This window comes from uncultured Ruegeria sp., from assembly GCF_947504215.1.
Taxonomy (GTDB): domain Bacteria; phylum Pseudomonadota; class Alphaproteobacteria; order Rhodobacterales; family Rhodobacteraceae; genus Ruegeria.
The window spans coordinates 112,103-169,773 of sequence record NZ_CANNGO010000009.1; the positions used below are offsets into that span (position 1 = coordinate 112,103).

51 protein-coding genes (2 of these 51 running past the window's edge) are annotated in these 57,671 nt (G+C 54.9%); 27 read left to right on the forward strand and 24 right to left on the reverse strand.

Annotation, left to right across the window (positions count from 1 at the left end; all coding sequences use genetic code 11):
* Positions 1-472, forward strand: the 3' portion of a protein-coding gene (locus Q1B21_RS16065; RefSeq protein WP_299890882.1) for a TRAP transporter small permease. Its footprint begins 26 nt before the window's first position; 472 of the gene's 498 nt are visible here — the last part of the coding sequence; its start codon lies off the left edge, out of view; the stop codon is at positions 470-472.
* The gene (locus tag Q1B21_RS16070; protein ID WP_299890884.1) at positions 465-1,856 is read left to right on the forward strand and encodes a TRAP transporter large permease; all 1,392 of its coding nucleotides are present in this window, start codon (positions 465-467) and stop codon (positions 1,854-1,856) included. The genes Q1B21_RS16065 and Q1B21_RS16070 overlap by 8 nt, the downstream gene beginning before the upstream one ends.
* Positions 1,857-1,872: 16 nt before the next feature.
* Here Q1B21_RS16070 and Q1B21_RS16075 read toward each other — a convergent pair whose 3' ends face one another.
* The 3 genes from Q1B21_RS16075 to gstA are packed head-to-tail and all read right to left on the reverse strand — an operon-like array spanning position 1,873 to position 3,087.
* A complete protein-coding gene (locus tag Q1B21_RS16075; protein WP_299890886.1) occupies positions 1,873-2,094 on the reverse strand; it encodes a 4-oxalocrotonate tautomerase family protein in 222 nt (73 codons plus the stop codon).
* A gap of 4 nt (positions 2,095-2,098) precedes the next feature.
* A complete protein-coding gene (locus Q1B21_RS16080) occupies positions 2,099-2,479 on the reverse strand; it encodes a nuclear transport factor 2 family protein (RefSeq protein WP_298936282.1) in 381 nt (126 codons plus the stop codon).
* Positions 2,476-3,087, reverse strand: coding sequence for a glutathione transferase GstA (gene gstA / locus Q1B21_RS16085; RefSeq protein ID WP_299890888.1), 612 nt, complete (start codon positions 3,085-3,087; stop codon positions 2,476-2,478). Before gstA ends, Q1B21_RS16080 begins: the two co-directional genes overlap by 4 nt.
* A 109-nt stretch (positions 3,088-3,196) precedes the next feature.
* On the opposite strand from gstA, the gene Q1B21_RS16090 reads away from it, so the two are divergent.
* From Q1B21_RS16090 to Q1B21_RS16110, 5 genes are all read left to right on the forward strand, one after another.
* Positions 3,197-4,087, forward strand: a complete 891-nt coding sequence (locus Q1B21_RS16090; RefSeq protein WP_299890890.1) for a LysR family transcriptional regulator — start codon at positions 3,197-3,199, stop codon at positions 4,085-4,087.
* Positions 4,088-4,319: 232 nt separating this feature from the next.
* Complete coding sequence (locus Q1B21_RS16095; protein WP_299890892.1) at positions 4,320-5,603, forward strand: adenylate/guanylate cyclase domain-containing protein; 1,284 nt, start codon at positions 4,320-4,322, stop codon at positions 5,601-5,603.
* Between the two features lie 361 nt (positions 5,604-5,964).
* A complete protein-coding gene (locus Q1B21_RS16100) occupies positions 5,965-8,532 on the forward strand; it encodes an autotransporter outer membrane beta-barrel domain-containing protein (protein ID WP_299890895.1) in 2,568 nt (855 codons plus the stop codon).
* Positions 8,533-9,030 carry an invasion associated locus B family protein gene (locus tag Q1B21_RS16105; protein WP_298936288.1) on the forward strand — a complete coding sequence of 166 codons (498 nt, stop codon included), beginning with the start codon at positions 8,533-8,535 and terminating at the stop codon, positions 9,028-9,030.
* A gap of 15 nt (positions 9,031-9,045) precedes the next feature.
* Entirely contained in the window at positions 9,046-10,137 is a 1,092-nt protein-coding gene (locus tag Q1B21_RS16110) for a TIGR03032 family protein (RefSeq protein ID WP_299890897.1), read from the forward strand.
* A gap of 73 nt (positions 10,138-10,210) precedes the next feature.
* Here the strand turns inward: Q1B21_RS16110 and Q1B21_RS16115 are convergent, their stop codons facing one another.
* The 5 genes from Q1B21_RS16115 to Q1B21_RS16135 all read right to left on the reverse strand — a co-directional run bounded on the left by Q1B21_RS16115 (position 10,211) and on the right by Q1B21_RS16135 (position 15,784).
* Positions 10,211-12,196 carry a DEAD/DEAH box helicase gene (locus Q1B21_RS16115; protein WP_299890899.1) on the reverse strand — a complete coding sequence of 662 codons (1,986 nt, stop codon included), beginning with the start codon at positions 12,194-12,196 and terminating at the stop codon, positions 10,211-10,213.
* 293 nt (positions 12,197-12,489) lie between these two features.
* Positions 12,490-13,125 (reverse strand): class I SAM-dependent methyltransferase, encoded by a 636-nt coding sequence (locus Q1B21_RS16120; RefSeq protein WP_299081512.1) that lies wholly within the window; start codon positions 13,123-13,125, stop codon positions 12,490-12,492.
* Between the two features lie 15 nt (positions 13,126-13,140).
* A complete protein-coding gene (gene pssA / locus Q1B21_RS16125; protein WP_299890902.1) occupies positions 13,141-13,878 on the reverse strand; it encodes a CDP-diacylglycerol--serine O-phosphatidyltransferase in 738 nt (245 codons plus the stop codon).
* Positions 13,879-13,881: 3 nt separating this feature from the next.
* Positions 13,882-14,574, reverse strand: coding sequence for a phosphatidylserine decarboxylase (locus Q1B21_RS16130; RefSeq protein ID WP_299890904.1), 693 nt, complete (start codon positions 14,572-14,574; stop codon positions 13,882-13,884).
* A 265-nt stretch (positions 14,575-14,839) separates the two neighbouring features.
* On the reverse strand, positions 14,840-15,784 hold the full coding sequence (locus Q1B21_RS16135; RefSeq protein ID WP_299890906.1) for a c-type cytochrome: 945 nt from the start codon (positions 15,782-15,784) through the stop codon (positions 14,840-14,842).
* Between the two features lie 96 nt (positions 15,785-15,880).
* On the opposite strand from Q1B21_RS16135, the gene Q1B21_RS16140 reads away from it, so the two are divergent.
* Genes Q1B21_RS16140 through Q1B21_RS16150 form a run of 3 tightly spaced genes read left to right on the forward strand, consistent with a single transcriptional unit; the run spans position 15,881 to position 18,272 of the window.
* Positions 15,881-16,405 (forward strand): RNA polymerase sigma factor, encoded by a 525-nt coding sequence (locus Q1B21_RS16140; protein WP_299890908.1) that lies wholly within the window; start codon positions 15,881-15,883, stop codon positions 16,403-16,405.
* Positions 16,402-17,145: a hypothetical protein gene (locus Q1B21_RS16145; RefSeq protein WP_299890910.1), complete on the forward strand. Its 744-nt coding sequence runs from the start codon at positions 16,402-16,404 to the stop codon at positions 17,143-17,145. The genes Q1B21_RS16140 and Q1B21_RS16145 overlap by 4 nt, the downstream gene beginning before the upstream one ends.
* 47 nt (positions 17,146-17,192) lie before the next feature.
* Positions 17,193-18,272, forward strand: a complete 1,080-nt coding sequence (locus Q1B21_RS16150) for a helix-turn-helix domain-containing protein (protein WP_299890912.1) — start codon at positions 17,193-17,195, stop codon at positions 18,270-18,272.
* A 72-nt stretch (positions 18,273-18,344) separates the two neighbouring features.
* Here Q1B21_RS16150 and Q1B21_RS16155 read toward each other — a convergent pair whose 3' ends face one another.
* From Q1B21_RS16155 to Q1B21_RS16195, 9 genes are all read right to left on the reverse strand, one after another.
* A complete protein-coding gene (locus Q1B21_RS16155; RefSeq protein ID WP_298936299.1) occupies positions 18,345-19,649 on the reverse strand; it encodes a UDP-glucose/GDP-mannose dehydrogenase family protein in 1,305 nt (434 codons plus the stop codon).
* 352 nt (positions 19,650-20,001) lie between these two features.
* Entirely contained in the window at positions 20,002-21,072 is a 1,071-nt protein-coding gene (locus tag Q1B21_RS16160; RefSeq protein WP_299890915.1) for a DUF2793 domain-containing protein, read from the reverse strand.
* A gap of 256 nt (positions 21,073-21,328) precedes the next feature.
* The gene (locus tag Q1B21_RS16165) at positions 21,329-22,765 is read right to left on the reverse strand and encodes a mannose-1-phosphate guanylyltransferase/mannose-6-phosphate isomerase (protein WP_299890917.1); all 1,437 of its coding nucleotides are present in this window, start codon (positions 22,763-22,765) and stop codon (positions 21,329-21,331) included.
* Between the two features lie 70 nt (positions 22,766-22,835).
* A complete protein-coding gene (gene galU / locus Q1B21_RS16170) occupies positions 22,836-23,729 on the reverse strand; it encodes a UTP--glucose-1-phosphate uridylyltransferase GalU (protein ID WP_298936302.1) in 894 nt (297 codons plus the stop codon).
* Positions 23,730-24,021: 292 nt separating this feature from the next.
* Positions 24,022-25,827, reverse strand: a complete 1,806-nt coding sequence (locus tag Q1B21_RS16175) for an ABC transporter ATP-binding protein (RefSeq protein ID WP_299890920.1) — start codon at positions 25,825-25,827, stop codon at positions 24,022-24,024.
* 1 nt (position 25,828) lies between these two features.
* Complete coding sequence (locus tag Q1B21_RS16180) at positions 25,829-26,758, reverse strand: ABC transporter permease subunit (protein ID WP_298936304.1); 930 nt, start codon at positions 26,756-26,758, stop codon at positions 25,829-25,831.
* 10 nt (positions 26,759-26,768) lie between these two features.
* Complete coding sequence (gene oppB / locus Q1B21_RS16185; protein WP_298936305.1) at positions 26,769-27,692, reverse strand: oligopeptide ABC transporter permease OppB; 924 nt, start codon at positions 27,690-27,692, stop codon at positions 26,769-26,771.
* Between the two features lie 65 nt (positions 27,693-27,757).
* The gene (locus tag Q1B21_RS16190; protein WP_299890922.1) at positions 27,758-29,386 is read right to left on the reverse strand and encodes a peptide ABC transporter substrate-binding protein; all 1,629 of its coding nucleotides are present in this window, start codon (positions 29,384-29,386) and stop codon (positions 27,758-27,760) included.
* 464 nt (positions 29,387-29,850) lie between these two features.
* Complete coding sequence (locus tag Q1B21_RS16195) at positions 29,851-31,086, reverse strand: lytic murein transglycosylase (RefSeq protein ID WP_299890924.1); 1,236 nt, start codon at positions 31,084-31,086, stop codon at positions 29,851-29,853.
* 183 nt (positions 31,087-31,269) lie between these two features.
* Here Q1B21_RS16195 and Q1B21_RS16200 point away from each other — a divergent pair, with 183 nt between their 5' ends.
* The 6 genes from Q1B21_RS16200 to Q1B21_RS16225 are packed head-to-tail and all read left to right on the forward strand — an operon-like array spanning position 31,270 to position 37,804.
* Positions 31,270-32,232, forward strand: coding sequence for a cytochrome ubiquinol oxidase subunit II (locus Q1B21_RS16200; protein ID WP_299890926.1), 963 nt, complete (start codon positions 31,270-31,272; stop codon positions 32,230-32,232).
* Entirely contained in the window at positions 32,229-34,319 is a 2,091-nt protein-coding gene (locus Q1B21_RS16205; RefSeq protein ID WP_299890928.1) for a cbb3-type cytochrome c oxidase subunit I, read from the forward strand. The genes Q1B21_RS16200 and Q1B21_RS16205 overlap by 4 nt, the downstream gene beginning before the upstream one ends.
* Positions 34,316-34,948 carry a cytochrome c oxidase subunit 3 gene (locus tag Q1B21_RS16210; RefSeq protein ID WP_298936311.1) on the forward strand — a complete coding sequence of 211 codons (633 nt, stop codon included), beginning with the start codon at positions 34,316-34,318 and terminating at the stop codon, positions 34,946-34,948. The genes Q1B21_RS16205 and Q1B21_RS16210 overlap by 4 nt, the downstream gene beginning before the upstream one ends.
* On the forward strand, positions 34,941-35,267 hold the full coding sequence (locus tag Q1B21_RS16215; protein WP_298936312.1) for a cytochrome C oxidase subunit IV family protein: 327 nt from the start codon (positions 34,941-34,943) through the stop codon (positions 35,265-35,267). The genes Q1B21_RS16210 and Q1B21_RS16215 overlap by 8 nt, the downstream gene beginning before the upstream one ends.
* A gap of 33 nt (positions 35,268-35,300) precedes the next feature.
* Complete coding sequence (locus Q1B21_RS16220; RefSeq protein WP_299890931.1) at positions 35,301-36,284, forward strand: HlyD family secretion protein; 984 nt, start codon at positions 35,301-35,303, stop codon at positions 36,282-36,284.
* Positions 36,281-37,804 carry a DHA2 family efflux MFS transporter permease subunit gene (locus Q1B21_RS16225; protein ID WP_299890933.1) on the forward strand — a complete coding sequence of 508 codons (1,524 nt, stop codon included), beginning with the start codon at positions 36,281-36,283 and terminating at the stop codon, positions 37,802-37,804. Before Q1B21_RS16220 ends, Q1B21_RS16225 begins: the two co-directional genes overlap by 4 nt.
* On the opposite strand, the gene crcB is transcribed toward Q1B21_RS16225, so the two are convergent.
* Together crcB and Q1B21_RS16235 are read right to left on the reverse strand one after the other, a co-directional pair.
* A complete protein-coding gene (crcB, locus tag Q1B21_RS16230) occupies positions 37,801-38,163 on the reverse strand; it encodes a fluoride efflux transporter CrcB (RefSeq protein ID WP_299890935.1) in 363 nt (120 codons plus the stop codon). The two genes, Q1B21_RS16225 and crcB, sit on opposite strands and share 4 nt — an antisense overlap.
* Positions 38,160-38,573 (reverse strand): CrcB family protein, encoded by a 414-nt coding sequence (locus Q1B21_RS16235; RefSeq protein WP_299890937.1) that lies wholly within the window; start codon positions 38,571-38,573, stop codon positions 38,160-38,162. Before Q1B21_RS16235 ends, crcB begins: the two co-directional genes overlap by 4 nt.
* Positions 38,574-38,801: 228 nt before the next feature.
* On the opposite strand from Q1B21_RS16235, the gene Q1B21_RS16240 reads away from it, so the two are divergent.
* The 3 genes from Q1B21_RS16240 to Q1B21_RS16250 are packed head-to-tail and all read left to right on the forward strand — an operon-like array spanning position 38,802 to position 42,961.
* Positions 38,802-40,382, forward strand: coding sequence for an FMN-binding glutamate synthase family protein (locus Q1B21_RS16240; protein ID WP_299890939.1), 1,581 nt, complete (start codon positions 38,802-38,804; stop codon positions 40,380-40,382).
* 60 nt (positions 40,383-40,442) lie between these two features.
* Positions 40,443-40,982 (forward strand): sigma-70 family RNA polymerase sigma factor, encoded by a 540-nt coding sequence (locus Q1B21_RS16245; protein WP_299890941.1) that lies wholly within the window; start codon positions 40,443-40,445, stop codon positions 40,980-40,982.
* A complete protein-coding gene (locus tag Q1B21_RS16250) occupies positions 40,979-42,961 on the forward strand; it encodes a VWA domain-containing protein (RefSeq protein WP_299890942.1) in 1,983 nt (660 codons plus the stop codon). Before Q1B21_RS16245 ends, Q1B21_RS16250 begins: the two co-directional genes overlap by 4 nt.
* Before the next feature lie 39 nt (positions 42,962-43,000).
* Here the strand turns inward: Q1B21_RS16250 and Q1B21_RS16255 are convergent, their stop codons facing one another.
* Genes Q1B21_RS16255 through Q1B21_RS16270 form a run of 4 tightly spaced genes read right to left on the reverse strand, consistent with a single transcriptional unit; the run spans position 43,001 to position 46,917 of the window.
* On the reverse strand, positions 43,001-43,657 hold the full coding sequence (locus tag Q1B21_RS16255; protein ID WP_298936322.1) for an ABC-type transport auxiliary lipoprotein family protein: 657 nt from the start codon (positions 43,655-43,657) through the stop codon (positions 43,001-43,003).
* Positions 43,654-44,970, reverse strand: a complete 1,317-nt coding sequence (locus Q1B21_RS16260) for an MlaD family protein (RefSeq protein ID WP_299890944.1) — start codon at positions 44,968-44,970, stop codon at positions 43,654-43,656. The genes Q1B21_RS16255 and Q1B21_RS16260 overlap by 4 nt, the downstream gene beginning before the upstream one ends.
* A 5-nt stretch (positions 44,971-44,975) precedes the next feature.
* On the reverse strand, positions 44,976-45,791 hold the full coding sequence (locus tag Q1B21_RS16265) for an ABC transporter ATP-binding protein (protein ID WP_298936324.1): 816 nt from the start codon (positions 45,789-45,791) through the stop codon (positions 44,976-44,978).
* Between the two features lies 1 nt (position 45,792).
* Positions 45,793-46,917 (reverse strand): MlaE family lipid ABC transporter permease subunit, encoded by a 1,125-nt coding sequence (locus tag Q1B21_RS16270; RefSeq protein WP_299890947.1) that lies wholly within the window; start codon positions 46,915-46,917, stop codon positions 45,793-45,795.
* Between the two features lie 207 nt (positions 46,918-47,124).
* On the opposite strand from Q1B21_RS16270, the gene Q1B21_RS16275 reads away from it, so the two are divergent.
* The 5 genes from Q1B21_RS16275 (at position 47,125) to Q1B21_RS16295 (ending at position 54,122) form a co-directional block, all read left to right on the forward strand.
* The gene (locus Q1B21_RS16275) at positions 47,125-47,529 is read left to right on the forward strand and encodes an SxtJ family membrane protein (RefSeq protein WP_298936326.1); all 405 of its coding nucleotides are present in this window, start codon (positions 47,125-47,127) and stop codon (positions 47,527-47,529) included.
* A 17-nt stretch (positions 47,530-47,546) separates the two neighbouring features.
* A complete protein-coding gene (locus tag Q1B21_RS16280) occupies positions 47,547-47,696 on the forward strand; it encodes a DUF5989 family protein (RefSeq protein ID WP_298936327.1) in 150 nt (49 codons plus the stop codon).
* A gap of 4 nt (positions 47,697-47,700) precedes the next feature.
* Positions 47,701-49,536, forward strand: a complete 1,836-nt coding sequence (locus Q1B21_RS16285) for a carbamoyltransferase (protein WP_299890950.1) — start codon at positions 47,701-47,703, stop codon at positions 49,534-49,536.
* 71 nt (positions 49,537-49,607) lie between these two features.
* On the forward strand, positions 49,608-51,140 hold the full coding sequence (locus tag Q1B21_RS16290) for an alkaline phosphatase family protein (protein WP_299890952.1): 1,533 nt from the start codon (positions 49,608-49,610) through the stop codon (positions 51,138-51,140).
* A 189-nt stretch (positions 51,141-51,329) separates the two neighbouring features.
* Positions 51,330-54,122, forward strand: coding sequence for a bifunctional aconitate hydratase 2/2-methylisocitrate dehydratase (locus Q1B21_RS16295; RefSeq protein WP_299890954.1), 2,793 nt, complete (start codon positions 51,330-51,332; stop codon positions 54,120-54,122).
* 148 nt (positions 54,123-54,270) lie between these two features.
* Here the strand turns inward: Q1B21_RS16295 and Q1B21_RS16300 are convergent, their stop codons facing one another.
* Entirely contained in the window at positions 54,271-55,227 is a 957-nt protein-coding gene (locus Q1B21_RS16300; RefSeq protein WP_299081431.1) for a LysR family transcriptional regulator, read from the reverse strand.
* Between the two features lie 155 nt (positions 55,228-55,382).
* Here Q1B21_RS16300 and Q1B21_RS16305 point away from each other — a divergent pair, with 155 nt between their 5' ends.
* From Q1B21_RS16305 to Q1B21_RS16315, 3 genes are all read left to right on the forward strand, one after another.
* The gene (locus tag Q1B21_RS16305) at positions 55,383-56,399 is read left to right on the forward strand and encodes a TRAP transporter substrate-binding protein (RefSeq protein WP_298936333.1); all 1,017 of its coding nucleotides are present in this window, start codon (positions 55,383-55,385) and stop codon (positions 56,397-56,399) included.
* Positions 56,400-56,467: 68 nt separating this feature from the next.
* Positions 56,468-57,034, forward strand: coding sequence for a TRAP transporter small permease (locus tag Q1B21_RS16310; RefSeq protein WP_299081428.1), 567 nt, complete (start codon positions 56,468-56,470; stop codon positions 57,032-57,034).
* Positions 57,034-57,671 carry the beginning of a TRAP transporter large permease gene (locus Q1B21_RS16315; protein ID WP_298936335.1) on the forward strand. It continues 703 nt past the right edge of the window, so the window shows 638 of its 1,341 coding nt (coding positions 1-638); the start codon lies at positions 57,034-57,036; the stop codon falls past the right edge of the window. The genes Q1B21_RS16310 and Q1B21_RS16315 overlap by 1 nt, the downstream gene beginning before the upstream one ends.

The following is a 57,671-nucleotide window of genomic DNA, read 5'->3' on the forward strand; positions in this document are numbered from 1 at the left end:
TGATGGTTTTGCATTGCTTGGCGGTCTCATTCTTCTGGCAATCGTTGCGGTTACCACGACGAATACCTTTGCCTTTATCCTCGACCGTGTGGCCGGGATATTCGGGGCGGATGTGGCCGGTTTGCCCGGCTACGAGGATTTCGTTCAACTTGCAATCAGCTGTGCTGCGTTGATGTTTTTTCCTTATTGTCAGGCCAATCGTGGCCATGTGTCGGTCGAGCTGCTGATGGATCGCATGCCGCGTGCATTGCAGCGGGCAATTGATTTTCTTTGGTTGGCTGTGACAGTCGCAGTCGCGCTGTTTCTGGCCTATTGGATGGTCTTTGGCATGTTAGAGGTGCGCTTGGATCAGGTTGTCACCAGCGTCCTTGGCTGGCCAACCTGGCCCTTCTACATCCCTGGCCTATTGTCCATGATCCTCTGGGCCTTGATTGCCGCCTCTCAGGCGTTTGGGGATGTGGCTGATGCTTGATCCTATGACCATTGGCGTGATCGGTCTGGCTGTATTGTTTGTTTTGCTGTTGCTGCGTATGCCCGTTGGCATCGCTATGATCGTGGTCGGGATAGGTGGCACATGGGTGCTGAGCCACTCTGTCAACTATATCCGGTTCGTTCCCTATCTGAAGCAGTTCAAAAGTCTTCTTTGGGAGAATGTAGCCAACTACGATCTGTCCGTTGTGCCTTTGTTTGTCCTGATGGGATACGTCGCCGCCGAGGCGAGGTTGTCCACTGACCTGTTCAAGGGGTTAGAGGCCCTGATGTCCCGGTTGCGGGGCGGTGTCGCAATGGCGGCGGTCGCAGCCTGCGGTGGGTTTGGGGCCGTTTGCGGATCGTCTCTGGCAACTGCGGCCACCATGGGACGGGTTTCCCTGCCAGAGCTCAAGAAGCTTGGATATGCACCCAGTCTGGCATCAGGGTCTTTGGCCGCCGGCGGAACGTTGGGGATTTTGATCCCACCATCCGTTGCTCTGGTGATCTACGCGATCATCGTCGAAGGATCGATCCTGAGGATGTTTCAGGCGGCAATCGTGCCGGGACTTCTGGCTGTCTTGGGCTTTATTGCTGTGATTGCGATTCAGGTGCGGCTTAACCCGTCCTTGGCACCGGAGCCCACTCAGATGGATCCGGATGAAAAGAGACAGGCCGTCCGCAGGCTATGGCCCGTCATCCTGATTTTCGGTGCCATCATATTGGGGCTGGGGTTTGGCTTGTTTACACCAACGCCAGCAGCCAGCATCGGCGTGTTTGCGATCACGGCATATGGCTTCTTGCTGCGCGCGCTGACTGGTGAAGGATTGACGGTCTCAGGCGTTCTGAAGGCCATCCGGGCGACTGCGATCACCAGCGGGATGATTTACCTGATTCTGTTCGGTGCCGAAGTCTTGAAGGGTTTTTTCGCGCGCACCCAGCTGCCCCAGGCCCTGTCCGAGTGGGCGGCGACAAGCGGCATGGATCCAATGTTGATCCTCGTAATCATGCTTTGCATTTTTGTTGTGTTGGGCTGCTTTATGGAAAGTCTGGCGATGATCCTTGTCGTTGTTCCGTTCTTTTGGCCCACACTGATTGCGTTGAATGGAGGTGACTATGTCACTGCAGAAACAGCGGCTTTTGGCATGGACCCGGACAGTCTGAAAATCTGGTTCGGGATTTTAGCCCTCATCGTCGTGGAACTGGGGCTTATTACGCCTCCGGTCGGGCTGAATGTGTTCATAATCTCTTCGCTTGCGCGCGATACGCCGATGGGAACAGTTTTCAGAGGCGTCATTCCGTTTTTGGGTGCAGAAGCCGTACGCGTAGGGCTGATACTGATGATACCAGCCCTGACGCTTGCGGTTCCAAAGCTGATCGGCGGCTGACGGAACCTTAACGGCCTTAGGTTTGCGCGGCGCGAATGTGGCTTACCTGACGGCCCTCCATGCCCCAGTTGTCCAATGGCACCTCATCAATCACCACAAACGTGGTGGCCGGGTTCTTGTTCAGAACCTTTTGCAAAAGGTCGGTGACCCCTGTGATAAGCTGCTGCTTTTCCTCGGATGTTGGACCAGTTCCATCCGGCCCGCCTTCTTTGGTTACTTTGATGTTCACATAAGGCATGACGTCAGTCCTTTCGTTCGACGAATGAGAAGACTTTGGTCAGGATGCGCCATCCCTCATCCGTGTTGATCACTGTCAGCAGATCCTGATAGTTGCGGCCGATCATCGTCATGCGCGCCTCGACGATGCCAATCCGATCTCCTTTAAGCGCAATGCGTTCGATTACATCGTCACGTGGGTCGCCACGTGACGATGGCGGTGTGCGTGCGTCAATGCGTGCCATATAGTCGTCCAACCCCATGACCTCGTAGGTGCCAGAGGTCCCGTTCACATAGGAAAGATCCGCGTGAAACACCGTGCGAAGAGTTTGGCTGTCCGAGTGATAAAGGCCCCCAAAGTACCGTCTCATCAGGTCTTCTATCTCGGTTTGATCCGGCCGCGTCATTGCGCAAGCCCTTCGGCGACAAAGGCAGATTTGGTGGATGGGCGGTTTGCAATCCGCGCCGTGTAAGCCGCGAGTTTGGGCCAGGTCGCAAGGTCAATCGCCTTGAAGTTGGCCCAGTTGACCAAAACGAAAACATACGCATCGGCGACCGAAAATTGATTACCAACCAGAAAATCCCGATCATCCGCAAGAACAGTTTCAAGATAGTCGAGTTTTGTCGCCACTTTTGTCTGCGCCGCCTGTTTTTCTGCATCAGAGGAGCCGTCGGCAAACAGCGGGCCCCACGCCTTGTGTAACTCGGCCGCGGCGAAATTCAGGAATTGCTGCAGCCGGGCACGTTCGACGCTGCCGGGTGCTGGAGAGTAGGCCCGCTCAGGATTGCTATCTGCAAGGAACTGCAGGATTGCGACGCCTTCGCTCAGATGCTCTCCGCCGTCAGTTTCCAGAGACGGGACATAGCCGTTTGCATTGATGTCCCGGTAGTTTTGTCCTCTTTCGGTCTGACCAGCGACCGTGTCTACAGCCTCGATCTCAAAATCTGCACCGATTTCATACAGCATGATGTGGCTGGCGAGCGAGCACGCGCCCGGTTTGTAGTAGAGTTTCATATCAGTATCCTTTTTCTTGTTGCGCGCCTTTCGTAACAACGAGGTCGAGCATTTGATAATATCGAGTTTTCATGATTATGATCTTGAAAACAGATCATATGAGTCACCAATGACCCTTGACCAACTCAACGCCTTGGACGCAATTGTCGCCACTGGAACGTTTCGCGCTGCCGCAGAACGTCTGAACAAGGCGCAGTCTGCGGTCAGCCATCAAATTCGAAAACTGGAAGCTGAGCTGGGTTTTGATCTGTTTTCCAGGGATGCGTATCGCCCCAGCCTGACATCTGAAGGCGAAGTGTTTTTTCGCGAAACAGCGCGGGTGCTGGAACAGGTGCGCGGATTAAGATCGGTGGCCGCAGGACTGCAAAGCGCGCAAGAGCCCAGGATCTCTATCGCTATAACCGCCACTATGTCTTTAGACCCTATACTGGATGTACTTGGCGACACCGGGCGAACCTATCCCGGAACCCATATTCAGGTTGCAACCGAAATGATGGGTGGACCTCTGGCGCGACTGATGGCGGGTGAGGCAGATCTGATCGTGGCTGGTCTGGACGGTGTACCGATAGATGAGGTCGAAGCCCTGCCGGTTGGAACGGTGACAATCCGGCCGGTTGCAAGCCCTGACTTTCCGGCGTCGCAACGCCCGGGAGTGAAATCAAGACGTGAGATGCAATCTTACACCCAGGTCATCGTGTCCGGCACAGGCGGTCGGGAGTTTGACCAAAGCCGGGATCTGCTGAGAGGTGGGCAGCGCTGGACTGTCTCTGATTTTGAAGCAAAGAAGTCTGTCATCAAGGCTGGTCTGGGGTGGGGCGGTGTCCCTGAGCATATGATGGCGACAGAGCTTTCGAATGGCACGCTGGTACCGCTGAACGTTGAGGGTTTTCCAACGCGACACACGGAAATTTTTGCAATCAGGCGACGTGACCAGCCTGTGGGCAAAGTTATGTCGCAGATTTGGGCGTCTCTTGATGCGCAATCGTCAAGTAAACATTGAACGCCATGAGTAATGGATATGGATGGTCAGGCGCAGTTGGCCGCAGCTGCGCTGCTTGAATGAATGGATTGATTTCGATGGAGACGTCGGATCATTTCGAAAGCCAGCCAGACTGGCAGAGGTTGGAGCGCCGAGAAACGGGGCGAACTTAAACAGGCCAAATTCTTCGATCAATTCGTTTTGTCGTATACAAACCTTGGGACAGGGGTTCTTGGGAACGGGGCGCGCCAATATGATTGTCGACTATATCCGCATTGGTCATGCGGCGGATGACAGCCTGAGTACCAGGCGTTTGAAATCCATGTCGGTGGTCATCCTGACTGTCATTATGTGCATGGCCTCCGCCTTTTTCCTCGAACCAGAACGGTCAATTATATACCGCGCGCTTGATGTGACCGTTGTCGTCACCATTTTGATCGGCCTGTATTTGTTGCATCGCACGCGAGACGTCGAGACAGTATTCTATTTCTTTGCTCCGGCCTTTCTGACTGTTCAACTGATTTTCATGCTGCTCAATGGAAACCGGGAAGGCGATGTGTTGCCATTTCTCGTAACGCCAGCTGCCGCAGTGGTTGTGCTTGGGCCAAAGCGGTCACGCCCGTGGTTTGGCCTATGTTTCCTTGTCATGCTGCTTCTGCCGATCTTCGATGGGGCCCTGCCAGAGATCGACCTGCCCATAAATCAAACATCGGCTAATCCTAGTGGATCATTGTTTCAATCACCCCTTAAACAGCCGATGGAGACAGGCGAAGGTCTGGCGATGACACTTGGTGTTTTCTTTGTCTATTTCCTAATTTTTTCTGGCTATCGACAGCTTGAAGCGGCACGCGAGCTCATTCTTGTGCAAAAGGCGCAGATCGAACACGAGTATCAGCGTTCAGAACGGCTGTTGGAGAATATCTTGCCCGCGCCCATTGCTGAGCGGTTGAAGCAGGAGCCTGACAAGATAATCGCCGACGATCTTTTGCAGGTTACGATCCTGTTTGCGGACATCGTGGATTTTACACCGAGGGCGACACTTATGCGCGCGCCCGAGCTGGTGTCTTTTTTGAATCGTGTTTTTACACATTTTGATGATCTCGCGGACAGGCACCAGTTGGAAAAGATCAAAACCATTGGCGATGCTTATATGATCGCAGGCGGTATGCCTGAACCCCGTCCGGACCACGCATCGGCTGTTGCTGATATGGCTTTGGAAATGCTGGCCGTTACAAAACAAATCAGTGACGAGATGGGAGAGACACTGGCCGTGCGGATCGGGATTCACACCGGTCCGGCCGTCGCCGGCGTGATCGGGACGCGCAAGTTCTTCTATGACGTGTGGGGCGACACCGTTAACACGGCTTCAAGACTGGAATCCTATGGATCGCCTGGCCGAATTCAGGTGAGCAAAGAGACCTACGAGATCTTGTCCGGCCACTATACGTTCGAAGAACGCGGGATCATTGATATCAAGGGTAAAGGTGAAGTTCAGGCATACTACTTGACTGGCGCTACTACGCGGGCGCCGCAATAGCTCCGTCGCTAAAATGCCTGCAGGTGGGCGGTTATGCGTAGATGAGATCGGCATGTGTCTGGGCCTTTCAAATTGCGTCTGAATTTGCGTCATGCTCCAGGACGCATGACGTGCTAGGTCACTGCGATCAGCACATAGAAACACTTGTGATAATATTTAGCTTATTGTTCGTAAATACGGCACAATAACCCGTGACGCGCTAACCCGGCGCACAGGTGAGATGACTTTCTGTTGGCAGCGTCACCGCGTTAATTCTTGTAATTTCCATTAATAACTCGATGCGACAGCCGGATGTTTCTTGGAAAACCGGCAAGGAGTCGCTACGCTTGGTGGCAGTAAACTGTTAGAGAATTGTTAACTCGTGCCAAAAACCTGTACACAAACCGTTTCGCTGAGCAAAGCTCAACTTTTCCTTACCTCGTCGATGGCGCTTGCTTTTGTAAGCGGATACGGGCGGGTAGCCTATGGTGGCAGCTGCACACCGTCTGGCGGGGGAACGTACCAATGCTCGGGTCCCGCATCAGCGGGCGACACGACGATTACGCTTAATTCTGGGGCTTCACCGCTGACGGCTACGACACAGCCTGGGTTTGGGCAGACGGTTTCGACTGGTCTCGCATTCAATCTGCGTTCGACCGATAGTATTTCTTTCACCGATAACAACAGTTCAACGATTTCTGGTTCGACTATCGGAATCTACTCACGAAACACCGGAACCGGAGCGACAGCGATTACTGTCACTGGTGTAGTCACCGGAGTTGCGAACACGGCAATCTATTCGCTAAACGGTGCGACCTCGACCGACCTGACGATATCGACGGTCGATGTGAACGGGGGAGTTACCGGGATCAGTGGGCGCAATACTGGGACTGGTGCTTTGTCAATAACATCGACAGGCACTGTTTCCGGAACTTCGCAGGATGGGATAAACGCGCGAAATTCAGGAACCGATCTGACGATCACAGCAGCTGCGGTCAGCGGCGGCAGAACGGCGATCTTTGCCGAAAATACTGGGTCGGGATCGATTTCGATCACAACTTCCGGCGCTGTGAACGGCGGCACGGGCGCGGGTATTGCCACCCAAGGTAACGCGGGCGCGGCGGTCCAGATCAATTTGAATTCAGGTAGCACTGTTGGTGCGACTTCAGGCACGGCGATCACAAACGACGATTCCAACGCAACTGTCTCGGTAAATTCCGGCTCTGCAGTCAACGGCGCGATCAGTCTGGGCGATGGCAGCGATCTTCTGGACTTTTCCGGAGGTGATTTCAGCGGTGTCACCCTGTTCGACGGCGGGGACGACAACTCGGGCGGCGATGGCTTTGTCGATACCCTGCGGTTCGGCAGCAGCGGTTCTTTGAACGGCGCGAACGTGACCAATTTTGAAAGGTTCGAAGTTGTAAACAACGCGGTTGTGACGCTGACCGATAACACCCTGACAGCAGGTGACGGCGGTGCCGGAACCGGTATTTTCACGCAATCGGGTGGCGTCCTGCGGCTGAACTCAGGCGCAACAACTCTGAATGGCAATGTCAGCAATGGCGGAACGATTTCGGCACAGAACGGGTCGGTCGGGGACATGATCACGGTCAGTGGCGATTTTGTCGGAAATGGCGGAACGGTCATGCTGGATGTTCAGCTTGGCGGTGATGGATCAGCCACTGACATCCTCCAAATTTCCGGGGATAGCTCTGGTTCGACGTTCGTTTCGGTCAATAATATCGGCGGGGCGGGTGCGCAGACCATCAATGGTATTGAGATCATTCAAGTCAGCGGTGTTTCAGGCGGAAGTTTTACCCTGAACGGCACCGCCCAGACGGCCAGCGGCGAACAGATCGTCGTCGCCGGCCCGTTTGGCTATCGTTTGGTTGAGACCAGTAGTGGCAACTTTGCGCTATCCAGCCTGGATGCATCAGGAAACCCGATCCTTGTCGGGGCCGGTGCTGCGGCCTTCGAAACGTTGCCATCTGTCCTGCTGTCGATGAACCGGCTGCGCGGCTATCAGGCTCGCATTGCGTCGCGTTTACCGGCAGGGCCTTCTGACGGCGGTACGGTTACCAGATTGACGGCCCCCTATGGCACAAGTGGCGACGTGTTGGCCTATCCTAATAGCCCGGTGTGGATCGAACTGAGCGGCAAGCGCAGCGACATAACGCCGGTCCAGTCCGAAGCTGGTATCACCAGTGTCCAGACCAACACCTACACCATCTCGGTCGGGGTCGACACAATTCTGACTGAACTGTCTAACGGCACATTGTACGGCGGCGTGGGCCTGATTTACGGCGATGCATCAAGCACCGTCAGAACGGATCAGGGCGCCAGTGATATCGACACTGATTCACTCGGGTTGAACCTAAGCGCCACCTGGCTGGATGCCCGCGGCTTCTATCTGGATACGCAGCTTCAATACAACAACAACTCTAGCGATATCACAGACCCGACAACCGGTTTGGCACAAGATGACATCGACTCGGATCAATTTGCAGTGTCATTGGAGGTTGGTCGCCCGATCGAAGTTAACCCCGGACTGGTTCTGGTTCCTCAGGCGCAGCTTTCATACACCACGTTGGACGTGGATGACTTCACCGACAGTTCTGGCAATCAGGCCGCGTTTGAAGATGCCGAAAGCGTTCTGGCGCGGGTGGGATTGTCTGCCAACAAGTGGTTTACGAATAGTCACGGTTCCGGCAGCTACTTTGGTCTGATCAACCTGTATCACGAATTTGATCCAGACACGCGGGTCTCGGTTGGCGGGATGAATTTTGACGAGGAAATCGATGACACCGCCATTGAATTGGGATTTGGCGCGCGTATGATCCTGAACGATAGGTACGAGCTTTCCGGTTCGCTAAACTACCTTACGGGTCTTGAGGACCTTGGGGAAAGTTATGAACTGGAGGCGGTATTGGGTCTGCAGGTCCGGTTTTGAATGATCACAAAAGTTAAGTCGCTGGCACTGGGCGCAGTCGCCCTTGGCGTCACACTGAATGCCGCCTTCGCACAAACGAAAGAAACGACATCGACCCAGTTTCAAAGCTGGACGGTGAACTGTGCCCAAGAGGCAGGGCAAAAGCAGTGCGCGATGAGCCAAAGCCTCAATTTGCAAAACCAATCCGGTCTTTTGTTGCGGATGGAGCTGCAGCGTGGCGAAGAGGATGGCGCATCTGGCATTATTATCGTTCCATTTGGTCTTGATATTGCCAAAGGTGTTTCACTGTCGATCGATGGAGGGCCGCGCTGGAATCTTCCGATGAGGACGTGCCAGAACTTCGGCTGTGTTATCCCTGTGACAATGGGGCCGGCGATTGTCCAGGAGATGAAAGAAAGCAGTACAATTCAAATCTCACTTTACACGCTAGATGGCGGAAAGACCCTTGAGGTTCCGGTTTCTCTCGCAGGGTTTACGGCTGCATTCGATGCGCTTTGAGCCTATGACGGGACCATGACCCAAGACATTCTACAATCGGAAAGCCCGACCCAAAGCCCAACTGACACGCAGGTCGCTTATTCTGTCTCACCGGGCTTGCTTGGGTTTCTGGACAAACATGACCTTTCAATCTGCTTAAGCTCCTACCAATCCGGTCGATTTTATCTGATTGGGCGAAACCCCAATGGTGGGATTATGATCAATGAGCAGGTTTTTGAGAAAGCCATGGGAATTGACGTCAAGAATGGCTCGATCACGCTGGCGACCTTGTTTCAGATTCACCGGTTCGAAAACGTTTTGCGCGACGATCAAAGGATCGACACCCTTTTTGATGCTTGTTTTGTACCCCGTCAGAGTTTCACGACGGGTGAGCTTGATGCCCATGATGTGGCGGTCACAGATGCCGGTCAGATACTGTTTGTGAACACGCGGTTCAATTGTGTTGCGACCGTTTCTGACAAACACAGTTTCGAGGTGGTTTGGAAACCTTCGTTTATCTCAAAAATAGCAGACGAAGATCGATGTCATTTGAACGGGATGGCGCTTGAAAACGGCGTGCTGGCCTATGTCACTGCTGTCAGTAAATCGGACACGATTGACGGTTGGCGAGACCGCCGCAGCCATGGTGGAGTTGTGATCGACGCCAGAACGGACGAGATTGTTTGTGATGGCCTGTCGATGCCGCATTCCCCTAGGGTGCATAACGACAGGCTTTATGTGCTGGATTCTGGTTCAGGACGTCTTGGGGAAGTTGTTCGGGATACGGGGTCAGACAAAGGCAGATTTGAAAAGATCGCGTTCTGCCCTGGTTTCGTGCGTGGATTGGCTTTCCATAACAACTTCGCAATCGTGGGCCTGTCAAAGCCGCGCTACGAACGGTTCGAAGGCCTTCCGCTGGATAAAAAGCTTCGCGAGGCGGATAGCGAACCTTGGTGCGGTGTTCAAATCATTGATTTGCAAAAGAAAGAAGTCGTCGCATGGTTTCGCATCGATGGCGCAGTACAAGAACTTTACGATGTAGCGACCTTGCCAAACGTGGGTTGTGGCATGTCACTCAGCTTTGTGACAGACCACATCAGATCCTTGGTGACCTACGAAGAAGACTGAAGTCGCAAAGAGTGCGCGCAGCTCCACCTAAGTGATCCAATCAAATAGGCGGGGCTAATACATGGCTCAACCCCTAGCGGCGTTTTGGAACAGCGTTCCCACCCTTGGCGTTTTTTGCTGCAGCTGCGCGGGCGCGATTTTTCTTGCTGCTGGCTTTGCCTTTTGGGGGCGGAGGGCCTTTGGCGTCACTGCTGCGGGGTTTGGAATGGCTGTCCTTGACTGCTTCTTTTGTGGCGCTCTTAGGTTTGCTTTTGGCGCTTACCGCTGATGGTTTCCGACCCTTCAAAGGTGTCGGTGCGACCGTGTCTGTTTCTTTCGCCTTAGGCTTTTGCGCGAGCGGCTTCTTAGGCTTGCGATCCTCGGGTTTGGGTTTGCGACGCCGCGGTTCGGGTGCATCGTTCCAGTCAATCGGAGGCGTACTACCCTTGCGATGGCGCGGTTTTCCAGACGGCGCACGATCAGGTTTTGATCGGCTAAATGCCGGCAGGTCTGGTGCCTTATTCAGCTGCGCGATGCTCTTGGTCCCTTCGATCTTCATGTCAGGACCAATCGCCGTTAGAAAACGGTCGACAATAGAGGCTTTGATTTCGACATAAGACAAATCATCGACAATGCGGATCGCACCGATATCGTCTTTGGTAATGTTCCCTGCTTTGCACACCATCGGCAACAAATGGCGAGGGGAGGCGTTCTGGTTACGCCCTTCTGACAGCGAAAACCAAACACTGGGACCAAATTCCGCCCGCGGTTTGGGTTTTTCTAACTGAACCGCACCAAGTTCTTCCGGAGCCGAGTGGCGTTTTTTGTATTGCCGCAAATAGGCTGCCGCAATCTGTTCCGGAGTGAACTTTTCAACCAACTGGTCGATTGTCGAACGTTCACTCTCGGCAATATCCGTCTGCCAATCCTCTGTTTCAAGCATACGGACTTGGTCACGCTCGTTCACGTCATCAGCGGAAGGTGCAGATCCCCAATCGGCGCTTAGCTTGGCAAATTTAAGGATTCGCTCTGCCTTCTTGCGGGAGGACGGCACAACAACCAATGCACTTACGCCTTTACGCCCTGCGCGCCCTGTCCGACCAGAGCGGTGCAAAAGGGTCTCGTGGCTGTTGGGCAATTCTGCGTGAACCACCAGATCAAGGTTGGGCAGGTCAATGCCGCGAGCGGCCACGTCGGTCGCCACACAAACCCGTGCGCGTCCGTCGCGCATCGCCTGCAAGGCATTGGATCGTTCGCTCTGGGTCAACTCACCAGACAGGGCCACAACCGAAAAGCCGCGGTTCGAAAGGCGGGCTGTCAGGCGCGATACCATCGCACGCGTGTTACAAAACACAATGGCATTTGGCGCTTCGTAGTAACGCAGCACATTGATGATGGCGTTTTCACCGTCACGTGCGGCCACCTGCATCGCGCGATATTCGATATCGGCATGCTGGGTCTGTTCGCTTACGGTCGATATGCGTTCTGCATCGCGCTGATAGCTTTTGGCGAGCTTGGCAATTGCGGCGGGAACCGTTGCAGAAAACAGCAGGGTCTGCCGGTCTTTTGGCGTTTCATCCAGGATGAATTCCAGATCTTCGCGAAAGCCCAGATCCAGCATTTCATCTGCTTCGTCCAAAACAACAGCGCGCACTTGGGTCAGATCGATCGATCCGCGCATGATATGGTCGCGCAACCGCCCCGGCGTAGCAACGACGATATGCGAACCACGAGCCAACGCGCGCCGTTCATCACGCATGTCCATGCCACCAACGCAAGATGCCAGAAAGGCCCCTGCATCCGCATACAGCCAGCCAAGTTCACGCTTCACCTGCAAGGCCAGTTCCCGCGTTGGTGCGATGACCAGTGCAAGGGGTGCGTCCGCCGCGCCGAATGTGTCACCATCGCCCAGCAAAGTAGGGGCAATTGCCAGTCCAAAACCAATCGTCTTACCCGATCCGGTTTGGGCGGACACCAAAAGGTCTCGGCCTTCCAGCTCTGGTTGAGTGACTGCTTGTTGAACAGGGGTCAAAGCATCATAGCCCTTGCGGGCAAGTGCGTCGGCGATGGTTTTTTTCACGACGGAGGTTCTTTGTATAAGACAGGTGGTGGGCCGTGCAGCATGGCAAAAGGCGCATCATCCAAGGTTAAAGACAGTCCTCTAACGGTTGGCACAGGGTTTGTATAGGCAAGGTTTTCTGAGTGCTGGCGAGCCTGGCTGGTTTCACTAAACCGAAATCTCCCGTCTTGCCTTCGCTACGACGAACAGGTTCCATCATTGTGAAATCGCAAATCCACCGCCGCGAAGCCTAACGCATTGCGTTCCAACAGTTTCTCAGCACGAGGTTTTGGCGCTGTGCGAGCCAGACCAGATCATTCAGCGTGGTGAGTTGCCTTTTTTTGCAGAACAAGAAACGTCATCATCTTCATGGGCGGCAGCGAATCTTTCTTGACGACTTCAAGGCTGGGCTCTTTCAGGACCGTATTGATCTTGAAATCAGAATGCCAGCCCAGCACGTTGGCAAAAGGGGCTGAGAGCTTTTCCACAACCGACAAAACCCCGGTTTCGCGAGCAAAATGGTTGGTAATGATGATCTTTCCACCCGGTTTGCACACCCGTGCCATCTCGGCGACCACACGCTCTGGTTCCGGAACGACCGAGACAATGTGCATAGCAGTGACAGCGTCGAAACTATTGTCGGGAAAAGACAGATCGCGGGCGTCCATCTGCAGAAGGGCTTCAACCTGAGTCAAACCGAGATCTTGCACCTTCTTCTTCGCTTTTGCTAACATTTCGGCGCTGAAATCAACTCCGGTGATCTGAAGATCGGAACGATAGTGCCGTAGGGCCAACCCGGTTCCGACCCCGACTTCTAAGACCTTCGTACCCGTTTGCGCGTTGATGTAATCGACCGCTGCCCGTCGCCCTGCTTTCGTCGCGGCGCCAAACGTTTTGTCATAAACCGGCGCCCACCGGGCATATGAGGATTTAACGGCATGAATATCCAAAGGACTGTCCTCTTTTTAGTTGGATTTGCGTGCAGTTCTGAATGCCAGCGCCAGGCTCACGATGTAGATGATCGACATGAGTGTGAGCGTCGCCCAAAGATAGATAAGCAATGCAGACAACAAAAGAACGAACCCCAACATCAAAAATTTGGCATATCCGGGTGAGACCGAGACGTTTTTGAATGAAAATGTTGGAACCCGGCTGATCATCAAATACCCAATCACCAACAGATAGATGGTCACGAACAGAGGCGACGCCGAAGGCATGTCCGAGAACAAGAAAGACACATACATCGGCAGCATTGCAAGCAATGCGCCGGCGGGGGAGGGTACGCCTTCAAAAAAGTTGCTCTCGGTTTCTCCTGCATCCGATTTGCTGGTCACGTTGAAGCGGGCAAGCCGCAAGACGCAGCAAATCGTATAGCCCAGAACTGCAAGCCAACCCGCGCTAAAGTCCTGTAAGGCCCAGAAATATAGTATTAATCCCGGTGCCACTCCGAAATTGAGGAAGTCAGCCAAGGAATCCAGCTCAGCGCCAAATGGGCTTTGACAGTTCATCAAACGAGCCAGCCTTCCGTCCAGTCCATCGAGCACCATAGCCAAAAGCACTAACCTGACGGCCGTCTCGAAATCACCCTGAAACCCAAACCGAATGGCGGTCAACCCAGCGCAGATTGCAGTGATCGTCAGCAGGTTGGGCAGTAGATGAACGACCGGCATATCACGCTTATTATCTGGCGCAGGGTCTGACATCTATCAGTCAGTCCGGGCCATTCGGGCGGGTTCGTTTGAAGCCAGGTCAGCCAGCACAGTTTCGCCTGCGATCATGGTTTGCCCTAAGCTGACCATGGGATGCACGCCATCTGGCAGGTAGACATCCAATCGGGATCCAAAGCGGATCAACCCGAACCGCTCTCCAGTGGCGATTTTGTCCCCTTTCGCAACGAAACAAACAATGCGCCGGGCTACGAGACCCGCAATCTGCACCACCGCGATCTGGCGGCCGTCATCCATTTCTATACACAAGCTATTTCGTTCGTTGTCTGCGCTGGCTTTATCAAGCGACGCGTTGAAGAACTTGCCAGGGCGATACGCGATTTGAGTGATTTCTCCGGCAATCGGAGCGCGGTTCACGTGGCAGTTGAAAACGCTCATGAACACGCTGATGCGGGTGAGTTCGTCCTCGGGCATTCCAAGCTCTGGTGGCGGCACTGCCTTTTCAATCAGCGATACAACACCGTCTGCGGGGCTAACGATAAGCCCTTCTGGTGTCGGTGTCGCCCGCTTTGGGTCTCGGAAAAAATAGTAACACCAAATCGTTGCTCCGACACCGATCCACCCCAAAATCGACGAGATCAGAAAGAGCAGGACAGTGACGACGCCAAAGATCGCGACAAACTTGCGCCCTTCAGGGTGCATCGGCTTTAAAAAAGTGTCACGCATCCTCATTTGTGTCGCCCTTCAATAGTAACTGGACGCTTCCTAACCCGGTTCGGGCTTGGTCTACAACTTGGTATATTCAGCGTGGTGATATTGTGCCTAAGTAGCAGACTTGTCGTATTGAGATTGCGGTTGTTGAGGAGGTGGTCGCGGACGAGACCACTGTTGGGCACCTGACATGGCGCATTACGAGGGGTCTTCCCGCGGGTTATTACGGATTCTTAGGGTTTTTCGTGGGATTGGAGGCGCAGAAAGTGGCGTCAGAACAAACGTCTCATTCGGTCGATTCTTCGTTAAGATAAGCGATCAGATTCTCGATATCCTCATCCTTCTTCAGCCCCGGAAACTGCATTTTATTGTCAGGAACTGTTCCCTTGGGGTCGGTCAGGAACCGGGTCAAGGTTTCAGCGGTCCAAGTGACCCCTGACTCGCGCAGTGCGGATGAGAATTTGAACCCGTCCACCGTTCCAGCTGTCATACCGAGGATTCCATGCAGCGAGGGGCCAACCCCGTGGCGGCCCTCTTTCAACTGATGGCACGCTCGACATTTGCGAAAAACTTTTTTGCCGGCCGTTGCATCTCCATCAATGGCTGCGGCGGCGATGGTCGTTGGGGTATCGGCGGCCGCTCCGGCCTTTTTGTCATCCATGGTGAAGATCAACCGCGCGGTGACTGGTACGGTACGGGTGATGCCCGGCAGATCGGCCAGTTCCATCAGCTTGTCTACACCCGCATTTAGCCCCGCATCTTCGGTGCTCAGGAACACCATGTCATTGGTCGATACCAACACCGAGGTTTCGGACAATCTGGCAACGAACATTTCGGCGTCGAATTCGACATCCGTGCCAACAAGCGACAGGACGGCTTCGGCATCAACAATTGTCGTTCCACCAACGGCCAGGTCAGCAACGTCCTGCATGTCAAACTCGGCTGACAAGATCGCGGTCCCGGCTTTGCGGAAGACATACTCGATCATCCTCTCGTTTCGGATGTCGATATTGGTTTCCACCGACGACAGGTCAATTTCGATTTCAACCTTGCCGTCCGGGCCGACATGTCCGCTGAGATTGGTAAAGCTGTTCACCTCGCCCACAACGTCTTTCTTGATTGAGCCGTATGCCAGGTGCGAGCCCTCGGGATCCAGCGTCCAGCTTGTGGCCAGGGCCGGGCTTGCAACAATTGCCGACGCGATTGTGACTGCTTTCATCAGAAGTTTCATTTTGTTCCTCCACGGTATATGTCAGTCCTGACCCCGCGGGCCCGGTCCGTTTAAGGCAAACACACACAGGTCGCGTTTTATTCGATGAGTGTCGAAATGAGTTCCGAACAAGCCGTACGCGGCGCCGTGCAGACACATTCGAAACGTGTGTGGCGGTTTGCGCTGGCGCTGTCGGGTGCGCCGGACGTTGCGGATGATCTGGTGCAAGCGACCTGCCTGCGCGCGCTGGAGCGACATCATCAAGTGACGTCGCATGAGCGGTTGGATTCCTGGCTGATGACAATTTGCCGTTCGATCTGGCTAAACGAAGTACGATCGCGGTCCGTTCGTCGCGCTCAGGCACTGTCGGTCACGCCCGAGGCGGATTTGGTTGCAATCGGGCCGGATTCAGAAACGAATATTTTCGCGTCTGAAGTGTTTACCCAAGTGATGCACCTGCCAGAGGCGCAGCGGGAAACGGTCATGCTTGTTTTTGTCGAAGGGTATAGCTACCGCGAAGCCGCTGCGTTGCTGGAGGTTCCCATCGGTACGATCATGAGCCGGCTATCGAATGCCCGGCGGAAATTGAAAGCCGTAATGCAGCATGATGCGGCTGACGTCGCACAACGGAGTGGCAAATGAAGTTTTCCGACGAGACGCTGATGGCGTATCTGGAAGGCAGCCTGGATGAAACCCAGTGCCGTGCCATTGAGGCTGCGGTCGAAGTCGATGCCGAGCTTGAGCGCCGCATGATGGCGCTGGATCCATTTGCACTGGTCGTCCAGGGCGTCTTCGAAGGGTTGCCCGCACAGGCGCCACAGGTCGATCTACCCGAAGCTATAGTGCCCGTTCCGTCCAACTCTGGCAGTCCGTTGCGATTGCTTGCCGTTGCCGCTTCCGTGGCTATAGTTGCGGTTTCAGCGACATTCTGGGCAACGCGCCCTGCCGAATTGGGTTGGGCGCAGCAAGCGGCGCTCTATCAATCTTTGTACGTGCCCGAGACGATTTCATCGTTGGACAGCTCACCCGAATCTCTGGATGACCAATTCGCTATGGCTGAGGAACAGCTGGGTCGCTCGCTGAACCGCGACGCATTAGAGGCGCTGCCGGGTCTGGATCTGAAACGGGCGCAGATACTGTCGTTCAAAGGTAAACCACTGATTCAGGTTGTGTTTGCTGACGAACAAGGTCGCCCCTTTGCGTTCTGCGTTATCCGGCAAGGTCCTGCTGCGCCAAACAAAGAGGTTAAGCAAGCCGTTCTGAGTGGATTGGCCACAGCGATATGGGCGCAGGACGGATATGGTTACATGCTTTTGGGCAGTGACGCGCAAACCGATCTTGGCGGTGAACTGGATGTTCTGACACAGACGTTTTCAGGTTAGCATAAAACCCCTTGTGCCCGTCTGAGAATGCCCAAAGAATACCCTACATGAAGTCAAAAAAGGTCATGCCTGATCCGGATGACGAGGCTGCAGATCTGGGGCCTCGCAGTATTTACGACACTGACACGCCTGAAGATGACGAACTTTGGTTTCTACCGCCCGAGGATGAAGAGTCCCAGGATGCTTTTCTGCCACCCGGGCCTCGCGTCGATCAGCGGTTGTTGTTCGACCCGCGGGACTGGCGTGCAGCACAGTCGGAACTGTCATCCGAACTTGCTGAACTGGCGGTGACATTCGGTGCTTTGGATGAGCGTTTGCGGTCCGGACCAGAAGGTTGGACCCACCGTCTGGCGTTGATGGATGTGTCCGATCTGGGCTGGTGGACCGGGGATCGGATCAGCGTGGATCGTCTGGCTTTGTGGACGGGACTAAGGATCGGCGCGACCAGCGATGATGTGCAGGCCCTGTTCCGGGCTGGATGGGCCGTGCGCCGCCTCACTTCTGGCGCAGCACCGTCGACTGGCGGATGGGAGACTGGCCTGACCGCGTTTCTGGACCGAATGGCGCAAGGCATGGAAGATGTCCCCGAAGCAGTTGCGGACCTGGCCGAAGTGATGCGCAATGCGGAGGGGCTGCATCCCGTGACCCAAGCTGCAATTGCCTTTCACGCTTGGCGTGCTTTGTCGCAAGGCGTCGGGCAGGACACCGAAGCTGCCATTGTCGCCGCCCGTCACGCGGCGTCGATGGGACGAGGCGGTGCGCTGTTCATGCCGCTTGCGTTGTCAGGGCCGGGCGCTTTGCGCGGGGTCGGCGAGCCGCTGGAAAAACTCTCGGCGTGGATACGTGGGACAGGGCAGGCGGCGTTGGCGGCTTTGTTGCATCTGGATCGGATCAGCGCATGGGACGCGCGGGCGCGTGAAGCGACGGCCGACCTGAGCGGACGCACACCGCCGCTGTTGATCGAAGCTTTGACAGCGTGGCCCATGGTCTCGGCCCCATTGGCCGAGGAACTGACACAATCGTCACGGGCGGCGGCACAACGCAACATTGACCGTTTCGCGCGGCGCGGTTTGGTCCGCGAAGTGACGGGGCAGGGGCGATACCGGGTTTGGACCGCCGCGTTATAGCCTTACTGCAATTGCAAATATCCACCGAGTTTGGCTGGCTTAACAGCCCGAGCCAGACGCGTTTATCGGGCGCTAGCGCCCGACACCAACATAAGTTTCAAAGCCGGATTTCAGAACTGTGCTTTCGGAATAGATATTTCGCAGATCGACCATCCGGGCTGTATTCATAGTTCCGGCCAACTCAGTCAGATTGAGCGCACGGAATTCGTTCCACTCGGTCAGCAACACAACGACGTCCGCATCTTTGGCGGCCGCATATGGGTCATCAGACCATTCCACGCCCGGCAGCAGTGCTTCGCCTTCGGATTTGCCTTGCGGGTCGACAACGCGGACTTTGGCCCCACTTCCGATTAGCGCCGGAACGATGGTCAGTGAGGGTGCGTCACGCATATCGTCAGTGTTGGGTTTGAAGGTGACGCCGAGTATGGCCACGGTCTTGCCATTGAACCGGTCATCGCAGGCCTCGCGAATTTTCTCGGTCATCCGTTTCTTGACCTCGTCATTCACGCGAATGACAGTTTCGGTAATCTGCATCGGATGCGCGTGTTCCTGACCGATCCGAGCCAGTGCAGCAGTATCCTTTGGAAAGCACGAGCCACCGTAACCGGGGCCCGCATGCAGGAATTTGTTGCCGATCCGACCGTCCAGCCCAATTCCGCGCGCCACTTCCTTGACGTCCCCGCCGACGCGTTCGCACAGCCCGGCTATCTCGTTGATAAAGGTGATCTTGGTCGCCAGGAATGCGTTAGCGGCGTATTTGATCATCTCAGCGCTTTCCAGATCCGTGGTTAGGATCGGAAAGTCACGTAGATAAAGTGGGCGGTAAATCTCGGCCATGACCTCGGCAGCGCGGTCACTTTCCACACCTACCACAACGCGGTCAGGGCGCATGAAATCGTCGATGGCGGCACCTTCGCGCAGGAATTCAGGGTTCGAAGCGACGTCGAAATCGGCATCCGGATTGGCGGCCGCGACAACCTGATGAACTTGGCGGTTGGTGCCTACGGGTACGGTCGATTTCGTGACAATCACAGTGTAGCCGGTCACAGCGCGCGCGATTTCTTCCGCTGCGGCCATGACATAGGTCAGGTCTGCATGCCCGTCACCACGGCGAGTTGGCGTACCAACAGCTATAAATACCGCATCCGCACCATCAACGGCTGCCTCCAAATCGGTCGTAAAGCTAAGGCGTCCAGCCGCGACATTCTTGGCCATCAGCACATCAAGACCAGGCTCGTAAATCGGCACGTCTCCGGCCTTGAGCATTTCAATCTTGTTTTCTGCCTTGTCGACGCAGATCACATCGTGACCGAAATCCGAGAAACACACACCTGACACCAAACCCACATAGCCAGTGCCAATCATTGCAATACGCATTCATCAAAATCCTTCTTACCAATTACCGCCTGCGGCGCGCATACATTCAAAGAAACTGCCGAGGGTTTCAATGCCTGACCTTCGCGTTAGCCTGCATTCAACAGATTCTTGCTGTTTTTGAGACAAGAAACAGGCGGATTTGGTTTGCGAGGTAAAGTTATGATCTAAACGGCACTGACTACCGGCATTACAAGTCAGGATCAGGTCAGCATTACAACAAAACGCTATCTGAAGACGCACGAGTTTCACGTTCTCCAGTGCCGCGCAACCAGTGCTGGGTGTTTTGGATAAGGCGGCGGAAGCTCTTTGCAAGCAGTGACTGCCCGGACATAAGATCCGGGCGAGCAACGCTTCAATACCAGCGGCCAATTGCGATGGCGGAAGGTCGGTGTGTTGCCGCATCGGAAACTGCAGAAAGAACCTGGTAATTTGCATGCGAACTGGACGATTCATCAAATCCCATGAATCGGCTCATTGCTCCACCGCTGCCGCTAACCATCGGAGCGGATGAGAACGCTGCAGGAAAGGTCCAGCTCTCAGAATTACTTGAGAAAAGCGCGCCCTCAGCGGTGGTACAGCTGACAGCGTTCAAAGTAGCTGTGCAGACTTGTGTGCCGTCTGCAAAGCGAACGTAATCGCCATCTGATGTGCTGCCGCGTTCGATCACGGCTCCTGTAGGTGTGCCCGAACTTTCTGAAACGGATCCCAACAGATTGCCCGGCCCATAGCCGTAATCGGCCCGCATCAATCGCCCTGTTGTGGTGTCGTCGGCACTGGCCTGAACAGCTGCACCGCTTGGGATACCGGTCGTCGGATCAAATGCCAGGGCTTCGGTCCAGCTACCGCCATCAGGGGACACTTTGATAGAGAATCCTGTGCTTCCCGACAAACCCATCTCAGCGTGGCCTGTCCAGTTTGATTGGAATAGCAGTGATGCCGTGTCACCCGCACTGGCCTTATTGATCTTTAGCTGATGCCCACCACCTTCGTGGCTTAGCAGGGTTGCCGGACTGCGTACTGACAGACGATTGGCACTATCATAGCTAGTGGCAACGCCGACTCCGTTCAGATTTTGGGCTGCTACGGGCGGCGTGATCCATCCTGTGCCGTCCCAAACCTTCACCATGTTGCTTGCAAGATCCCAGGCGCGCCACCCGGTGTTTGGCGTCACGAAATACCAGGCGTTGTCCAGCCACGCTGCAAGCTCACCGCCGTGACCTGCCCAATCCCCGGTTGGAGCAGCTGCCAGGGCGTGGATCTCGCCTTGTTCAGGGACGGCTGGCGGGTTTGATGCGTTGGTCGCCAGGACGGTCAGTTGTACAGTCAGGTCCAGCTGACGCAGCGCCTCATTATGGGTGACGTGTTTCTGCGCTTGTGATGGTTGCAAAAAAGGCAGGCTCAATCGCGGTGAAATCTGAGACACGGGCGTCCTCCTGTGGCTGTCGGTCCGACATTACTGTTGCTCGCCAACTTGCCGTCATGCGCGTAAATCCTGTATGACCGGGCCGAACGCCCAGAAAATGTTTTGATAACTCTGGATTTCCAGATCGGAAACAATTCCGACTAGAGATCAGCTTCGTCCCCACGCGGAATGGTCATCTGCACACGCAAGTGATTCTGTTGAGGCTGGATTCCCAGGAAGATCGGAGGGCAATACGCCGTCTACGCGACCGCAGATCTCAGCGCCGGGCGTAGATGTCTTCGTACCGAATTATGTCATCCTCACCCAGGTAGCTGCCAGTTTGAACTTCGATCAGCACCATGGGAACTTTGCCTGGGTTTTCCATTCGGTGAACCGCGCCCAAAGGAATGTAGACCGATTGGTTTTCGGAGAGGAGCTGAACGTCATCGTCGATAGTGATCTTCGCGGTGCCTTCCACAACAATCCAATGTTCAGACCGATGGTGATGGGATTGCAGGCTGAGCGCTGCCCCGGGGTGAACATGGATGCGCTTGACTTGGAACCTGTCGCCAACCACCAGGCTTTCGAACCACCCCCAGGGGCGATGATCAACCGGCAGCAACTCTGCCTGTTTCGCACCTTTGGCTTTCAATGCCGACACAGCCAGTTTGACGTCTTGCGACCTGTCCATGCTGGCGACCAAAACAGCGTCCGGCATGGCGACCGCCACTATGTTTTCCAAACCCAGTGCCACAACTTCTTGTGAAGGAGACTCGGATCGGATCAGAACGTTATTGCAGTCGATTGTGGTCACTTCGCCGGTTGTGGCAACGCCGTCGTCATCGGGATGGGTCAGTTCCTGTACAGCCGTCCAGCTGCCCACATCCGACCAACCCGCAGCATAAGGAACAACGCTGAGGTTCGATGCCTTTTCCATGACGGCATAGTCGATCGAGATATCGTCAACGTTCGACCATGCCGCGGCATCTAACCGCAGAAAACCCAAATCCGTTTGGGCATCTGCTACGGCTTGTTTCACAGGCTCAATCAGGGCCGTGGCATGCTGCTCAAAAGCCGCGATGATGTCGCGCACAGCAAACAGGAAAATACCTGAATTCCAAAGGTAGCTGCCATCCGCCAGCATAGTGCTGGCATTGTCCAGATCAGGCTTTTCGACGAAGCGATCCAGGGGCACCGCGACGCCTGATGCATCCGGTGCGTGGCTGAGTTTCAGGTAACCATAACCCGTTTCCGGACGATCCGGAGTGATACCAAAGGTAACAAGGTCGCCGCGATCCTTGATGACCCGTACACCTTCATCAACGGCGCGATGGAACGCAGGTTTGTCAGGCACAACGTGGTCAGAAGGTGCCACCAGCATGACGGCGTCCGGGTCAGTCGATTCCAGATATAAGGCTGCCGCCAAAACAGCCGGAGCGGTGTTGCGCCCTTCGGGCTCGATGAGGATCGGCCCGGGGTCCACGCTGACTGCTGTAAGCTGCTCAGGCACAACAAAACGAAACGCTTCGTTGGTTAAGATCAAAGGCTTGGCATAAGGTGCCTTCTTAGGCCCCCGCATCCGTTCAGCACAATCCTGCAGCAGGCTTGTCTCACCAATCAGCGATACAAACTGTTTGGGATAGCTTTTCCGGGACAGGGGCCACAAACGGGTCCCTGACCCACCGCACAGAATGACGGGATAGACAGAATTCATAATTTGGTGCCTTTGAACTGCTATTGCCAAACGGTATCGCTTTAATTGCAGTCAAGGGAAAGGCCTGCGATTACTGTGCCGCTTTCCCCGTGGCAACGATGTCATGCAGATATTCGCTTAGATCGCCGCTCAGGTCATCACGTGCCAACGCAAAGGCCACTGTGGCTTGCAAGAACCCTGATTTCGAGCCGCAGTCAAACCGTTGACCTTTGAATTTGTACCCAAAAACCGGCACGCCATTAATAATGTCTTCAGCAATCGCGTCGGTCAGCTGAATTTCTCCGCCGCTACCTGCTTTCAGTTTGTTCAAATTGTACAAGACCGAGGGGCCAAGAACGTAGCGTCCGATCACGGCAAGGTTGGACGGGGCTTCTTCGGGCTTTGGCTTTTCGATCATCCCTTTGGCCCGGACAACGGTCCCAACGTTTGAGCCTACATCCAGAACACCATAAGAGCTGGTTTTTTCGGGCGGGACTTCCATTGCTGCAACCATGTTGCCACCGGTTTCTTCGTAGGCTTCAATCATCTGTTGTAGGCAGGGCTTATCTGCCGCGATCACATCGTCTGGTAGCATCACAGCAAAGGGTTCGTCCCCAATCAAGCGGCGGGCGCACCACACGGCATGACCCAGACCCAGCGCCTTGTGCTGACGAATATAGGCAATCGCTCCACTTTCCATGTTGGTCGCATTCAGTGTCTCAAGCAGTTCGTCTTTGCCCTTTGCCTTCAACTCCTGTTCCAAAACAAGATTGTGGTCAAAATAATCCTCAAGCGCGGATTTCCCGCGCGAAGTGACAAAAATGAATTCCTTGATCCCTGCAGCACGCGCTTCATCGATGGCATATTGCACCAAGGGACGGTCGACCAGGGTCATGATCTCTTTTGGGACAGATTTGGTTGCAGGCAAAAACCGCGTGCCCAGCCCTGCTACGGGAAAAATCGCTTTGGTGACCTTGCGTGCCATGGTGCCTCTCGAATTCAAATTAGCCGGAAGATTTGAACCCCTCCGGAATGCCCTCATAAGCTTTGAGGTCAGATCAATCAATCATACCCGGAAAACCGGGCGCCAATCAGTCAAATCGTGCCACCTTGGGCAGGCGGAGTCAAAATGAACCAACAGTTTGGCTTAAATGATGCGCCCATGTTTGCCGAATGCTGGAGATCATTGAGCGAGACACGCGAGTGTTTGCACACAAGGCGGGGTCATTGGCGGGGGTACTCCCCGAAGCCAAAAAAGCTGGCCCCGGGGCAGGTGATCAGGCTTTTGCCATGATGACGTCCAGCGAATCGTGTTCTGCCACGAAATGATCCGGAGCAACCTCGCTAAGCTTTGGGACGTAGTCTGTTTCACCGGCGGAAAGTCGGCTGGGTAGAAACCGCAACGCGGCCTTCGGATCCATGGGTGAGGGCAATTCGCCCGGCAGCTTCAGCCGCGTGCGGCTGCGTTCCACATCTGGGTCTGGGATTGGAACAGCCGATATCAGCGACTTGGTGTAGGGATGGACGGGTTCGGAACAGACCACCTCTCCATCGCCCAACTCGACGATCCGGCCCAAATAAAGAACCATGATCCGGTTCGAAATAGCTCGCACAACAGACAAGTCATGACTGATGAAGATCATCGACAGCCCGAACTCTTGCTGCAATTCGCGCAGCAATGCTACGATCTGGGCCTGAATCGAGACGTCCAGGGCAGAGACTGCTTCGTCGCAGATGATCAGTTTGGGCTTGTTGATCATCGCCCGGGCAATGCCGACCCGCTGGTTTTGACCACCGGACAGCTCATGCGGGTACCGGTTGATCATGTTGGCCTTCAAACCAACACGCTCCATCATCTCTGCGACCATCTCTTTGCGTTCCCGTTCAGTCAGGTCGGGGCGATAAGTTTTTAGCGGCTCGGCAATCGATGCCGAAATCGTCATCCGCGGATCGAGACTGGCAAGCGGATCCTGGAACACGATCTGCAAGTCCTTGCGGTACTTGTTCAACTCGGCCCGTCTCAATCCCACGATCGGATGACCCAACCAACTTACGTTGCCTGCGCTGGGTTCGATCAGCTGTAAAACAGCCCGTGCCAAAGTGGATTTCCCGCAGCCGGACTCGCCAACAACACCCAGTGTTTCGCCTTTGCGAATGTCAAAGCTGACACCGTCAACCGCCTTGAGTGGAACCTTGTGCCCAAACAGTCCACCTGAGACGTGGATTGGGAAGTGAACCTTGACGTCGTCAACCTTAAGCATTGGTTCTTCGACATTGGCCAGGGCTTTAGGCGCATCTCCCGCGTCGATCCGAGGCATCGCCTCAAGCAGGGTCCGGGTGTAGTCATGTTTTGGTGCCTGGAAGATTTCGCGCGTGTCGCCAGCTTCGACAAACTCACCCAAACGCATCACCTGAATGCGATCACACATGCGTGCCACAACGCCCATATCATGTGTGATCAGGGCAATCGCGGTACCTTCGTCCTTCTGCAGCCGAACCATCAGGTCCAGAATGTCCGCCTGTACGGTGACATCAAGCGCTGTCGTAGGTTCATCGGCGATCAGCAGTTTTGGATTGCACAGCATCGACATGGCAATCATGACGCGCTGGCGCATTCCGCCGGACAATTCGTGTGGATACTGATCCAGTCGCCGCTTGGCTTCCGGGATACGGACGCGATCCAGCCAGTCCAGACAACGCGCGCGCGCCGCTGCGCCTTGCATACCTTCATGAACCTGCAACACTTCTCGCATTTGTTGACCAATCCGCAGATGCGGAGTCAGTGCTGTCAGTGGATCCTGAAAGATCATGCCCACATCATCACCGCGGATCTGGTTCAGCTTGTTGATGGGCAGGTTCAGAATTTCCTCACCATTCAGCAGCGCTGACCCAGTCGCACGACCAGCCGGCGGCAGCAGGCCCATGGCTGCCATGAACGTTTGGCTTTTGCCTGACCCGCTTTCACCGACGATGCCCAGACATTCACCTGGATTGATGTCAAAGCTGATATTTTTGACAGCCTCGACAACACCATCGGCGGTGTCGAATTTGACGCTCAGGTCCTTTACAGAAAACAGTGACATATCAGCGATCCTTTGGGTCCAGAGCATCACGCAATCCATCCCCGATGAAGAACATCGTGATGATAATGGCGACGTAGAATGTCAGCGGGTACATCAGTTGCCACAGAGTGCCGTATCCCATGGTTCCGGCCCCTTCGGCGATCAGACGCCCCAGCGACGTATAAGGTTCCGAAATCCCAAGACCGAGGAATGAGATGAAGCTTTCGGTGAGGATCATTTCGGGCACCAGCAGCGAGGCGTACACGATTACCACTCCCAGAAGATTGGGCAGGATATGGCGGTACATGATGGTGAACTCGCTGACACCCGCCGCGCGGGCGGCCTCGATAAACTCGCGGTTCTTCAGGGTCAGAGTTTGCCCCCTTACAATTCGCGCCATGGTCAGCCAACCCACGGCCCCAAGGGCAATGAACAACATAAAGAACGACCGACCCGCCACAACCAGCAGCAAAATGATGATAAGTGTGGCTGGGATAGCCAACAGAATGTCGACAAAGCGCATCATCGCACCATCAACGCGACCACCGATGTAACCTGCGGCGATGCCATAGCAAGTGCCGACGATCAGTGCCGTTGCAGCCCCGATCAGACCCACCAACAGAGATGTGGTCGTCGCCTGGATGACCCGGCTATACAGGTCGCGCCCCAGATCATCGACGCCAAAATAGTGTCCGGTTTCGAGCGAGGGCATGCCCATACCGCGCACGTCCCCCATAACGTTCCAGTCGATTTCTTCGTTGTCCCAAACGGCGAAATAGGGACCGATGATCGTGAACAGGACGATCAGGCCCAGAATAAAGACACTCGCCATTGCGGCTTTGTTGCGGACGAACCGCATGCGCGCGTCCTGCCAGAGTGAACGCCCCTGAACGACCGTGAAATCGGTGATTTCTTCGGCCAGATGGGCGGCTTTTTGTGATTTTCCAAGCATTGCCAGCCCCTCAGTAGCGGATTTTCGGATCGAACCAGGCATAAGCCAGGTCGGTCAGCAGGTTCACGACGACAGTCAACGCGCCATACAGGATCGTGACGCCCAACAGCACCGCATAGTCTCGCGATAGGGCCGAGCCGACATAGGCCTGACCCAGACCACCGGTTGAGAAATAGATGTCGACGAAAACTGAACCGGTCAGCACGTAGACAAAGACCGGTCCCAGATAGGACACCACCGGCAACAACGTGGGTTTCAGCGCATGGCGCCAGATTACGGTTCTGGTCGGCAGGCCCTTGGCGCGGGCGGTGCGAATGAAGTTCGAATTCAAAACCTCCAACATCGAAGACCGGGTGATCCGTGCTATGGATCCCATGTAAGATGTCGCCAATGCGATCACCGGCATGATCAGGTACTGCCACTGCCCTCCATTCCAGCCACCACCTGGCAGCCATCCCAGCCACAAAGTGAAGGTCAGGATCAGGATTGGACCCATGATAAAGTTTGGCAGCGCTTGCGCCGCAATCCCCAGACCCACGGCGAAATAGTCGATCCAGCTGTTGTGTTTTATGGCTGCAGCGATGCCGAGGCTGACGCCCACGGCGGTCGCGACGAGAAACGACAATGACCCGTAGGTCAGAGAGATTGGAAAGCCCTGTGCGATGATGTCATTCACGTCCCGGTCCTTGAACTTAAAAGACGGGCCGAAATCGAAATGCACGACGATGTTGTACAGATAATCCCAAAGCTGCTTCCACAGCGGTTGGTCCAACCCGTATCGCGCCTCGATATTGGCCAAAACTGCGGGTGGCAGAGGCCGTTCCGAGGTAAAGGGCCCACCAGGCGCAAAGTGCATCAGAAAGAAACAAGCGACGATCAGCAATAGAATCGTCGGAATGGCAACCAGCAGTCGCCGCAAACTATAGGCAAGCATTTCATGCCCCCATTATTGGCGCTGCCCCGGAAAGTGTTCCGGGGCAGAGCGTGATCAAAGGATGATTATTCGGCGAGCTTGTACAGGTTCTTCGAGTACCAGTTCTGCTCGACATTGTTCACCGGCCAGTTCCCGACATCGCTGTCCATCATGTAGACACCAGCATAGTGGTAGATCGGGATCACTGGGGTTTCCTGAGCGATGATACGCTCGACCTCGGTGTACAGGGGCGCCGGATCGTCTGACGTTTTGGCCTCGGCCAGCAGCTCGTCAACGCGGGCATTGGCGAATTTCCCGTCATTGTAGCCAGAATCGGACTGCAAGAGATCCAGGAAGGTCGAGGCTTCGTTGTAGTCGCCACACCATGCGCCACGGGCAAGATCAAAGTTCTGGTTGCCGCGCTCTTCCAGGAACACTTTCCATTCCATATTGGCGAGTTCCGCCTGGACACCCAGCTTCTGCTTCCACATCTGGCTCAGCGCCACGGCGACTTTCTTGTGGTTCTCTGCCGTGTTGTAGACCATTTCGAAGCTCAACGGATTGTCGGGGCCGTAGCCCGCCTCGGCCAACAGTTCTTTAGCGAGCTCATCCCGCTCGGCCTGGCTCATTGATGCCATTTCAACTGCTGGCACGGTAAACCCAGCGGTCGCTTCCGGGGCGAAAGTGTAAGCTTGAGGCTGGCCGCCGGCCAATACTTTCTCAGTGATAATTTTCCGGTCTACAGCGAGGGAAAGCGCCTGACGAACGTTCGGATCTTTGAAAGCTTCGGGGCCGCCATCAGACACGTTAAACGTGTAGTAGTAGTTACAAAGCCGCGGGAAACTGATGGCCTCTACAGGGTGTTCTTGCTTAAGACGCGGATACTGACCTGCGGGAATCTCAGTGCGATCAAGCTCACCTGCCAGATAACGGGTTAGGGCAACGTTTTCATCATTGATGACCAGCGACACAACCGTATCGATGATTGTGTTGTCGTTGTCCCAGTACATCTCGTTGCGTTCACGGACTGAACGTTCCTGCGGTAAATGCTCGGTCAGAACATAAGCACCGTTCGAGACAATGTTTTCTGGCTTGGTCCATGCGTCACCAAACTCTTCGATGACTTTCTGCGGGGCGGGGAATGTAGTCGAATGCGTGGTCATTTGCGGGAAGTAAGGCAAAGGGGCACTAAGGGTGACCTCTAGCGTCTTGTCGTCTATGGCTTTGACGCCCAGTTCATCAACGGGTGTCTCACCCGCGATGATTGATGCGGCGTTTTCGATCGACATCAGCTCCATGAACCATGCGTAGGGTGACGACAATGCGGGATCGACAGCGCGTTTCCAAGCATAGACGAAATCGCCTGCGGTAACAGGATCGCCGTTGGACCATTTGGCGTCGTCCCGCAGCGCAAATGTATAAACATCTTTTGATTCATTCGTTGTGTAGCCCGTGGAAACGCCAGGGACCAGATTTCCGTCTTCGTCCTGATTCATTAGACCTTCAAACAGGTCGCGAACAATCTCGGCACCTGACACATCTTCGACAACCTGAGGATCGACCGAGCTGTGTTCATCCAGAATTCGATAAGTGAAGGTCTGATCATCTGCCAGCGCCTCGCCCGTTTCCGGGTGGGTGCCAGCTGCAAATGCAGCGCCTGTCATAAAGGTTGAGGTCAAAAGACCAGCCAGCGACGTTCGGATAACTTTGTTCATGATTTTTCTCCCATTTTTGGAGCCAGATAGCCGCCACCCGCAGGGATGACATCCGGCAACCGGTTTTGTCCGACATGGGCCGGGATACAGTCTTGATTGAATTTGGCTTTGCCAAGTCGCAATGAGCACTGCGTCGCGGCCTTCCATTTGCTGTCAGGAACGTAACTGCGAAAGCTTTCTTTCACTGCGCGGAAACGTGACATTTTTTTAGTAAAGGTAAAAGCCTTGGTGTGGAGGTTGATCAACCGAAGGCTGAAAATTTCGGTTTCGCCGGGCAGCTCTGAAACTTTGTGATCAATCAGCGCCTTGCTTTGACACATCTGTTAAAGGTGAGCTGTCAGGGCTGCTTCGGGCATCGAAATTTCCCATGCGCCAACGGTCATGTGGCGTCCGAAATCTAGCGAATCACCGGTAGAAGCTGGGGTAGGGCGGTCCGAAAGCCGGTAGATAGTTTCCCACAGATGTCAGGGAACCAATGTGGTCTTCATCTTCTTTTCGGGAAAGCACGTGGGTTTGCGACCGGTCGCCTCTTGCCAGCGCCCGACGGATCGGCGGGTTTTGAAACCCGGCAAACCATCTGCGCCTCCGACGTCGTGCCCCTGCCGCTCCAGGGCTTTCTGCATCCTGGCAACATCGGATCGATAGAGCCCACCGACTTGCCCCCATGCGCCGCGGAAATCGCCGACGCCATATTGAATCCGGTCACCCACGTGGCCGACGAACAACGCATAGAGGTCGCTCTTGTTGTATTCCTTGAGCACATAAAAATTAGGGGTAACCAGAAAGGCTGGTCCGTTGCGCCCTGCAGGCATCATCAGATACCCCTCTCCGGCTCGCTCATGTGCGGGAAAGGCCTTGCCCGAGACACGCGTAACGCCCATTACTTCCCAGTCGCGAATAAGGCGCCCCTGATCCGGTCCTTCCAATGCACATGAGACGGCCTGAGGGACTGTGACTTCGAACCCCCAATCGCGCCCCGCGACCCAGCCGTGTTGTGCCAGATAATTGGCGATTGAGGCGATCGTGTCGTCTTGGGATTCCCAAATGTCAGCGCGCCCGTCGCCATTGCCGTCTGCGGCGAATGCCAGAAAGCTTGAGGGCATGAATTGCGGCTGCCCCAGCGCACCCGCCCAGCTGCTTTTCATCGCGCGGCCTTCTATGTGACCAGCATCAGCTATCTGAAGCGCGGCAATCAATTCTTCAGTGAAATACTCTGCACGCGTGCTCATGAAGCCCTTGGTGGCGAGGACCCGAAAGGCGTCGTGACGGATAGGGACCTGGCCATAACCGCTTTCTCGTCCCCAGATCGCCAATATGATGCGGGCTGGGACGCCGGTTTTGGCTTCGGCGCGCGCAAGCGCTGTAGCGTGGCGGTTCGCCATTTTCCGTCCCATCGAAGTGGCGCCCTGAACTGAGCCCGCGTTGAAATACTTCCCGGGTGAGCCAAACTCGGCCTGTCTTTGTGTTTTGGGCGTTTTGGCCTTGCTGCCAGGTGCTACAAGATCCGGCAGATCCCAGTTCAGTGAGACCCCGGAAAAGGCCTGTGTCATCGTGTGCCGCGACACGCCTTGTGCGCGCGCTTGCGGCCAGATTGTGTCTTGTAGCCAGGATTGAAACTGCCGCTCAACAGCTGCGCGGTCCTGGGCCAAGGCGCTGTGGGCCAACAGTGCAAGACCGACTGAAAAAAGAAGCGTGCGCATGCCTGCAATATGTGTCGCGGCCACGGCACTAAGTCAACGGGAAGGTGAATCCTCTGATGCTAAGGTAGGGATTCCTGGTGGGAATACTGAAGTTTGACAACCGATGGTCAGGAAAAGCCTTGAGAAAATAGCAGTCTCTGCCGATAGTTGTACCAAGTTGAGTGCAGGAGAGGACTGTCAGTCATGGCCACCACCAAAACGTCCCCTGCACCAGTTCCCATACTGTTGGCCCTTGCGTTTTTGGTGATCTCGGCACAGATGGCCGCGGCGAGTGATAGTTTTATGGATCCGCAAGGGCCAATCGCAGCTGCGCAAAGAACCCATATGTTGCGGGCGACCGTTTTGATTCTGGTCGCGGTCGTCCCTGTGCTGGTTCTGGTGCCATTAATTGCGCTGCGGTATCGCCGCCGTAAGGGTGGTAACGCATCCTATACTCCCAATTGGGATTTCTCGGCCAAGCTTGAATTTCTGATGTGGGGTGTGCCTGTACTTATCGTGATCATTCTGTCCGTTTCTTTGTGGAAATCCACGCATCGGCTGGATCCCTACGCCGCTTCGTTTGGCGAGGAACCCGCGCTGAAGGTTCAGGTTGTTGGTTTGGATTGGAAATGGCTGTTCATTTATCCCGATCTGGGTATCGCAAGCGTGGGTGAGCTGGGAATTCCGGTCAAGCAGCAAGTTGCTGTGACACTGACAACGGATACGGTCATGCAGTCCTTCATGATCCCGGCGCTGGCCGGTCAGATTTACGCCATGCCGGGAATGACGACGCAGTTGCATCTGGTGGCGGATAGGCCAAAACAGATGCAAGGCGAAAACACGCAGTATAATGGCCGCGGGTTTACTAAGCAGAAATTTGAAACACTTGCCATGCAACCAGATGATTTCAGTGCATGGGTAGAGGAAGTTCGAAAGAACGGCATAGTACTTGATCAACAGACGTATCAGATACTGTCGATGCGAACGGACCGGGATGAGGTTCAAAAAGCGCTTGGGACCGCCCAGATGCCGGATAACGCTTTGTACTTCAATCTCGAAGACGGCGATCTGTTCCACTCAATCCTGCACCGATATCACAGCGGAGAGCCGCTCTCGGTGGATCAACAACCTGGAACCGTCGAATATGGGCAGGAGGCAAGCCAATGACAGCGACTGAGTCTGGGTTCTTTGGCCGTCTGAACTGGGATGCATTGCCCATTGTTGGTCTGATTCAAGACCCCAACGCAAATGAGATCGTCGCCAATACCGCCGCTGGCATCGTGCTTGTTGGTGTTGTTGCGGTGGTCAGCCTGCTCACGTGGTTTCGATTGTGGGGTCCGCTCTGGCGCGATTGGCTCACCAGTGCTGACCACAAAAAAATTGGAATTATGTACATCGTGTTTGCGATCGTGATGCTTGCGCGCGGGGTACTCGAAGGTGTCGTGATGCGCGCCCAGCAGGCCGCCGGTCCAGGAGATGGGTTTCTGGAGGCTGAACACTTTGCGGAACTGTTCAGTACCCACGGCACGATCATGATATTCTTTGTCGCGGTTCCTTTTGTTTTTGGCATCGCGAACTTTGTGGTTCCGCTGATGATCGGCGCGCGGGACGTTGCCTTTCCGGTTTTGAACCAGATCAGTCTTGGCCTTACAGTTTCCGCTGGTATGATGCTTATGGTATCGCTGGTGGTCGGAGAATTCTCGACTGGGGGCTGGACCGCTTATCCGCCCTACACCGGCGCTGCGTTTAATCCCGGTGTCGGTCCGGATTACTGGATTTGGGCAATTGTGGTTTCAGGCGTCGGTACGACGCTGACGGGGCTTAACTTTGCGGTGACCATCTACAAGCTGCGCGCACCGGGGATGAAGTTCATGCGGCTGCCGATGTATTGCTGGACGATCATCTGCAGTTCGATCCTGCTTATCTTTGCGATGCCGCCTCTGGGCGTCGCGGCGCTGTTACTGGCGGCAGACAGGTACTTGGATTTCCATTTTTTCACCAACGACCTTGGTGGCAACATGATGAATTACGCCAACCTGTTCTGGTTGTTTGGTCACCCCGAAGTGTATCTGCTGGTCCTGCCCGCCTACGGTATCTATTCCGAGATCTTTGCGACCTTCTCGGCCAAGCGGCTTTATGGTTACAACTCATTGGTCATCGCGACTATGTCGATTGCGATCATGTCCTTCACGGTCTGGCTGCACCATTTTTTTACGATGGGTCAAAGCGCGCTGATCAACGCGGTGTTTGGAATTGCCACTATGCTGATTGCCATCCCGACTGGCGTAAAAGTCTATGATTGGATGGCAACGCTATGGCGTGGGCGAATTCGTTTCACGGTTCCGATGCTTTACGGGTTGGCGTTTCTGATGCTTTTCGTCATTGGTGGGCTTAGCGGCGTGATCCTGGCCAATCCAACCGTCGACTATCAGGTTCACAACACCCTGTTTCTTGTCGCCCATTTCCACAATGTGCTGCTTCCGGGTGTTCTGTTCGGATTGCTGGCGGCTTACAACTACTGGTTCCCCAAGGCATTCGGTTTCCGCCTGAATGAGTTCTGGGGCCGTGTGACCGTTGCACTTTGGACTGTTGGTTTCATGCTGACTTTCCTGCCGCTGTACTTTGTAGGCCTGATGGGCATGCCGCGCCGGTCCTTCAGTTGGGAAGACCCCAGCTTTCATCCCTACATGATCGTCGCCGTGATCGGAGCATTGGTCATCCTGGCGGCGCTGCTTTCGGTACTGGTTCAGCTTTGGGTTAGCATCCGCGACCGGGATAAGACTACAGCGCCCGTTGGCGATCCGTGGGACGGGCGCACGTTGGAATGGTCTATTCCGTCCCCACCGCCACCTTACAACTTTGCAATCATTCCGCAGGTCACTGATCGCGATGACTTTGCGGCCGCCAAAGAACAGGCCAGGGCCTATCCAAAACCCGAAGCCTACGAGGATATCGAGATGCCGCGGAACACGGGCATCGGTTTCATCCTTTGCGTTCTTAGCGGCATCTGGATGTTTGCATTGGTCTGGTGGATCTGGTGGCTGGCCATATTGATAACGGCGCTGATTGTCTTGGCCATCATTGTCTGGAGCTTTGATACCAACACCGAACTTGTGATCCCGGCCGAAGAGGTTCGCAAAGAGCATGAGGCTTGGTTGGATCTGGTTCATGCCTCGGCCGCTGTGAACCGTGACCACGAAACCGCACCCGAGAACCGCGGCCTTGCCCGCCCTGATCTGGAGGCGGTGACATGAAGCGCGCACCCACTCACAGCTATCCTGGCATTAATCTGGGCCGTCGCCACGCCAGCGCCGATAAAGCCGCCGAGGTGGTGACTTTTGGTTTCTGGGTCTTTTTGATGAGCGATCTGGTCTATTTCGGCCTGATGTTCGCCATCTACATCACAATGATTGATGCGCAGGCGGGCGGTCCCGGCCCGCATGAACTGTTCGACCTGAAAAGCGTGTTTGCACAAACGCTGATCCTGCTGACAAGCAGCCTGACGGTTGGTCTTGCCATGTTGGCGTTGAAATACAACCTGCCAAGATCGCGCATCGTCCTGTGGTTTGGCGTCACATTGCTGCTTGGCCTTAGTTTTCTGGCGCTGGAAATCCGAGATTTCATGGCCATGGCGGAAAAAGGTGGCATCCCTCAACGTAGTGGCTTTCTTTCGGCCTTCTTCGGATTGGTGCCGCTACATGGGCTGCATGTAGCGGCAGGATGCCTATGGCTGATTGTGCTCGGCATTCAGTTGCGTGTGATGGGCATGACCGATCTGGTCATCTCGCGCGTGGTTCGGTTGGCACTGTTCTGGCACTTCTTGGACCTGATCTGGATCGGCATCATCACGATCGTGTATTTCGGAGGGCTGACCTATGGATAACCGGACCGAAATGCACCGGCGCGAACGGCGGCGCTATGTCATTGGATATGGCGGTTCGCTTCTACTGACACTGCTCATGTTTGGCGTCGCCTATCAGTATGGCATCGAAACGGTGGGGGTCTACCTGACCATTGGCCTACTGGGCCTCGCCCAATTGATCGTGCAGCTCGTCTATTTTCTGCATATCGACCGGCGTCGCAGCAGCCGGGAAGATTTGGACCTGATCCTGTTTTCGACACTTGTCCTGCTGATCATCATCCTCGGGACAATCTGGATCTTGGGCAATCTGTCGATCCGCATGCATATGGACATGATGTAAAAACTCCGCGTCATGAGACGGAAGGAAGCGCGCTTGAAATCCCTCAAATCTGTTGCTGTTGTTGTCATGCTGGGTGCCATCACCGTTGGGCTGGTGCTGTATTGGCGTTACGACGAAAGATACCCGTCGACCAAAGACGCATATATCGGTGCCAATATCATTTATGTGGCGGCACAGGTGACAGGGCAGGTGGCAGACGTGCATGTCGTCGAAAACCAGCCGATCAAGACTGGTGATCTCTTGTTCTCGATAGATGACACGCAATTCAAGGCCTCGGTGGATCAGGCCAAGGCGGATCTGGACAGTTCGGTACAACAGGCCAAATCCTACTCAACGCAAATCACAGCCGCCGAGGCATCGGTCGCAAGTGCGCAATCCGCATATGAGACGGCGGATAAAAGCCTGGAACGCGCCAAGGCGTTGCACGCCAGCGGAGATTTGGCACAAGCCTCGCTGGATCAGACAACTTCGGCATTTGCGCAGGCGTCGGCGCGGTTGACCACCAGCCAATCCAGTCTGTTGGCATTACAGAGCGGCTTGGCGGCGAAGCAGGATGACATACTGTCTTCGCAAGCGCAGCTTGAGTTCGCCAAAGCCAACCAGGCATGGACCAAGGTGTTTGCAACAGCTGATGGTTGGATTGCCAATCTGAGTCTGCGCCCCGGATCATCCGTGTCTGCCAACGCGCCTCAGTTTTCGATCGTTGAATCAACGGATTGGTGGGTGGATGCCAATTTCAAGGAAACCTCGCTGCCCCGTATTCGTCCCGGTCAACCCGTGACGGTTCACGTCGACATGTTGCCGGGCGTGGCTCTGACGGGCAAAGTCGCATCCATCGGTAGGGGATCGGGCGACACCTTTTCCCTGCTGCCATCCGAGAATTCCAGTGGAAACTGGGTCAAAGTAACCCGGCGCTTCCCAGTGAGGATCGATCTTGATCCGACCGAAGCCCCATTGCGTGTTGGCGGCAGCAGTAAGGTTATTGTCGACACAACGGGGTCTTCGGACAGAAAATGACGCCGTCCGCGACCAGCGCCATCAATAAGGTGATCGTGGTGGCCGTCGTGCTCAGCGCCGTACTCGAAGTATTGGACAGCACGATCGTCAATGTGGCGTTGCCGCATATACAGGCGGCTTTTGGTGCGACGTCTGATCAGGCAACATGGATCTTAACCAGCTATATCGTCTCGGCCGTCGTTGTGATGCCGCTGACCGGTTTTGTGGCACGGCGCGTTGGACGTCGTCGTTTGATCCTGACAGCGGTCACCGGGTTTGCAGTGATGTCGATCATGTGTGGCCTGTCCTGGAGTCTTGAGACCATTGTGGTGTTCAGGCTGGCGCAAGGCATGTTTGGTGCCTTCCTAATCCCTCTGTCACAATCCATCCTGTTTGACGCCTTCCCGCGTGAGAAACGCGGCCAGGCCATGGCGGTGTTTGGTCTCGGAGTTGTCGTGGCCCCGGTGCTCGGGCCGACCGTGGGTGCGATCCTGACTGAGTATTTCACATGGCGGATGGTTTTTTTCGTCAATCTACCCGTCGCAGCGATGGCATTGCTTCTACTGGCCGGAGAGCTCCCGGATGACGAAACCGAAGAGATTAAGATCGATTGGAAGGGTTTGGCGCTGCTGGCGCTTGGCATTGGCTGCCTGCAGTTTGTTCTCGACCAGGGAGAGACCAAGGATTGGCTATCGTCGCGGGTTATACAAGTCGCAGCGGTTGCATCGCTTCTCGGTGCCTTGGGTTTCATTGCCCACGGCCTGACGGCCAAGACTTCGGTCGTAGACCTTCGCCTCTTCGCCGATCGCAACTTTGCGTTGTGCAACCTGATCATTGCCGGTTTTGCTATCTCTCTGTTTGGCGGCATCGCCATCTTGCCGACCTTTGTGCAAAACCTTTTGGACTACCCTGTTATCGTCTCGGGCCATCTGTTCATTCCCCGCGGTATAGCAGCGGGGCTTTCGATGGTTCTGACTGGGGCTGTTCTGGTCACCCGGTTTGACCCACGCGTCTTGGCTGGTGTCGGGTTGCTGTTAACAGCCCTCGGGAACTTCATGCTGGGCGCGCTCAACATGAATGCAGGGTTTTGGCAACTTGCCTGGCCGGGGGCAGTCAGCGGGCTGGGCATGGGGTTGGTGTTTGTGCCAATGTCGATACTGGCGTTCGAGAGCATCAGCCAAACCCGGCAGGATGAAGCTTCGGGTTTGTTCAATGTCACCCGTCAGCTGGGATCGTCAATCGGGATATCCTTGGTCGGCACATGGGTGGTCCGGGGCTTGCAAACCAATACCGCAGTACTGAGCCAGAATGTGACACCCTACAACCCGGCGGCTCAGGCCTATCTGCAGCCCCTGGGTCTGACCCCCGATAGCGCCGAGGGCGCGGCAATCCTAGGCCAGGAAATTGCGCGTCAGGCAGAGCTTATTTCGTATCTGACAGTGTTCAACAATCTGGGTCTGTTGGCGTTTGCTACGATACCCCTGCTGTTCTTCTGCCGCGCATCGAAACCGGGCACCCAGCCTACGGTGCATGCCCATTAACGCATTATGATAAGGCCTAACCACAGCGCAAACCAACACAGGATCAAACTGATCAGGATGTTTCCTGCGGCCAGTGCAATCGTGCGTTCCCGGCGCAGCTCAAGGGATTGGTAAGCAAAGCTGGAGAACGTCGTGAAGCCACCGCAAAATCCAAAGACCAGCCGTTTTTCTTCTTCGCCCATCGAGACCGGCCCACCCAGATAGCCAATCCAAAGGCCCAGAAGTAGGCTGCCAAGCACATTAACGATTAGGGTAGACAACGGCAGATCATGACTGATCCGCAAAGCCAGCCAATGCCGCAATACTGCGCCCAGGCCACCGCCCAAACCAAACATTGCGTGAAGAAACAGGTCTGTCATCCAGGGCGGCTTTCTGAATCAAAACGTCGCCCCAGAGCCTCGCCCAAAATGGCGGCAGCAAGGCCAAAGAAAATCTCCAGCCCTGCGGCGGCAGGGATCGTCCAGATGTTGGTGGTTGCCAGTCTTTCAAGCTCGGCTACGAAGGACGAGAGTGTCGACAACCCCCCGCAAAACCCCACCCCACCCAAATGCAGAACATGGGCATGGACCCGATGGCGTATTGAGTACAGCCAGCCCAGAATGAAACACGCAGCAACATTGATGCCAAAAGTTGCGGTCAGAAACGATGCCCCGAGGATTTCTAACGAAAACGCCTCGCGGAGCAAGGACCCGAGCGCGCCCCCGGCAAAGACGGCCAGAAACATCAGGATCCGGCTGTTGGTCGCTGCTGGGGGTTCAGTCTTTGCCAAGCGTGTGGCCTCGTTCCGTGATCTGTTCCGCATACAGTTTGCCCGGGATCGGATCAACAGCTGCTGAACCAGATAACCCGTTTTCTGCCACACCCGAAAGGGCAACCGGTTTTACCAAACGCTTGCAATTCAACGCATAACTGTTCCACGTTGGATTTGTTGCTGTGAGTTCAGCATCTCCAATCCATTAAGGCCACGCCTTTTAGGCGCCACCCAGGGAGTTCAGGAATGATTATACGCAGGCTCTATTATTTTCTGAGTTATGTGTGTCTGCCACTGGTGGCAATTTGGGGGTTTTACTGGCCTCCTGCCCATTGGTTGCTGCTTTTCCTTGTGCCGTATGCGGTGGTTGGCCTCTACGACATGCTGACGACCAAACACAACGTCCTGAACAATTATCCGGTTTTGGGGCATTTCCGCTATATGCTGGAGTTTGTCAGCCCGGAAATCCGTCAATACTTCGTGGAAACCAACGAAAGCGGCCGGCCCTATAACCGTATCATCCGCGGTCTGGTCTATTCGCGTGCCAAAGGCCAGGTGGATACACAAGCCTTCGGCACTCAATACGACATCATGACCGTCGGGTATCACCGCGCCAGCCACTCGATGGCACCAAAGGACGTCCCGAAAAGCGAAGAACGCGTCACGCTAGGCGGGCCGCAATGCGACAAGCCGTACAGCGCATCGCGCCTGAACGTTTCGGCGATGAGCTTTGGAGCACTGAGCGCAAATGCCATCCGCGCCCTGAATGGCGGCGCCAAAGATGGGGGGTTTGCCCACAACACGGGTGAGGGTGGGTTGTCGCCGCATCATCTAGCCGAGGGTGGGGACATTATCTGGCAGATCGGGACCGGCTATTTTGGCTGCCGTACACCCGAGGGTGGTTTTGACAAAGATGCCTTTGCCGAAAAGGCCAAGAAGGATGTGGTTAAGGCGATCGAGATCAAGCTGTCGCAAGGTGCAAAGCCCTCACATGGCGGCGTACTGCCAGCCGCGAAGGTCGACAAGGAAATTGCCGAAATCAGAGGCGTGCCAGAGCATCAGGACGTCATCTCGCCACCCATACACTCAGCCTTTGACGGCCCAACGGGTCTGATGAACTTTGTTCAGCATTTGCGAGAGATGTCCGGGGGGAAGCCCATCGGGTTCAAACTGTGCATCGGCAATCGGTCCGAGTTTCTGGCGATCTGTAAGGCCATGCTTGAGACGGGTATTCTGCCCGATTTCATCACCGTTGATGGGGCCGAAGGCGGCACAGGCGCTGCCCCGGTTGAATTTACCAATCGGCTGGGGATGCCGCTGAACGAGGCGCTGATTTTTGTGAACAACAGCCTGCGAGGCGTCGGCCTGCGCGACAAGATCCGGATCATCTGTTCCGGCAAGGTTGCCACCGGGTATGACATGATCGAAAAATGCGCGCTGGGGGCCGATATGTGCAACGCTGCGCGCGCCATGATGTTTGCGGTGGGCTGCATTCAGGCTTTGCATTGCAACACAAACCGCTGCCCGTCAGGTGTGGCAACCCAAGATCCAATCCGGGGTCGCGCCGTGAATGTGCCGCAAAAGCGCCAGCGGGTGCATCGTTTTCATGACGCCACGCTGGAAAGCTTCCGAGAGCTGTTGGGCGCGATGGGCAAAGCGAAAGTCTCAGACCTTCAACCGGGTGATATTCGACGGCGCACGGCAGATGAACGCGAACGTTCTTATGCCGAGCTTTATTCGTTCATCGAGGATGGGGCATTGTTGACCGATGTGGTCCCTGAGGAGTTCGCAGCGGATTGGAAACGCGCCTCTGCCGAACGTTTTTAGTTATTTTTCTGAGATCGCCAAGGATTGACCTTTTCCATCCGTCTTACAAACGTGATGCGGATGAAAACTTCGGACGAAGATCTGGCCTTGGCGGCTGCTGGTGGCGATGCGGATGCGTTTGCCACGCTTTTGGCGCGGCATTACGACCGGGTGTTTCGCCTGGCGTTCCGGTTGACCGGGCGCGCGGAGCGGGCCGAGGATCTGACGCAGGACATTTGCGCAGCACTCCCGGTTAAAATCGCCGGGTTCCGAGCTCAGGCGAGATTCACCACCTGGCTTTATCGCGTCGTCGTCAACGCCGCAGAAGACGCCCGCCGCCGCCATGCCAGCCGTGACCGTGCCGCCGCCGGGTGGGGGGACGTCGAACGCCTGCGCCGGGCCGAGGCAGCAGAAACGGCCGAGGCAATGGACTGGTTACACCATGCAATGCGGTCCTTGCCTGACGAACTGCAAGACACGTTGGCCCTGACACTCGACGAAGAAATGACCCATGCGGACGCGGCAGACATTCTGGGCATCTCGGAAGGAACAGTGTCGTGGCGGATGTCCGAGATACGCAAACGCTTGCGAGCCATGCGACAAGAGGAGCTGGCGCAATGACTGACGAATTTGACGATCTGAAAACTTTGATGGATGCAGCGACGCCAGCACCCGATGCCCGTCGCCGTGCAGAAAATCTGGAATTGGCACAGGAAAATTTTATGCGTGCCCAAGGATCGCGTGCCGGGATGCGTCCCACTGTTAAGCGAGGCTTGATGGTCCGCATGACAGAAGGAGCAAAATCCATGTTGAATACCCTCTCACATCGCGGTGTGTTGACCGCAACCACTGCAATCGCAGCCGTGGCTTTGGTTATGATCGTGCCGCAGACGCGGGACTATGTGGTTGATCCAACCACGTGGACCGAAAGCCGGGGCGCGTTGCCAAAACCGGAAACTTCAAAGACGGATGATGAAGCCGACGTTTTAGCCAGCCTGCTCGGTGAAAGCGCAGAAGAGTCGGTTGCTGAAACTCAGCCGGTGACCGAAACAGAGCCCGCCATTGCACCCGCTGCAACGCCATCCCCTGGCGTTCAGTTTTCGAAGGATGCCGGCCGTTTCGGCATCGCCGGAGGTGCCCTGAATGGGACCGAAACCTCGACGTCGATCGCACCCTTGCCTGAGGATGACCGATTTGTATCAAACCCAAATACGGAATCCTTTTCCAACTCTGACACAAACTCGCTGAAAATCACTGCTGACGAGCCGGTTTCGACCTTCTCGATCGACGTTGATACCGCGTCTTACTCGATTGTCCGGTCTTCGCTGATGAACGGTTATCTGCCACCCAAGGATGCAGTGCGGGTGGAAGAAATGGTGAACTATTTCCCGTACGCCTATCCCGCTCCTGATCGAGACACGCCCTTCCGGTCAACGATCACCGTGTCTCCGACGCCTTGGAATGAAGGTACACAGCTTGTCCATATCGGAATTCAGGGCGCATTGCCTGAGATCGAAGATCGTCCACCGCTCAACCTTGTGTTCCTGATTGATACATCCGGGTCCATGCAGGACGCCAACAAACTGCCGTTGCTCAAGCAATCTTTCCGCCTGCTGCTGTCCGAACTGCGGCCAGAGGATCAGGTGTCTATCGTAACCTATGCAGGCAGCGCCGGGCAGGTCCTTGAACCAACGGCAGCTTCTGAGCGCACGAAGATCCTGAACGCACTTGAGCAGCTGGAGGCAGGCGGGTCGACCGCCGGGCAGGCAGGGTTGCAGCAAGCCTATCAGGTCGCTGAAGGTATGGCTGAGGAAGGCGATGTTACGCGCGTGGTCCTTGCCACGGATGGGGATTTCAACGTTGGTCTGTCCGATCCAGACGCGTTGAAGAATTTCATCGCAAGCAAACGCGACAGCGGCACTTTCCTAAGCGTTCTGGGCTTTGGTCGGGGCAATCTGGATGACGCGACGATGCAGGCGCTGGCCCAGAACGGAAACGGGCAGGCGGCCTATGTCGACACGCTTAATGAGGCACGCAAGGTGCTGGTGGACCAGTTGACAGGTGCGTTGTTCCCAATTGCCAACGACGTGAAGATTCAAGTGGAATTCAACCCGGCACAGATCGCCGAATACCGTTTGATCGGGTATGAAACCCGCGCCCTGCGACGCGAGGATTTCTCGAATGATCAGGTCGATGCGGGCGATATTGGCGCGCGTCACAGTGTGACCGCCATTTATGAGGTCACTCCGGTTGGGTCAGATGCCATTCGCAATAGCTCTTTGCGATACGCCTCGGATCCGGAACCATCGGGGTCTGATGAGATCGGATACTTTAAGCTGCGCTACAAGACACCCGGAGCTGGAGATAGCCAGTTGATCCAACAACCGATCTTGCCTGCTCAGGCCCCGGCGAATGATGACGTCAAATTTTCGTATGCGATTGCCGGGTTCGGCCAGCTGCTGCGCGGGGGTAGCTATCTGGGTGACTGGTCGTACGAAGATGCAATAGCACTGGCGAATACGGCCAAGGGTGAGGATCCGTTTGGATACCGGGTCGAGGCCATCACACTGATGCGTCTGGCCGAAGCCCTTTCCCGTTAAATCGGGTGGCGGGTCGCGGTGCAGTGACCCGCTGCACACTCAGTTTACGGATGCACGTGGGTTGTTGGCTGCATGAGAATTGATCTTGCGAACGCTCCATTCCACGGCATCTCGCATGGTTCTTCCCAACGCAACGTCGAAGGCATTGACCAGATCCGGGGTCGCGTCACTTTCTGACACCACGTTTTCCTGAAACGAGCTTGATGCGATGATTTTGTCTTCAAACTCGTCGACGATCTTAATGTTCATACGCACTTCAACACGTACGGTTTTTGCCTCTTCAGTCTCGGAAACCACAACGCCCTGAAACTCGCGCAGGTCGGGCACTATGACGTAATCCGCGCGCAGTCCAACGGTCGAGCGCCCGACGGCGGCCACTTTGCCAGAGTTTTCGTAGCTTTCAACCATCAGCGCCTGAACGATGAGCGGAGCCCGGTCAACCCAACGGGCGCGAGGCAAATACTGCACCTGCAGTGGGGTCGGCTGAACTGCAATCTGATCCGTGTTCACCGCAGCCGTTGCGGTTGGTTCTTGGACCACAATCTGTTTTTGCACTTTCGGCAGCGACGAAGAAAAAGTGCTTTTGGGGGTCAACAGATACAGATCATTCGGTTTGGCGGCTTGCTGCAATGTTCCCAAACCGGCGCATCCACCAAGCGTCGCTATCATCAGGGTCAGAACAAAAGGCCTAATCATTGACGAAACTCCGATGCTTGGGTGCCCAGAAGGAAACGTGCTGGGTCACGTTCGATCTTGTCTACAAGACGATCAAGGCTGATGACCAGTCGCTGAGATTCTTCGACGAACCGTACGAATTGAGGCAGGCCCACACGTAGAAAATCTGATACCTGTCGGCGGTTGGTCTGGACAATGCCATCAATTGTTCCCAGCAACTCCGACGCGGAATTTGAGGCGCTGAGAATGTCGTCTGAAATCTTGTCGATCTTGTCCGTGATGTTCGACACGGTTTCTGTGACCTGATTTGCCGCCTTGCGGATGTCTTCCGCGACGGGGGCCACGTTTTCATCCATCACCCGGTTTGCCGAGTCGAATGCGCGTTCAGCCGATGCAAGCGTGCTTTTCGCCGTGTCCATCGCCGAGGTGATCGACCCCAGCGTCTTGTTCGCATTCAGCACGGTTTCGGTGACAACCTCCAGCGTCACACTGCCTTCGTCCGACAGGCGTGTCAGGCGTTCAGCCAGCTGCGAGCCACGTTCGATAAAGGGCCGGATGTCTTCCTGAAGGACCCGGTCCGCCGTCGTTAAAGTGGTCTTTGCCTCATCGAGGGCCAGCTTGGCTGAATCCGACGCCGTTTTAACAGACTTGAGAGTATCTGTACCTGTTTTTAGTGTTGTTTCCGCTGTGTCGATCAACGGATCCAAGCGCTTTGAAAACTCACCGATATCTTTGGCGACCTGGCCAACATCGCTAGCCACAGACTCGAAGCTGGTCAGCGTTTTATCCAGTTTCCCGGTGGCAGAGGATAGGTTGTCCAGAATGCTGCTGACGGCTTCACGGTTCTTGTCATCAACCACCTTGTTAAGGCTTTCCAGCAAAGTTACCGCCTCGTCCAGAACTTTTGGCGCACCTTCAAACAAGGATTGGATCGTACTGCGTTTGCTTTTGATCACGCTGTTCTGTGCCAATCGCTCTGCGGTTGCGGATCCTCCGGTAAGTTCGACGTAACCGACGCCTGTGACGCCAAGGGACTGTAGCTGCGCTATTGTCTCCGAGGTGATGGGGATATCTGCATCCACTTCGATCCGAACCCGAACTTTGGATGGGTCGTCGTTGTCCAGATTAAGCGAGATCACCTGCCCGACCGGTAGGCCGTTGTAGTTAACGCCTCCGGCGGCCGACAAACCAGAGACATTGTCGAACAACACATCATAGTAAGCGTATTGGCGGGTAACCTCGAATTTGGCGAGCCACAGGAAAAAGCCGAACGCGCCCAGAATCCCCGCAAGGGTGAACGCTCCGATCAGAATATAGTTTGCTCGGGTTTCCATCGCCTCTACCTGTCCTGCCCCTTCTGTTGTGCCGCGCGGGCACGGGGGCCTGTGAAGTACTCTTTCACCCAAGGATGGTCGACCTTGGTCATGTCTTCTATCGGACCTTCGACCAGCACGCGCTTTTCTGCAAGCACCGCGATACGGTCACAGATAGCGTAAAGACTGTCCAGATCGTGAGTTACCATAAAAACCGTCAGTCCAAGCGCCTGCTGCAATTCGCCAATCAGGTCATCATAGGCGGCGGCACCAATCGGGTCCAAGCCGGCCGTAGGTTCGTCCAAAAACACAATTTCCGGGTCCAAAGCCAGCGCGCGCGCCAAAGCGGCACGTTTACGCATACCGCCCGACAGTTCGGACGGAAACTTGCCGCAGCTTAATTGTGGCAAGCCAACGAGGCTGATTTTGAGCGCTCCAAGCGCCTCCATCAGGCTTTCGCTAATGCCGGTGTGTTCGCGCAGGGGAGCCATGACGTTTTGCAAAACCGTCAATGACGAGAACAACGCGCCGTCCTGAAAGGCAACGCCCCAATGCCGTTCGATCCTACGTCGGTCTTCTTCCGGCCCGTTTAGAACGTCTACCCCCAAGACCTCAATACTGCCTGCCGCAGGTTTGTTCAGCCCTACAATCGTGCGCAACAGAACAGACTTACCAGTGCCCGAACCGCCGACAATACCCAAAACCTCGCCCCGCCAAACATCGAGGTTCAGATCGTCATGTACCACTTGCGGACCGAACTGATTTCGCAGGCCCCGGACGCGGATCACGGCATCACGTTGAGCGTCTGACTTCGTTTCCTGCTGTTGAACCGTGCCGTCCATGTCAGACCCCGATCTGAGAAAAGAAGATCGAGAAAAGCGCATCGATTGCGATCACCATAAAGATGGATTGTACCACCGACGCCGTTGTACGCTGACCAACACTCTGGGACGAGCCCTTGACCTGCATGGCCTGCCAGCAGGCTATGACGCCTATGACTAGGGCGAAAAACGGCGCTTTGATCAGACCAACGGCCAATTGCCATACATCGGTGTTTTCTTTCAGACGAGTCACGAACATGCCGGGGCTGACGCCAAGATCAATCCAGCTCATCAAGGCGCCGCCAAAAAGGCCAGCCATGTCAGCGACAAATCCCAGAATTGGCAGCATGATCAAAAGGGCAAGCACACGGGGGATGACCAGCACTTCGATCGGGTCCAGCCCCAATGTGCGCATGGCATCAATCTCTTCCTGCACTTTCATTGAGCCAATCGAGGCCGTAAAGGCCGAGCCAGACCGGCCCGCAACAATAATTGCCGTGAGCAGAATGCCAAGTTCACGCAGAATCGAGATTGAGATCAGCTCGACCACGAAAATCTCCGCGCCAAACTGTTTAAGCTGGGTTGCGCCCTGAAAGGCCAGAACGACGCCAATCAGAAACCCCATGAGCGCGACAATGGGCAGGGCCTTGAATCCGGTTTCTTCCATATGCGTGACCAACGCGGCGCGACGCAGGCGCCAAGGTCGCAGAAGCGTACGCACCAGCCGGTCGAGTGTCAGCCCGAGGAACCCCAATATGGACAGAGTGTCCTGCCAGGTCCCGTAAGTACCTTGCCCAATATGTTCGACCCAATCCGCGAAACCACGTGGTTGTGGCAGCTTGCCAGGGTCGCCGGGGATATTGTGAGAGACAGTATCGATCAGGGCTGCATGGGCTGGCTGAACCCCCTTGAACTGAAGTGTCGCACCTTTGGACGTGAATCGCCCGGCCAGATCAGCGACCAACCATGCACCGCCGGTGTCCAATGCTTCGACGTCTGTCAAATCCAACGTCACCGGGCCATCAGAAGGACGGATTGCGGCAAAGTCGTTTTCAACGGTTTCCAGTGATTGCGTTAGCATGTCACCTGCAATCCGTACCAACGTGCCGTCGCTGTCTTGCTCGGATGTTATGTTAGGCGGCGTCATGGCCATATGTGAAGTGAAACGCACATGGGCTGCAACGGGTTTGTGCCACCCAATCTGGAATTGAGTGCTCAGAATGGCGTTCGTGCGACACCGGGCGACAGAAATTAACGATTTTCCAGCGCGCTCTGTGATCTATTCCCTTGTGTCGCTGGGTGGCGATGTTATCTTTGGCCCTGTTATTGTGTTTTTGTTATTCGGTTGTGTTTCATGTCTGACCATCAAGCAAATGTTGATGTCGAAATCGGGTCCGAGCGGGGCTTTGGGATCGTCTTCACTGTAGTCTTCCTGATCATTGCCCTGTGGCCGCTGTGGGGCGGTGGTACAGTGCGCTGGATTCCGCTGGTCATCGCTGCGATTATTCTGGCTTTGACCTTTATTGCCCCGAAAACGCTGACCAAGCCCAACCGGCTTTGGTTCAAGTTTGGTATGTTGCTGGGCGCCATCGTTGCACCCGTCGTGATGTTCCTTGTTTTCATAACCACATTTGTGCCGTTCGGCGTCGTCGTACGCCTGTTTGGCAAAGATCTTTTGTCTGAAAAACTAGACAGTTCAGCAAAAAGCTATTGGGTTGATCGCACGGATCAGCCCGGCAGCATGAAACAGCAGTTTTAAAGAAGGGAGAACCAGGCGTGTCATTCGTTTCCGAGCTCTGGTCATTTATGAGGGTCAGAAAAAAGTTTTGGCTGTTGCCCATCCTGATTGTGTTGGGTTTGTTCGGCGGTCTGATTGTACTTAGCCAAGGTTCGGCGATTGCGCCGTTCATCTATACGCTGTTCTGATCCTATGACTTATATTTTAGGCATATCAGCGCTGTATCATGACAGCGCAGCAGCTTTGCTGTGCGACGGCAAGATCATTGCCGCCGCGCAGGAAGAACGCTTTACCCGTCGCAAACACGACCCGGGTTTTCCTGAAAAGGCCATCGAGTATGTGTTGGCCGAATCAGGAGTTACCCTTGCCGATGTGGACAATGTTGTCTTTTACGACAAACCGTTTCTGAAGTTCGAACGCCTGATCGAAACCTATATCGCAGTAGCACCGCGTGGTTTTAACTCGTTCCGAATGGCGATGCCGGTCTGGTTGAGAGAGAAGTTGTTTCTCAAGGATCTGCTGAACAAACAGCTGCGTAGGATCGACCCGGATTTCTCGGTCGAAAAAATTCTGTTCACAGAACACCATGTCAGCCATGCGGCCAGCGCATTCTATCCCTCTCCGTTTGAAGAGGCGATCGTGCTGACAGTGGACGGTGTCGGGGAATGGGCAACAACAACTGTGGGTATCGGGCGCGGCAATGACCTGACGATGGTCAAGGAATTGCACTTCCCGCATTCACTGGGTCTGCTCTATTCGGCTTTCACCTATTACACAGGCTTCAAGGTCAATTCCGGTGAATACAAGGTCATGGGTTTGGCTCCTTATGGGGTGCCGCAATACAAGGACCTTATCCTAGAACATCTGGTGGACCTGAAAGAGGACGGTTCGTTCCGTCTGAACCAGAAGTATTTCAACTACACCGCCGGTCTGACGATGACCAACAAGGCGTTGGAAGACTTGTTTGGCCATCCTGTGCGCAAGCCTGAAACGGAACAGTTGTCGCAATTCCATATGGACATTGCGGCTTCGGTGCAGGCCGTGACCGAGGAAATCATGCTGCGCATCACCCGTGATCTGGCGCGCGAGCATGGCATACGCAATCTGTGTATGGCAGGTGGGGTGGCCTTGAACTGCGTCGCCAACGGCAAAATCCTCCGGGACGGTGCCTTTGACAATGTTTGGGTACAACCCGCCGCCGGCGATGCAGGTGGTGCATTGGGCGCTGCCTATGCCGCCTGGCATCAAGAGATGCAACAACCGCGTGAAGTGCCTTCTGGTGATCAAATGCAGGGGTCTTATCTTGGCCCACTGTATGAGGATGATGCAATTGCCAAGGAACTAACCCAAGCGGGTGCAAAATTTTCCACCTATGCGAACGGAGAGCTGGTCGATCAAACCGCACAGGCGTTGGCAGATGGCAAAGCGGTTGGCTGGTTCCAGGGGCGTATGGAGTTCGGTCCTCGTGCCTTGGGTGCCCGCTCGATCTTGGGCGATCCTAGATCCGAGTCGATGCAAAAGACCCTCAACCTCAAGGTCAAGTACCGCGAGAGTTTCAGGCCATTCGCACCATCCGTTCTAAGCGAAGATGTGTCTGACTGGTTCGAACTGGATGGGGACAGCCCCTACATGCTGATCGTTGCCGACGTTCAGGATCGCATCCGGCGCAAAATGACGGACGAGGAAAACGCTCTGTTTGGCATTGATAAGCTAAATGTAAAGCGGTCCGACATTCCGGCTGTGACCCATGTCGATTATTCCGCCCGCATCCAGACCGTGCACAAAGAAACCAATCCGGCCTATCACGCGCTGATCTCGAAGTTTAAGGATCTGACCGGCTGTTCACTGGTGGTCAACACATCGTTTAACGTGCGGGGTGAACCGATCGTGTGTACGCCAACCGATGCGTTCCGGTGTTTCATGGGCACGGATATCGAAGTGCTGTCCATCGGGAATTGCTTGCTGCGCAAGGAAGAACAGGATCCGGGTCTTCGGGAGAACTACGAGACCAAATACGAGCTGGACTAACCAGTTGCATGACCGATTGAACCACGACAAAGTCCGTATCTGAAAAAGGGTGCGGAATAGGGGTCCGTGGTATGGGTCAGGCTGGAAATGTCTTGTTCGTTATCATCGATCAGCTCCGGGCCGATTGCCTGTCCGGAGCGTTGGCCGAGCACCTTGATCTGCCTAACCTGCGGGCTTTTATGGACGAGGCGGTGACATTTACGCGTCACTACTCGGTCACTAATCCCTGTGGACCATCGCGCGTGTCACTTTTGACTGGGCAATATGCGATGAACCATCGGTCCGTGCGCAACGGAACACCGTTGCGACACGATACACCGAACATTGCGACTGAAATGCGCAAGGCCGGATATCTGCCGATGCTGTTTGGCTACACCGACACATCGGCAGATCCCCGGGTGCATGATCCCAATGATCCGATACTAAAATCCTATGAGCAGTGCATGGATGGGTTCCATGAGGTTGTTGAAATGCGCCTTGAGGAGTCTTTTTCCTGGCAATCGCATTTGATGAAAAAAGGCTATCAGTTTGACACTTATTGGGATGTTTATAAGCCCGTTTTCGCGGATGGACGTAAGCCAAAGCTGAATGATCCCGCTCTTTATCGGGCGGAAGACAGTGATACAGCTTTTCTGACCGATGCGTTTCTGGATGGTATCGCACCGCATCGAGGCAAGAACTGGTTTGCCCACCTTACTTACATTCGCCCGCATCCGCCCTTGGTGGCCCCGGCACCGTACAACGACATGTATGATCCGGCGGGCATTCCTGTGCCCCAACGCCTTGCCACTATTGCCGACGAGAAGGGATTGCATCCGTTCTTCGGGCCAACTCTCGACGCTTACACCCCAATGCGATTTGTGCACGGGTTCGATGAAGTTGAGCCAACGGATGAGAACATCTGCACATTGAGGGCCATCTACATGGGCCTGGCGACAGAGGTCGATCACCATGTTGGGCGTGTGGTTGAGTATCTGAAACAGAGCGGTCAATACGATGATACACTGATTGTCATCACCGCCGACCATGGAGAGATGTTGGGGGATCGCCATAGCTGGGGCAAAATGACGGCCTATGACGCTGCATATCATACGCCCTTGATCATCCGTGATCCCGGCAATCAAGCGCGGGCAGGATCAACGGTCACGGTCCCAACCGAGTCGATTGATGTGACGCCCACAATTCTGGATTGGGTTGGTCAAAATGCACCCAACGCGATGGATGGCCGGTCTTTGCTGCCCTTGTTGTATGGCGACATGCCCCACGATTGGCGCAACTACTCGTTCAGCGAGCTCGATTTTTCTGAACCTGAAAACCCAACCCAATGGCAACGGCAATTGAGAACCAGCAACAGCGAGTCTTGTCTTTCTATTTTGCGGGACGAGCGGTTTACGCTGGTTGAGTTCGCGGCCGACCTGCCACCGATCCTGTTTGATCATAAGGGCCGGGGAGAGTTCGAGAATGTAGCCGCAAACGCCGAATTTGCCGACGATCTGGCCCGTCTTGGGCGGCAGATGCTAAGACATCGGATGCGCAACATGGATCATACATTGTCGCTGCATTCGATCACGCCCGACGGCCCAAAAATTCAGCCTCGGTACTGACTTTATTCACGACATCCAATGCTTTGGCCTGCTAGTCACTGTGAATTCACAACGGCAGGTCTTCGGCTCGTCAAAAAGTAGTGTGGCGTCGATCTTGCAACTCAGGTTTATTTAGTATACCGCCGCATACAATGTTACTCGCCGGGCGTTTAACCGCTTGGTGCCCAATCAAATTCGCCGGAAGCAGCCATGAGCCTTTACACAGATTACCTGAACGAGATGGAAACCCGCAAGGCACAGGGACTCAACCCCAAGCCAATCGAAGATGGCGCGCTGACACAAGAGATCATTGGTCAAATCAGAGACGCTGGAAACACGCACAAAGCCGAGTCGTTGGACCATTTCATCTACAACACGCTGCCGGGCACAACCAGCGCAGCAGGAGAAAAGGCCAGATTTCTCAAAGAGATCATTCTTGGCGAGGCCGACGTTCAAGGGATTCCTCAGCCTTTCGCGTTCGAGCTGTTGTCACATATGAAAGGGGGCCCTTCGGTCGAAGTTCTTCTTGATCTGGCATTGGGTGATGACCCTTCGATAGCCGACCAAGCCGCAGATGTTCTGAAAACCCAAGTCTTTCTATATGACGCTGACACGGATCGGCTCAGGGCGGCTTTCGAGGCAGGAAATCAAACTGCCAAGAGTATTCTGGAAAGTTACGCGCAGGCTGAATTCTTCACCAAGCTTCCTGAAATAGAAGATGAGATCAAGGTCGTCACTTACGTCGCGGCCGAAGGTGATATCTCGACCGACTTGTTGTCGCCTGGCAATCAGGCCCATTCACGCTCGGATCGTGAATTGCATGGTAAATGTTTGATTTCACACGAAGCTCAGGCTGAAATTCAGGAGCTTCAAAGACAGCATCCGGACAAGCGTGTCATGCTGGTCGCCGAGAAGGGCACTATGGGCGTTGGGTCCTCGCGCATGTCCGGTGTGAACAACGTGGCACTTTGGACGGGAAAACAGGCCAGCCCTTACGTGCCTTTCGTCAACATTGCCCCGATTGTCGCCGGAACAAACGGTATTTCACCGATTTTCCTGACGACGGTTGGCGTGACGGGCGGGATCGGTATTGATCTCAAAAACTGGGTCAAGAAAGTGGATTCCGACGGCAACCCGATCCTGAACAATGATGGCAACCCAATTCTCGAACAGACCTATTCGGTCGACACCGGGACGGTTCTGACCATCAACACAAAAGACAAAACGCTGTGCAACGCGGCCGGTGATGAAGAATTGGTTGACGTGTCCTCGTCATTCTCGCCGCAGAAGGTCGAGTTCATCAAGGCGGGTGGATCCTATGCGATTGTTTTTGGCAAAAAGCTTCAGGCATTTGCAGCAGAGACTTTGGGTATTGAGCTGAAGTCAGCCTTTGCGCCGTCCAGAGAAATCTCGCACGAGGGGCAGGGCCTGACGGCTGTTGAGAAGATTTTCAACAAGAACGCGGTTGGCGTCACCGATGGCAAGGTTCTGCACGCGGGATCGGATGCCCGCGTCAGCGTCAATATCGTCGGTTCTCAGGACACGACAGGCCTGATGACGTCGCAAGAGCTGGAGTCCATGGCGGCAACGGTCATTTCCCCGATCGTTGACGGTGCGTATCAATCCGGGTGCCATACGGCTTCGGTTTGGGATTCCAAGGCGCAGGCGAATATCCCTAAGCTGATGTCGTTCATGAACAAATTCGGCCTGATCACAGCACGGGATCCCAAGGGCGAATACCATGCGATGACGGACGTGATTCACAAGGTTCTGAATGACATTACGGTGGATGACTGGGCCATCATTATTGGTGGAGACTCCCATACGCGCATGTCCAAAGGCGTTGCATTCGGCGCGGATTCCGGGACAGTCGCTCTGGCATTGGCCACGGGCGAAGCTACGATGCCAATCCCTGAATCCGTCAAGGTGACCTTCGAGGGCCAAATGGCGGATCACATGGATTTCCGCGACGTGGTTCACGCAACCCAGGCGCAAATGCTTAGGAAATTTGGTGACAACGTCTTCCAGGGCCGGATTATCGAGGTTCATATAGGGACTTTGCTGGCGGATCAGGCATTTACGTTCACCGACTGGACCGCCGAGATGAAGGCCAAAGCCTCGATCTGTATTTCTCAGGACGAAACACTGATTGAGTCGCTTGAGATCGCGAAAAATCGCATTCAGATCATGATCGATAAAGGCATGGATAATGCCGCTGGCACCCTTCAGGGATTGATCAACAAGGCAAACACGCGCATCGCTGAGATCCAATCAGGCGAGAAACCCGCTTTGACGCCGGATGACAACGCCAGATACTTTGCCGAACTGGTCGTTGACCTGAACGAAATTGACGAGCCAATGATCGCGGACCCGGATGTGAACAACGCGGATGTGTCCAAGCGATATACCCACGACACAATCCGGCCGGTGTCCTACTATCAGGGTGAGAAAAAGGTCGATCTGGGTTTTGTGGGTTCGTGTATGGTCCACAAGGGCGATCTGGTCATTGTTTCACAAATGCTCAGAAACTTGGAAAAGAAGAACGGCAAAGTCGAATTCAAGGCGCCATTGGTTGTTGCCGCGCCGACTTACAACATCGTTGATGAGCTGAAAGAGGAAGGCGACTGGAGCATCCTGCAAAAATATTCGGGCTTCGAGTTTGATGATTTGTTCCCTAAAGGCGCTGCCCGCACCGAATACGAGAACATTTTGTATCTCGAACGCCCTGGCTGTAACCTGTGCATGGGCAACCAGGAAAAGGCGGCCAAGGGTGACACGGTGTTGGCGACGTCCACGCGCCTGTTCCAGGGTCGTGTTGTCGAGGATTCAAGTGAGAAGAAGGGCGAATCCCTGCTGGCTTCTACGCCGGTTGTAGTCCTTTCAGCGATCCTTGGCCGAACTCCGAAAATTGAAGAGTACAAATCTGCCGTAGAAGGTATCGACCTGACGAAATTTGCACCGCCAATGGAAAACACTGCTGCTGCAAAGTCGGTGCATTTCTAAAGCGCAGGGGTAACGCCCTATCTCCAATACCCGTGCTCGGTATCCGTGATGGAAGCCGGGCACATATTGATGTCGTTGGGCGCCTCCATCCCCATTTGGAGCCCCGGTATCTAAGTGTTGATGACTGCCCAAAAACAACCAAATCCAGTTAGCGTTCCGCAAAGCTTGAAACGACAGTTGGTTCTTTTCGCAAATGCGCGCTCTTCAATGCATCAAGGAACAGTTTGGTGACACGAGTAGGGGCGGGCTGCTTTCGTGTAACCGCAGCAAATCGTGTGCGATACTGGGTTTCTTCTGGCAAAATCTTCCTCATTAACCCACGACCGACAAACCCCTGGGCCAAATGGTCCGGTAAGAATCCGATATAACGGCCCGACAGAATGAGGATGGCCAGGGCTTGTTCGTTCTGGACTTTTGCTGCGCGCTTGAACCCAAGTTGTTGGCCTACGATCAGATTTGGCGAATTCACGCTTACACCGGCATAGTTGTATCGGCGCAGGTCACTGGTGCTGAGCTGGGCGTCTGGGGTCGCGAATAACGGATGATCTACCCCGCAATAAAGAAACATGTCTTCGCCATAGAGTGGAACGTAGTTAAGGCTCGTTGACGGTCGGTGCAACGCAATGATACCCAAATCCAGCTGGCCTGAGATGACCATTTTCTCGATCACGTTCGGGGGTTCCAGTGACAATTCAATCTGAACCGCGGGGGCAGCCTCGTTGAAATTGTGGATCGCCGAGGCAAGTTGAGACTCGGGATTTGAGGCACATTGATCGAACAGCGAAACACGGATTGTTCCTGCAAGTTGTTCTTTTATCTCGTTAACCTCGGTTCGGAAATGCGATACGGCGATCAACAACTCCTCTGCCGCAGCCAATACCTGTTCTCCGTCTTCCGTCAGGGAAAACCCGGCCGGACCGCGATTGCAAAGCTTCAGTTTCAACCGCAACTCAAGGTCCGAGATATGCTTTGAAATAGTCGATTTACCGATGTTTAGTTCGATCTCGGCCGCCGTCAGCCCGCCGCTTTCCACGACGGTTCTGAATATCCTAAGCAACCGGATGTCCGTGTCGCCTATTCGCGTGGCAAGCGTATCGCGATTCATTTTAAGTTCGATATTTGTGAAACCTATTGCGCAAAGATTAACAACTAAGAAACATTTTATGCAAGCTAGTGTTGATCTGCTGAGGCAGAATCGGACTGGCCACATCTCCCCAAGGTCGGCGCGCACCTCAAAATCTGACAACTGGGAGGAAATCCATGTCATTCATCAAGAAGGTTGGCGCCTTTACCGCTGCGGTATCCGTGGCGGCGCTTATGGTCGCCGGCGCAGCAGATGCCAAAAACTTCAAGATCGCGGTTGGCGACAGCGGGGGTTCAAGCCAAGAGGCAACGGGACTAGGCTTCAAAGCCGCCCTCGAAGAGTTATCGGGTGGCAATCATACGGCAACTCTCTTCCTGAACGGTCAGCTCGGTTCCGAGCAGGATACCGTAAACGACGCGGCCATTGGCACGCTTGATATGTCGCTGCTGGCTATCAACAACATCACTCCGTTCTCGCCGACCGTTGGCGTGTTCACCCTGCCTTACGTGATCCTCAGCCTCGAGGACGCCGAGAAACTGACCCAGGGCCCGATTGGCCAGGAACTGACCGAGAACACCATCAATGATGCCGGTGTTCGCATCATCGCCTGGACCTATACTGGTTTCCGTCGTCTGACCAACTCGAAAAAACCAGTCAAGTCGGTAGCGGATCTTGAAGGTTTGGTCATTCGCGTTCCCAAGAACGAGATCATGATCGACACGTATAAATCTTGGGGCATCAGCCCGACGCCGATGGCGTGGTCGGAAACCTTTGCCGGTCTGCAGACCAAAGTTGTCGACGGTCAGGACAACCCTTACACCACCATCAACGCGATGAAGTTCTACGAAGTTCAGAAGTATGTGACCAACATCCGTTACATCTTCTCGATCGAGCCGCTCATCATTTCCGAGCAGGTGTTCCAGGAACTGTCCCCCGAGGATCAGGAAATCGTGCTTGAGGCTGGCAAGGCCGCAACACAGGCTTCTGCAGACTTCCTGCGCGCGAAAGAGGCCGAGATCAAAGAGATCCTGATCGAAAAAGGCATGGAAATCGTCGACCCCGAGAACGACGAAGCTGAATTCATCGAACTTGCAACCACCGCCGTGTGGCCGAAGTTCTATGAAAGCATCGGTGGCGTCGAAAAGCTCAACGCCGTGCTGGCTGAAATCGGCCGCGAACCGGTTTCGCAATAAGCTAAGGCTAAAAGGTCAATGAAATGGGGGGTGCCTGACGGTGCCCCCTACAAAAAAGGGAGGGTCAGATGTCGAAGTTTTGGGGATTTGTCGACAACATCGAAAGCTATATCTGCCGCACATTGTTGGCGATGTTCGTTTGTCTGTTGTTTCTTCAGGTTATCGTGAGAACGCTATTTGCATTCTCGTTTTCCTGGGTCGAAGAACTGTCGATCTACATGTTCGTCTGGTTTGTCTTCTTTGGCGCCAGTTATGCTGCAAAGATGGGCGCCCATAACCGGGTGACATTTCAGTTCAAGTTCCTGTCGCCCCGCGCGATCAAATACATTGAGGCCTTCGCGGATCTCTTCTGGATCTTCTTCAACGTCGTTTTCGTCTATCTGGCAATCGACTTCATCTTCAACAAGATGAACAAGTTCCAGTCGTCGCAAACTCTCGGGTTCCATCTTAGCTGGGTTTATATCGTTCTCCCCATAGCCTTCACGCTGATGACCATCCGGGTGATCCAGGTGAACTATCGCAAACTCGTGCTGGATGAAGAGATGATCGATCCAGACTCGATCGATCTCGACGCTGTCAAAGCCGAAGCCGAAAGCCATAGCCATGGCAGTTCCAGTTCTGAGGGAGATAAGTAATGGGCGCAGAAATTATCCCACTGCTGTTTGGCGGATTCCTGTTTCTGCTGTTCATCGGTGCTCCGATCACTGTGGCGCTTGGCGTCTCGACCCTGATCACCTTCCTTTATCTGGGTGAAAACCCAATCAAATTCGTGCAGATCGCCTTTACCTCGGTCGGGTCCTTCCCGCTGATGGCGTTACCCGCGTTCATTCTGGCGGGTGCGCTGATGGAAGCATCGGGGCTGTCGCGACGGCTTATCAATGTCGCCGAAAGCTTCGCTGGTCCGTTCACCGGCGGTATGTCGGCCGCAACCGTTATGGCGTGTCTGTTCTTTGGCGCTATCTCGGGTTCCGGCCCGGCGACGACCGCCGCCGTTGGTATGTTGATGATCCCGGCCATGATTGATCGCGGCTATTCCAAGGGTTTTGCATCGGCAATCACCGCCTCATCAGGTGGCCTGGGCATCGTTATCCCGCCTTCCATCCCGCTGATCATTTTCGGCATCGCCGCGTTGGGTATGCCGCCCCCACCCGAAGCTGTGGAGGAGTTCGGCCAGTTCCAGACCGTTTCGATCCCGAAACTCTTCATTGCCGGGTTTATGCCCGCCTTCCTGATCGCAGGCAGTTTGCTGCTGATGAACTACGTTCTCGCGAA

Coding starts and splice junctions, on each gene's coding strand:
- Q1B21_RS16285 (WP_299890950.1), top strand. CDS start 47,701: ATGACTTATATTTTAGGCATATCAGCGCTGTATCATGACAGCGCAGCA.
- oppB (WP_298936305.1), bottom strand. CDS start 27,692: ATGCTTGCCTATAGTTTGCGGCGACTGCTGGTTGCCATTCCGACGATT.
- Q1B21_RS16190 (WP_299890922.1), bottom strand. CDS start 29,386: ATGAACAAAGTTATCCGAACGTCGCTGGCTGGTCTTTTGACCTCAACC.
- Q1B21_RS16095 (WP_299890892.1), top strand. CDS start 4,320: ATGATTGTCGACTATATCCGCATTGGTCATGCGGCGGATGACAGCCTG.
- Q1B21_RS16145 (WP_299890910.1), top strand. CDS start 16,402: ATGAAGTTTTCCGACGAGACGCTGATGGCGTATCTGGAAGGCAGCCTG.
- Q1B21_RS16195 (WP_299890924.1), bottom strand. CDS start 31,086: ATGCGCACGCTTCTTTTTTCAGTCGGTCTTGCACTGTTGGCCCACAGC.
- Q1B21_RS16215 (WP_298936312.1), top strand. CDS start 34,941: ATGGATAACCGGACCGAAATGCACCGGCGCGAACGGCGGCGCTATGTC.
- Q1B21_RS16155 (WP_298936299.1), bottom strand. CDS start 19,649: ATGCGTATTGCAATGATTGGCACTGGCTATGTGGGTTTGGTGTCAGGT.
- Q1B21_RS16180 (WP_298936304.1), bottom strand. CDS start 26,758: ATGCTTGGAAAATCACAAAAAGCCGCCCATCTGGCCGAAGAAATCACC.
- Q1B21_RS16255 (WP_298936322.1), bottom strand. CDS start 43,657: ATGATTAGGCCTTTTGTTCTGACCCTGATGATAGCGACGCTTGGTGGA.
- Q1B21_RS16175 (WP_299890920.1), bottom strand. CDS start 25,827: ATGTCACTGTTTTCTGTAAAGGACCTGAGCGTCAAATTCGACACCGCC.
- Q1B21_RS16150 (WP_299890912.1), top strand. CDS start 17,193: ATGAAGTCAAAAAAGGTCATGCCTGATCCGGATGACGAGGCTGCAGAT.
- Q1B21_RS16270 (WP_299890947.1), bottom strand. CDS start 46,917: ATGACGCCGCCTAACATAACATCCGAGCAAGACAGCGACGGCACGTTG.
- Q1B21_RS16300 (WP_299081431.1), bottom strand. CDS start 55,227: ATGAATCGCGATACGCTTGCCACGCGAATAGGCGACACGGACATCCGG.
- Q1B21_RS16240 (WP_299890939.1), top strand. CDS start 38,802: ATGATTATACGCAGGCTCTATTATTTTCTGAGTTATGTGTGTCTGCCA.
- Q1B21_RS16275 (WP_298936326.1), top strand. CDS start 47,125: ATGTCTGACCATCAAGCAAATGTTGATGTCGAAATCGGGTCCGAGCGG.
- Q1B21_RS16080 (WP_298936282.1), bottom strand. CDS start 2,479: ATGACGCGGCCGGATCAAACCGAGATAGAAGACCTGATGAGACGGTAC.
- Q1B21_RS16290 (WP_299890952.1), top strand. CDS start 49,608: ATGGGTCAGGCTGGAAATGTCTTGTTCGTTATCATCGATCAGCTCCGG.
- Q1B21_RS16310 (WP_299081428.1), top strand. CDS start 56,468: ATGTCGAAGTTTTGGGGATTTGTCGACAACATCGAAAGCTATATCTGC.
- crcB (WP_299890935.1), bottom strand. CDS start 38,163: ATGACAGACCTGTTTCTTCACGCAATGTTTGGTTTGGGCGGTGGCCTG.
- Q1B21_RS16210 (WP_298936311.1), top strand. CDS start 34,316: ATGAAGCGCGCACCCACTCACAGCTATCCTGGCATTAATCTGGGCCGT.
- galU (WP_298936302.1), bottom strand. CDS start 23,729: ATGGCACGCAAGGTCACCAAAGCGATTTTTCCCGTAGCAGGGCTGGGC.
- Q1B21_RS16260 (WP_299890944.1), bottom strand. CDS start 44,970: ATGGAAACCCGAGCAAACTATATTCTGATCGGAGCGTTCACCCTTGCG.
- Q1B21_RS16245 (WP_299890941.1), top strand. CDS start 40,443: ATGAAAACTTCGGACGAAGATCTGGCCTTGGCGGCTGCTGGTGGCGAT.
- pssA (WP_299890902.1), bottom strand. CDS start 13,878: ATGTCAGACCCTGCGCCAGATAATAAGCGTGATATGCCGGTCGTTCAT.
- Q1B21_RS16305 (WP_298936333.1), top strand. CDS start 55,383: ATGTCATTCATCAAGAAGGTTGGCGCCTTTACCGCTGCGGTATCCGTG.
- Q1B21_RS16165 (WP_299890917.1), bottom strand. CDS start 22,765: ATGAATTCTGTCTATCCCGTCATTCTGTGCGGTGGGTCAGGGACCCGT.
- Q1B21_RS16205 (WP_299890928.1), top strand. CDS start 32,229: ATGACAGCGACTGAGTCTGGGTTCTTTGGCCGTCTGAACTGGGATGCA.
- Q1B21_RS16135 (WP_299890906.1), bottom strand. CDS start 15,784: ATGAAACTTCTGATGAAAGCAGTCACAATCGCGTCGGCAATTGTTGCA.
- gstA (WP_299890888.1), bottom strand. CDS start 3,087: ATGAAACTCTACTACAAACCGGGCGCGTGCTCGCTCGCCAGCCACATC.
- Q1B21_RS16070 (WP_299890884.1), top strand. CDS start 465: ATGCTTGATCCTATGACCATTGGCGTGATCGGTCTGGCTGTATTGTTT.
- Q1B21_RS16075 (WP_299890886.1), bottom strand. CDS start 2,094: ATGCCTTATGTGAACATCAAAGTAACCAAAGAAGGCGGGCCGGATGGA.
- Q1B21_RS16225 (WP_299890933.1), top strand. CDS start 36,281: ATGACGCCGTCCGCGACCAGCGCCATCAATAAGGTGATCGTGGTGGCC.
- Q1B21_RS16105 (WP_298936288.1), top strand. CDS start 8,533: ATGATCACAAAAGTTAAGTCGCTGGCACTGGGCGCAGTCGCCCTTGGC.
- Q1B21_RS16295 (WP_299890954.1), top strand. CDS start 51,330: ATGAGCCTTTACACAGATTACCTGAACGAGATGGAAACCCGCAAGGCA.
- Q1B21_RS16250 (WP_299890942.1), top strand. CDS start 40,979: ATGACTGACGAATTTGACGATCTGAAAACTTTGATGGATGCAGCGACG.
- Q1B21_RS16140 (WP_299890908.1), top strand. CDS start 15,881: ATGAGTTCCGAACAAGCCGTACGCGGCGCCGTGCAGACACATTCGAAA.
- Q1B21_RS16200 (WP_299890926.1), top strand. CDS start 31,270: ATGGCCACCACCAAAACGTCCCCTGCACCAGTTCCCATACTGTTGGCC.
- Q1B21_RS16090 (WP_299890890.1), top strand. CDS start 3,197: ATGACCCTTGACCAACTCAACGCCTTGGACGCAATTGTCGCCACTGGA.
- Q1B21_RS16110 (WP_299890897.1), top strand. CDS start 9,046: ATGACCCAAGACATTCTACAATCGGAAAGCCCGACCCAAAGCCCAACT.
- Q1B21_RS16130 (WP_299890904.1), bottom strand. CDS start 14,574: ATGAGGATGCGTGACACTTTTTTAAAGCCGATGCACCCTGAAGGGCGC.
- Q1B21_RS16265 (WP_298936324.1), bottom strand. CDS start 45,791: ATGGACGGCACGGTTCAACAGCAGGAAACGAAGTCAGACGCTCAACGT.